Origin of the sequence: Microbacterium sp. GXS0129, from assembly GCF_044769785.1 — a bacterium.
GTDB classification, from domain to species: domain Bacteria; phylum Actinomycetota; class Actinomycetes; order Actinomycetales; family Microbacteriaceae; genus Microbacterium; species Microbacterium nymphoidis.
In genome coordinates this window covers 1,308,491-1,365,479 of the sequence record NZ_JBIZVZ010000001.1, presented here as the reverse complement: position 1 = coordinate 1,365,479, position 56,989 = coordinate 1,308,491, and the positions used below count along the sequence as shown (strand labels likewise).

The 56,989-nt window shown below is 68.5% G+C and carries 52 protein-coding genes, 1 tRNA gene and 1 pseudogene (2 of these 54 cut by a window edge); 17 read left to right on the top strand and 37 right to left on the bottom strand.

The annotated features are described in order from the left end of the window. The 3 genes and pseudogenes from ACIQJ5_RS06220 to ACIQJ5_RS06210 all read left to right on the top strand — a co-directional run. Window positions 1-221: the 3' end of an FHA domain-containing protein gene (locus tag ACIQJ5_RS06220; protein ID WP_402841927.1), read on the top strand. 427 nt of this gene lie to the left of the window's left edge; 221 of the gene's 648 nt are visible here — the last part of the coding sequence; the start codon falls outside the window, past its left edge; the stop codon is at window positions 219-221. Continuing rightward, window positions 188-1,606: pseudogene (locus tag ACIQJ5_RS06215) on the top strand (Nramp family divalent metal transporter). The gene ACIQJ5_RS06220 and the pseudogene ACIQJ5_RS06215 overlap by 34 nt, the downstream one beginning before the upstream one ends. 95 nt (window positions 1,607-1,701) lie before the next feature. After that, entirely contained in the window at window positions 1,702-2,337 is a 636-nt protein-coding gene (locus ACIQJ5_RS06210; RefSeq protein ID WP_402841925.1) for a hypothetical protein, read from the top strand. 99 nt (window positions 2,338-2,436) lie between these two features. Here ACIQJ5_RS06210 and ACIQJ5_RS06205 read toward each other — a convergent pair whose 3' ends face one another. The 4 genes from ACIQJ5_RS06205 to ACIQJ5_RS06190 form a co-directional block, all read right to left on the bottom strand. After that, window positions 2,437-3,054, bottom strand: coding sequence for a flavodoxin family protein (locus tag ACIQJ5_RS06205; RefSeq protein WP_231089823.1), 618 nt, complete (start codon window positions 3,052-3,054; stop codon window positions 2,437-2,439). A 95-nt stretch (window positions 3,055-3,149) separates the two neighbouring features. Continuing rightward, window positions 3,150-3,374 carry a hypothetical protein gene (locus ACIQJ5_RS06200; RefSeq protein ID WP_231089822.1) on the bottom strand — a complete coding sequence of 75 codons (225 nt, stop codon included), beginning with the start codon at window positions 3,372-3,374 and terminating at the stop codon, window positions 3,150-3,152. Then, the gene (locus ACIQJ5_RS06195) at window positions 3,371-4,774 is read right to left on the bottom strand and encodes a glycosyltransferase family 2 protein (protein ID WP_402841920.1); all 1,404 of its coding nucleotides are present in this window, start codon (window positions 4,772-4,774) and stop codon (window positions 3,371-3,373) included. The genes ACIQJ5_RS06200 and ACIQJ5_RS06195 overlap by 4 nt, the downstream gene beginning before the upstream one ends. Window positions 4,775-5,056: 282 nt before the next feature. Further along, entirely contained in the window at window positions 5,057-5,692 is a 636-nt protein-coding gene (locus ACIQJ5_RS06190) for an EAL domain-containing protein (RefSeq protein ID WP_402841917.1), read from the bottom strand. Window positions 5,693-5,884: 192 nt separating this feature from the next. Here ACIQJ5_RS06190 and ACIQJ5_RS06185 point away from each other — a divergent pair, with 192 nt between their 5' ends. Then, window positions 5,885-6,877 (top strand): diguanylate cyclase domain-containing protein, encoded by a 993-nt coding sequence (locus ACIQJ5_RS06185; RefSeq protein ID WP_402841915.1) that lies wholly within the window; start codon window positions 5,885-5,887, stop codon window positions 6,875-6,877. A 191-nt stretch (window positions 6,878-7,068) separates the two neighbouring features. On the opposite strand, the gene ACIQJ5_RS06180 is transcribed toward ACIQJ5_RS06185, so the two are convergent. Together ACIQJ5_RS06180 and ACIQJ5_RS06175 are read right to left on the bottom strand one after the other, a co-directional pair. After that, window positions 7,069-8,466, bottom strand: a complete 1,398-nt coding sequence (locus ACIQJ5_RS06180) for an amidohydrolase (protein ID WP_402841913.1) — start codon at window positions 8,464-8,466, stop codon at window positions 7,069-7,071. Beyond that, window positions 8,463-9,125 carry a VOC family protein gene (locus ACIQJ5_RS06175; protein WP_402841910.1) on the bottom strand — a complete coding sequence of 221 codons (663 nt, stop codon included), beginning with the start codon at window positions 9,123-9,125 and terminating at the stop codon, window positions 8,463-8,465. Before ACIQJ5_RS06175 ends, ACIQJ5_RS06180 begins: the two co-directional genes overlap by 4 nt. A gap of 230 nt (window positions 9,126-9,355) precedes the next feature. Between ACIQJ5_RS06175 and ACIQJ5_RS06170 the strand changes: the two genes are divergently transcribed. Beyond that, the gene (locus tag ACIQJ5_RS06170; RefSeq protein WP_402841908.1) at window positions 9,356-10,195 is read left to right on the top strand and encodes an endo alpha-1,4 polygalactosaminidase; all 840 of its coding nucleotides are present in this window, start codon (window positions 9,356-9,358) and stop codon (window positions 10,193-10,195) included. 24 nt (window positions 10,196-10,219) lie between these two features. Here ACIQJ5_RS06170 and ACIQJ5_RS06165 read toward each other — a convergent pair whose 3' ends face one another. Beyond that, entirely contained in the window at window positions 10,220-10,858 is a 639-nt protein-coding gene (locus ACIQJ5_RS06165) for a hypothetical protein (protein WP_402841905.1), read from the bottom strand. Between the two features lie 126 nt (window positions 10,859-10,984). Here ACIQJ5_RS06165 and ACIQJ5_RS06160 point away from each other — a divergent pair. After that, a tRNA-Gln gene (locus tag ACIQJ5_RS06160) sits at window positions 10,985-11,056 on the top strand. Between the two features lie 87 nt (window positions 11,057-11,143). Here the strand turns inward: ACIQJ5_RS06160 and ACIQJ5_RS06155 are convergent. The 3 genes from ACIQJ5_RS06155 to ACIQJ5_RS06145 are packed head-to-tail and all read right to left on the bottom strand — an operon-like array spanning window position 11,144 to window position 14,689. Continuing rightward, entirely contained in the window at window positions 11,144-11,992 is an 849-nt protein-coding gene (locus ACIQJ5_RS06155; protein ID WP_402841902.1) for a transposase, read from the bottom strand. Window positions 11,993-11,997: 5 nt separating this feature from the next. Beyond that, a complete protein-coding gene (gltX, locus tag ACIQJ5_RS06150; protein WP_231089813.1) occupies window positions 11,998-13,518 on the bottom strand; it encodes a glutamate--tRNA ligase in 1,521 nt (506 codons plus the stop codon). Between the two features lie 40 nt (window positions 13,519-13,558). Further along, a complete protein-coding gene (locus ACIQJ5_RS06145; RefSeq protein WP_402841897.1) occupies window positions 13,559-14,689 on the bottom strand; it encodes a LacI family DNA-binding transcriptional regulator in 1,131 nt (376 codons plus the stop codon). Between the two features lie 135 nt (window positions 14,690-14,824). Here ACIQJ5_RS06145 and ACIQJ5_RS06140 point away from each other — a divergent pair, with 135 nt between their 5' ends. Both ACIQJ5_RS06140 and ACIQJ5_RS06135 read left to right on the top strand, forming a co-directional pair. Beyond that, on the top strand, window positions 14,825-16,459 hold the full coding sequence (locus tag ACIQJ5_RS06140) for an MFS transporter (protein ID WP_402841894.1): 1,635 nt from the start codon (window positions 14,825-14,827) through the stop codon (window positions 16,457-16,459). Beyond that, on the top strand, window positions 16,456-18,099 hold the full coding sequence (locus ACIQJ5_RS06135) for a CocE/NonD family hydrolase (RefSeq protein WP_402841891.1): 1,644 nt from the start codon (window positions 16,456-16,458) through the stop codon (window positions 18,097-18,099). Before ACIQJ5_RS06140 ends, ACIQJ5_RS06135 begins: the two co-directional genes overlap by 4 nt. A 35-nt stretch (window positions 18,100-18,134) precedes the next feature. On the opposite strand, the gene ACIQJ5_RS06130 is transcribed toward ACIQJ5_RS06135, so the two are convergent. From ACIQJ5_RS06130 to ACIQJ5_RS06110, 5 genes are all read right to left on the bottom strand, one after another. Then, window positions 18,135-19,379, bottom strand: coding sequence for an MFS transporter (locus ACIQJ5_RS06130; RefSeq protein WP_231089809.1), 1,245 nt, complete (start codon window positions 19,377-19,379; stop codon window positions 18,135-18,137). 40 nt (window positions 19,380-19,419) lie between these two features. Continuing rightward, complete coding sequence (locus ACIQJ5_RS06125; RefSeq protein ID WP_231089808.1) at window positions 19,420-20,190, bottom strand: fumarylacetoacetate hydrolase family protein; 771 nt, start codon at window positions 20,188-20,190, stop codon at window positions 19,420-19,422. 203 nt (window positions 20,191-20,393) lie between these two features. After that, window positions 20,394-21,473 (bottom strand): branched-chain amino acid aminotransferase, encoded by a 1,080-nt coding sequence (locus tag ACIQJ5_RS06120; protein ID WP_231089807.1) that lies wholly within the window; start codon window positions 21,471-21,473, stop codon window positions 20,394-20,396. Window positions 21,474-21,514: 41 nt separating this feature from the next. Beyond that, window positions 21,515-22,567 (bottom strand): 3-isopropylmalate dehydrogenase, encoded by a 1,053-nt coding sequence (locus ACIQJ5_RS06115; RefSeq protein ID WP_231089806.1) that lies wholly within the window; start codon window positions 22,565-22,567, stop codon window positions 21,515-21,517. 19 nt (window positions 22,568-22,586) lie between these two features. After that, window positions 22,587-24,137, bottom strand: a complete 1,551-nt coding sequence (locus tag ACIQJ5_RS06110) for an MFS transporter (protein WP_231089805.1) — start codon at window positions 24,135-24,137, stop codon at window positions 22,587-22,589. Between the two features lie 127 nt (window positions 24,138-24,264). Here ACIQJ5_RS06110 and ACIQJ5_RS06105 point away from each other — a divergent pair, with 127 nt between their 5' ends. After that, the gene (locus ACIQJ5_RS06105) at window positions 24,265-24,795 is read left to right on the top strand and encodes a TetR/AcrR family transcriptional regulator (protein WP_231089804.1); all 531 of its coding nucleotides are present in this window, start codon (window positions 24,265-24,267) and stop codon (window positions 24,793-24,795) included. Between the two features lie 259 nt (window positions 24,796-25,054). On the opposite strand, the gene ACIQJ5_RS06100 is transcribed toward ACIQJ5_RS06105, so the two are convergent. The 11 genes from ACIQJ5_RS06100 to ACIQJ5_RS06050 all read right to left on the bottom strand — a co-directional run bounded on the left by ACIQJ5_RS06100 (window position 25,055) and on the right by ACIQJ5_RS06050 (window position 37,582). After that, window positions 25,055-26,107 carry a S66 peptidase family protein gene (locus tag ACIQJ5_RS06100; protein ID WP_402841885.1) on the bottom strand — a complete coding sequence of 351 codons (1,053 nt, stop codon included), beginning with the start codon at window positions 26,105-26,107 and terminating at the stop codon, window positions 25,055-25,057. Window positions 26,108-26,204: 97 nt separating this feature from the next. Further along, entirely contained in the window at window positions 26,205-27,797 is a 1,593-nt protein-coding gene (serA, locus tag ACIQJ5_RS06095; protein ID WP_231089802.1) for a phosphoglycerate dehydrogenase, read from the bottom strand. 355 nt (window positions 27,798-28,152) lie between these two features. Next, entirely contained in the window at window positions 28,153-28,506 is a 354-nt protein-coding gene (locus ACIQJ5_RS06090) for a hypothetical protein (RefSeq protein WP_231089801.1), read from the bottom strand. Further along, window positions 28,503-29,036 carry a DNA polymerase III subunit gamma/tau gene (locus ACIQJ5_RS06085; RefSeq protein WP_402841881.1) on the bottom strand — a complete coding sequence of 178 codons (534 nt, stop codon included), beginning with the start codon at window positions 29,034-29,036 and terminating at the stop codon, window positions 28,503-28,505. Before ACIQJ5_RS06085 ends, ACIQJ5_RS06090 begins: the two co-directional genes overlap by 4 nt. A 151-nt stretch (window positions 29,037-29,187) precedes the next feature. After that, a complete protein-coding gene (locus ACIQJ5_RS06080; RefSeq protein WP_402841878.1) occupies window positions 29,188-29,901 on the bottom strand; it encodes a copper homeostasis protein CutC in 714 nt (237 codons plus the stop codon). Window positions 29,902-30,339: 438 nt separating this feature from the next. Continuing rightward, window positions 30,340-31,695: an alpha-L-fucosidase gene (locus ACIQJ5_RS06075; protein WP_402841875.1), complete on the bottom strand. Its 1,356-nt coding sequence runs from the start codon at window positions 31,693-31,695 to the stop codon at window positions 30,340-30,342. Window position 31,696: 1 nt separating this feature from the next. Further along, entirely contained in the window at window positions 31,697-33,271 is a 1,575-nt protein-coding gene (locus tag ACIQJ5_RS06070) for a M81 family metallopeptidase (protein WP_402842084.1), read from the bottom strand. Between the two features lie 65 nt (window positions 33,272-33,336). Then, window positions 33,337-34,332, bottom strand: coding sequence for an ROK family protein (locus ACIQJ5_RS06065; RefSeq protein ID WP_402841873.1), 996 nt, complete (start codon window positions 34,330-34,332; stop codon window positions 33,337-33,339). Window positions 34,333-34,338: 6 nt separating this feature from the next. Beyond that, window positions 34,339-35,229, bottom strand: coding sequence for a carbohydrate ABC transporter permease (locus ACIQJ5_RS06060; protein WP_231089795.1), 891 nt, complete (start codon window positions 35,227-35,229; stop codon window positions 34,339-34,341). A 125-nt stretch (window positions 35,230-35,354) separates the two neighbouring features. Further along, a complete protein-coding gene (locus ACIQJ5_RS06055; RefSeq protein WP_231089794.1) occupies window positions 35,355-36,266 on the bottom strand; it encodes a carbohydrate ABC transporter permease in 912 nt (303 codons plus the stop codon). Between the two features lie 41 nt (window positions 36,267-36,307). Beyond that, window positions 36,308-37,582, bottom strand: coding sequence for an ABC transporter substrate-binding protein (locus ACIQJ5_RS06050; protein WP_231089793.1), 1,275 nt, complete (start codon window positions 37,580-37,582; stop codon window positions 36,308-36,310). Between the two features lie 201 nt (window positions 37,583-37,783). Here ACIQJ5_RS06050 and ACIQJ5_RS06045 point away from each other — a divergent pair, with 201 nt between their 5' ends. After that, window positions 37,784-38,929 carry an ROK family transcriptional regulator gene (locus ACIQJ5_RS06045; protein WP_231089792.1) on the top strand — a complete coding sequence of 382 codons (1,146 nt, stop codon included), beginning with the start codon at window positions 37,784-37,786 and terminating at the stop codon, window positions 38,927-38,929. A 186-nt stretch (window positions 38,930-39,115) separates the two neighbouring features. Here ACIQJ5_RS06045 and ACIQJ5_RS06040 read toward each other — a convergent pair whose 3' ends face one another. Next, window positions 39,116-40,429, bottom strand: a complete 1,314-nt coding sequence (locus ACIQJ5_RS06040) for an alpha-L-fucosidase (protein WP_402841866.1) — start codon at window positions 40,427-40,429, stop codon at window positions 39,116-39,118. Between the two features lie 113 nt (window positions 40,430-40,542). Between ACIQJ5_RS06040 and ACIQJ5_RS06035 the strand changes: the two genes are divergently transcribed. Then, window positions 40,543-40,896, top strand: a complete 354-nt coding sequence (locus ACIQJ5_RS06035; protein ID WP_231089791.1) for a hypothetical protein — start codon at window positions 40,543-40,545, stop codon at window positions 40,894-40,896. 123 nt (window positions 40,897-41,019) lie between these two features. Here the strand turns inward: ACIQJ5_RS06035 and ilvC are convergent, their stop codons facing one another. From ilvC to ACIQJ5_RS06020, 3 genes are all read right to left on the bottom strand, one after another. Next, window positions 41,020-42,045: a ketol-acid reductoisomerase gene (ilvC, locus tag ACIQJ5_RS06030; protein ID WP_231089790.1), complete on the bottom strand. Its 1,026-nt coding sequence runs from the start codon at window positions 42,043-42,045 to the stop codon at window positions 41,020-41,022. A 66-nt stretch (window positions 42,046-42,111) separates the two neighbouring features. Continuing rightward, on the bottom strand, window positions 42,112-42,621 hold the full coding sequence (gene ilvN, locus ACIQJ5_RS06025; RefSeq protein ID WP_231089789.1) for an acetolactate synthase small subunit: 510 nt from the start codon (window positions 42,619-42,621) through the stop codon (window positions 42,112-42,114). 106 nt (window positions 42,622-42,727) lie between these two features. Next, complete coding sequence (locus ACIQJ5_RS06020; RefSeq protein ID WP_231089788.1) at window positions 42,728-44,530, bottom strand: acetolactate synthase large subunit; 1,803 nt, start codon at window positions 44,528-44,530, stop codon at window positions 42,728-42,730. A 494-nt stretch (window positions 44,531-45,024) separates the two neighbouring features. Between ACIQJ5_RS06020 and ACIQJ5_RS06015 the strand changes: the two genes are divergently transcribed. Continuing rightward, on the top strand, window positions 45,025-45,162 hold the full coding sequence (locus ACIQJ5_RS06015) for a hypothetical protein (protein WP_402841861.1): 138 nt from the start codon (window positions 45,025-45,027) through the stop codon (window positions 45,160-45,162). A 257-nt stretch (window positions 45,163-45,419) separates the two neighbouring features. On the opposite strand, the gene otsB is transcribed toward ACIQJ5_RS06015, so the two are convergent. Continuing rightward, the gene (otsB, locus tag ACIQJ5_RS06010) at window positions 45,420-46,196 is read right to left on the bottom strand and encodes a trehalose-phosphatase (RefSeq protein WP_402841858.1); all 777 of its coding nucleotides are present in this window, start codon (window positions 46,194-46,196) and stop codon (window positions 45,420-45,422) included. Further along, a complete protein-coding gene (locus ACIQJ5_RS06005) occupies window positions 46,193-47,611 on the bottom strand; it encodes a trehalose-6-phosphate synthase (RefSeq protein WP_231089786.1) in 1,419 nt (472 codons plus the stop codon). Before ACIQJ5_RS06005 ends, otsB begins: the two co-directional genes overlap by 4 nt. Before the next feature lie 197 nt (window positions 47,612-47,808). Between ACIQJ5_RS06005 and ACIQJ5_RS06000 the strand changes: the two genes are divergently transcribed. Continuing rightward, window positions 47,809-48,051 carry a hypothetical protein gene (locus ACIQJ5_RS06000; RefSeq protein ID WP_231089785.1) on the top strand — a complete coding sequence of 81 codons (243 nt, stop codon included), beginning with the start codon at window positions 47,809-47,811 and terminating at the stop codon, window positions 48,049-48,051. A gap of 485 nt (window positions 48,052-48,536) precedes the next feature. On the opposite strand, the gene ACIQJ5_RS05995 is transcribed toward ACIQJ5_RS06000, so the two are convergent. The 5 genes from ACIQJ5_RS05995 to ACIQJ5_RS05975 form a co-directional block, all read right to left on the bottom strand. Then, window positions 48,537-50,183 carry a DUF222 domain-containing protein gene (locus tag ACIQJ5_RS05995; protein WP_402841854.1) on the bottom strand — a complete coding sequence of 549 codons (1,647 nt, stop codon included), beginning with the start codon at window positions 50,181-50,183 and terminating at the stop codon, window positions 48,537-48,539. Window positions 50,184-50,565: 382 nt separating this feature from the next. Further along, complete coding sequence (locus ACIQJ5_RS05990) at window positions 50,566-51,003, bottom strand: GNAT family N-acetyltransferase (protein WP_402841852.1); 438 nt, start codon at window positions 51,001-51,003, stop codon at window positions 50,566-50,568. 19 nt (window positions 51,004-51,022) lie between these two features. After that, window positions 51,023-52,207, bottom strand: coding sequence for an acetyl-CoA C-acetyltransferase (locus tag ACIQJ5_RS05985; protein ID WP_402841849.1), 1,185 nt, complete (start codon window positions 52,205-52,207; stop codon window positions 51,023-51,025). Between the two features lie 10 nt (window positions 52,208-52,217). Continuing rightward, window positions 52,218-52,874: a CoA transferase subunit B gene (locus tag ACIQJ5_RS05980; RefSeq protein WP_402841846.1), complete on the bottom strand. Its 657-nt coding sequence runs from the start codon at window positions 52,872-52,874 to the stop codon at window positions 52,218-52,220. A gap of 1 nt (window position 52,875) precedes the next feature. Next, window positions 52,876-53,646, bottom strand: a complete 771-nt coding sequence (locus ACIQJ5_RS05975; RefSeq protein WP_402841843.1) for a CoA transferase subunit A — start codon at window positions 53,644-53,646, stop codon at window positions 52,876-52,878. Window positions 53,647-53,759: 113 nt separating this feature from the next. Between ACIQJ5_RS05975 and ACIQJ5_RS05970 the strand changes: the two genes are divergently transcribed. The 4 genes from ACIQJ5_RS05970 to ACIQJ5_RS05955 form a co-directional block, all read left to right on the top strand. Continuing rightward, window positions 53,760-54,569 carry an IclR family transcriptional regulator gene (locus ACIQJ5_RS05970; protein ID WP_402841840.1) on the top strand — a complete coding sequence of 270 codons (810 nt, stop codon included), beginning with the start codon at window positions 53,760-53,762 and terminating at the stop codon, window positions 54,567-54,569. Between the two features lie 38 nt (window positions 54,570-54,607). After that, window positions 54,608-55,042 (top strand): MarR family winged helix-turn-helix transcriptional regulator, encoded by a 435-nt coding sequence (locus tag ACIQJ5_RS05965; protein ID WP_402841839.1) that lies wholly within the window; start codon window positions 54,608-54,610, stop codon window positions 55,040-55,042. Beyond that, complete coding sequence (locus ACIQJ5_RS05960; protein ID WP_231089777.1) at window positions 55,039-56,277, top strand: MFS transporter; 1,239 nt, start codon at window positions 55,039-55,041, stop codon at window positions 56,275-56,277. The genes ACIQJ5_RS05965 and ACIQJ5_RS05960 overlap by 4 nt, the downstream gene beginning before the upstream one ends. Window positions 56,278-56,384: 107 nt before the next feature. Further along, a protein-coding gene (locus ACIQJ5_RS05955) for an ATP-binding cassette domain-containing protein (protein ID WP_231089776.1) crosses the window boundary here: on the top strand, window positions 56,385-56,989 show its 5' portion. Its footprint extends 10 nt past the window's final position; the window shows 605 of its 615 coding nt (coding positions 1-605); the start codon lies at window positions 56,385-56,387; its stop codon lies beyond the right edge, outside the window.

Here is a 56,989-nt window from a genome sequence, read left to right as displayed (position 1 = left end):
CCCCGGGCGAACGCAGCGAGGTGCTCCGCACCGGGGCCCGGTTCACGGCCGGGCCCTGGCGGTTCGTGTTCATGCGGGCGGAGTTCGCCGATCACGGCCGGCCGTTCGGAGGTCGCGTGGGCGGTGAGCTGTCGGACCAGCCGCCCCAGCCCGCGCGCCCCGACTACAGCGACCGAGACAACCCGGAGTGGAGCGGACGGTGGGAGGTCCAGGACGATTGAGCTCTCCCCCTCCGCAACGGGATCCCTCGTCGGCAAAGGGTGATCAGCAGCCCGCAGGGCGTGGTGGCGACAGCGGCGGCGGCGTCCGCCGCGCTCTGCGGGCGGTGGGGCCCGGCATCGTCACGGGGGCCGCCGACGACGACCCTTCCGGAATCGCCACGTACGCGCAGTCCGGCGCCCTGTACGGCACCGGCCTGCTGTGGACCGTACCGCTCACCCTTCCCCTCATGATCGTCGTGCAGGAGGCCTGCGAGCGGATGACGCTGGCCACCGGGGATTCGTTCGGAGCACTGATCCGTCGCCGGTTCCAGCGCGGCGCCCGCACGTGGATCGCCGTACTGCTGGCTGCACTGCTGGTGGCCAACAGCGTCAATGCGGCGGCGGATCTCGTGGCCATCGGCGAAGGCATGAGCCTGCTCCACGCCGGTCCGGCGCCGCTGTGGTCGCTGATCGCGGGGGTGGTGATCGGCTTCGTGGTGGTGCGCGGCTCGTTCGCGTGGATCTCCCGCATCTTCAGATGGCTGTGCCTGGTGCTCTTCGCCTATGTCGGCGTCGTGATCGTGGCGTCGGTCGACTGGGGCGATGTCCTCGGCGGGCTGCTCGGTCGCGGCTTCGAGTGGGAGCCCCGGTATCTGGGTCTTGTGGTGGCGGTGCTCGGCACCACGATCAGCCCGTACATGTTCTTCTGGCAGACCGAGGAACGCGAAGAGATGCTGGGCTCGGACGCACGATCTCGCGGACGCGGACAGCGCAGGGGATCCGCGAAGCCGCTGACCCTCGACGACCAGTCACCGGCCGGAGCACGCCGGGCACTCTGGCTCGGCCGGATCGACGTCATCATCGGCATGCTCTTCTCGGTCGCCATCATGTTCGCCATCGTGGTCTCGGCAGCCGCGACGCTGGGCGTGCACCATCAGAAGGTCGACTCGGCCCAGGCCGCGGCCAGCGCGCTGCAGCCCATTGCGGGAGACTTCGCCTTCGCCCTGTTCGCGATCGGCTTCATCGGATCCGGGATGCTCGCCGTCCCCGTACTGGCCGATTCCGGCGCCGCGGGCTTCGCTGCGCTCCTCGGCAGGCCGTGGAGCCTGGACCGCTAGCCACACCAGGCGCGCACCTTCTACGCCCTTCTGCTGGTGGGTCTGACCGTCGCGGTCGCGCTCTCGGTGATCGGGGTGGATCCCATTGGATTGCTTGTGCTGTCCGCCATCATCAACGGCATCGCCGCGGGTCCGTTCATCATCGTGCTGATGCTCATCACCGGCGATCGGCGGCTGATGGGCGAGCATCGCAACGGGTGGGCGGCCCGGGTCCTCGGCTGGGGCACGGCGGTGATCATGTGCGCGGCGGGCGCCTTCGGGATCATATCCCTGGTGCTGGGACGGTGATGTCGCCGATCCGGAGGGCGATGTGGGCCCGTGTCAACCCTGTGGCGGCGCACATGTGGCGGCATGACGCTGAGATGAACGGAAGGAAGCACATCATGAGCGAGATCTACGACGAAGGCCTGCTGCCTCCGAACGTTCACCCCTCCCGCACGGACCGGAGACAAGCCGGCGAGGCCGACACCGACGCCGACACCGACACGGCGACCAACACCAACACCAACACCGGAACCGACACCAACACCAGCACCAGCACCAACACCAACACCAGCACCAACACCAACACCAACACCAACACCGACACGGCGACCGACACCAACACCGACACCAACACCGGGGCCGATACCAACACCGGGAGCGTGAGGGATGTCGCAGACCAGGGGTTGCTCCCCCCGAACGTCAAGCCCTCACGCACCGATCGGACGGCGGACGACGACAGCGGCGGCGGGCAATCACCCCCGCCCGAGGCGGACACCGATGATCAGCTGCCCGGAACGGACGACGGCCTGCACGGCGAGGCCGGCAGTGAGCGGGAGGCCGAGCCCAGCCGGAGTGATCCGCTGCGTAACCCCGCTCCCCACCCGGAGGAGGTCCCCGAGCGCGATCCCGGCATCGCGCCGCCGACCGCACCGGAGCGGGCGCCGGCTCCCGAAGAGGATCCGGACGTGCCGCCGCTCACGGACCCCGAGTTCGACTTCCGCGACCCCCAACGGCCCCAGGGCACCCCGATGTGACCCAGGAACCCACGCCCGAGGGCACCCCGAACCGACGCAGCAAGCCACGCCCGAGGGCAGCCCGACCCGACCCAGGATTCCAGGAACCGACGCCCTGGTTCACTCCGCGGGTGCGGGATACGGGTGCCCGCGCAGGAGGCGGGCCAGATGCATCGCGTTCGCCGCCGCGGTCTGCGCCGCCGAACGGACACTCTCCGGCACGGTGTCGAGAGCGATGAAGTCCGTCTTGCCCATGGCCTCGCCGTTCCAGTAGACACCGCTCTGGGCCGGAATCGTGAAGCCGACGTCTCCCAGCGTCTGGGCCAGGATCCCGACGATGTGATGCGCTCCGTCCTCGTTTCCGACCACCACCGGGATGGCGACACGGTCGTAGAGGCTCGGCCGGCCCCGTTCGTCGGTCTGCGAGAGTTCGGCATCGAGGCGCTCGATCACGCGCTGTGCCACGCTGGAGTGCTGACCCACCCAGGTCGGCGTCGCGAACACGAGGATGCTCGCGTCCAGCACCTGCCGCAGCAGCGCCGGCCACCCGTCGCCGGGGCCCATGTCACGCTCGACGCCGGCCTGCACACTGTGATCCACCACGCGCACCGTGTCGACATCACACCCGAGGTCGGACAGGGCGCCGGAGACGAGTCCGGCCAGTGCCCCCGTGCTCGACTCCGCTGGTGCGGGCTTCAGCGTGCAGTTGAGTACCAGTACGGTCATTCGCTCAGTCATACCGGCACGGTAGGCAGGCTGCCGCCGCCGGATCACGGGGGTGGCGCGACGGCCCGGAACGCGCTAGGCGACCTCGCGCACGGTCCGGACGCGTGTCAGAGGGGTCCGTCCGGATGGATGCTGCGCGTCTCCGATCGGCGGGAGCGACCCCGCCAGCGCCACCGCGGCGGCGGCAGCATCTTGAACACCGCCAGACAGACGTACACGACGGTGTTCACAGCGACGAATCCGGCGAGCACCGCGAACCACGGGCTGTTCAGCACGGCTTCGGGAAGCAGGACTCCCGCCGGCATGGTTCCTCCCGCCGCGAAAACGCTCATGCCGTCGCCTCCGCATCGGCGCGGCCGGCGGGCTGCTGGAGATGCGACCAGGTCGCTTCCCGTCCGAATGCCATGTCGATCACGCCTTTCACGAAAACCACGTCGCAGAAGAAGTCGTACACCAGCTCGGGGATCACCAGCGCAGCAAGCAGGCGAGCACGCCAGCCGCCGCTCCACACCGTGACCACACGTTCGATCATGAACACGAGTCCGATGGCGATCCAGAACGTGAACCACACCCACTGATCCAGCGCGAGCAGCATCGTGATGATCAGCGCGAAGTACGAGGTGAGCGCGATCACCGAGTACCCGATTCCGATCTGCTGCGACCAGTAGCGCACCGTCGTCGGCGTCAGCCCGTACTCCCCCAGGTTCTCCAGCGCACCACGCTGCCACCGCAGCCGCTGCTTCCACAGCATCCGCCACGTCGGCATCAGCTCCGTCACCACCACGCACTCCGGCGGCGAGACGATGAGCCCGCCGAGGCTCTTGATCGCGATAGTGATCTCGTTGTCCTCGGTGAGCGCCACGGTGTCGTAGACCTCCCCCGCGTTGCCCGGGATCAGCACCCCGCGCGCATCGGCGACGGCGCGCAAGGCCGGGGCCCGAAACACGCTGGCCGTGCCGGTGAGAACGAAAACCTTGCCGCGGCGGCGACGGATCTCCCGGGAGTAGCGGGTGAACTCGTTGCGCTGGAATTGTCCCAGCATGCCATGTCCCGGCTCTCCGAGGAACAGTCCACCCACAGCCATCAGCGCGCGGTCCGCGGTCATCCGCCGTCGCGCCACGCGCAGGAACCGGGTGGTGGCGAAGCGGGTGTCGGCGTCCATCACGAGAACGCCGTCGTTGTTGCCGAGCTGGGGCAGGAGCTCACCGAGCGCCTGGTTCAGCGCTCCGGCCTTCTTCCGGGTGTTGCCGACGGTCTCGAACACCTCGACTCCCGCACCACGGGCGAGAGCTACCGTGTCATCGGTGCAGTTGTCCGCGATGACGATGATCCGCTCGGGAGGCGTGGTCTGCGCGCGCAGCGAGGCGAGGGTGGCCGGGAGGTTGTCGGCCTCGTTGTGTGCCGGGATCAGTGCGGTGATGGTGACCGGACCGTCGAAGACGCCACGCGTCGCGGCCATGATGCGCCGAGGCGCCAGCGGGCGCGCGTCGATGTGCGGTGGCGTGCGCCGGGACCGGCGGGTGACGTGCAGCTCGTAGAGCACGACGGCTGCAGCCGCGGCAGATGCGAAGAGAACGGCACCGATCAGGAGTCCGATGGCCGGGCCATCGGCATCGTACCGGAACTCGAATCCGAGCAGGTTGCCCTCCCGGGGATCCCACACCGGGCGGGGCGCGGTGAGGGCTATCACCGCGATCAGGAGCGCCGCCGCCAGCAGGGTGATCGCAATCACGATGACGCCCGCAAGGCGCCCGGTGCGCGTCAGCCCGGGACGCCGGATAGATCTGTGGCCGGACACAGCAAATCTCCCCTCCTCTGATTCAGGACGCGTGCCGGCCACGAACGACACCACGTGGATCGGGACCACCGGCGACGCGCTCGTGAACGGTGCCGGTGGACGGGGGCCCACCGGCAGTCACGTCACTGCTGCATCTTCTATTACACGGTGCTGCGGGGCCGGATCGGGCACTCTGTCCTGTGAATCTCATTGGGACGCCGCCGGAGAGCCCTGTCCTCAGGCGATCGGCGCCGGTCGCCCGAAGAGATATCCCTGGGCGTACTCGGCCCCGAGATCGCGAGCCAGCGCTGCCTGCCGCGGGGTCTCGACACCCTCCACGAGGAGGCGGGCGCCGACGGCGCGTGCCGCATCGCAGAGCCGCGCCGCGAGCGCCTGCGTGGCGACGTCGTCCTCGTACGTGGCCACGATGAGCCGATCGAGCTTCACGATGTCGGGGCGCAGTTCCTGGATCCGCTCGACCGTCGAGTGTGCGGCACCGGCGTCGTCCAGCAGCAGGAGACAGCCGAGCGCGGTGCTGATGCGGCGCGCGGCGGCACAGGCGGCGGGGGCGGACAGCTCGCTGAGCTCGAGCCCCCAGCGCAGGCGGCGGTCGAAGGCCACCCGCTCGTTCTCCAGGGCATCGAAGGTGGGTCCGGACGCGTTGCAGGTGATCAGCCATCCGTCGGGGATCGCCGCCGCTGCGCGCCGGATGTCGGCCAGCAACGAGAGCTCCAGTTCCACGAGGGTTCCTCGTGCGCGCGCCTGCGCGAGATGTTCCTCGGGCGTGCGCCCATCCGCGAAGCGCGACAGGGCCTCGACGCCCGCCACGCTCTCGTCACGGAGGTCGACGATGGGCTGGAACACAACCGCCACGTGCGCCTCCCGCCTCTGTTGGCCGTGCTCACTCTATTGCGTCTACTGCATGCTGCATATCCGCAACGGCGCCGGCCTCGGCATCCGCGTCGCAACTCGCGTCATAAAACGCGCACTCCCCCGTCTCTCTGGTGAGCCCCTGCACCGAGCACCCGGTGCGGGCGGGAAGACGAGGCCGCGAAAGGAGGAGAGATGACGGGTGACCGATCGGCCGCCGCACAGCGCGCGAGCCGTTCGCTGCGCGCTCGGCTCAGCGGGGAAGAACGCGCCTACGCCTTCGCCACCGGCGCTCTCGCCGGCGCGCTGGTGCTGAGCGCCCTCGCGCACATCGTGCTGGAGGAGCCGCAGCCGACGCTGGACCTCCTCGTCTACACCGGAGCCCGCATCCTCCTCGGCGCAGTCGTGGTGATCGCCGCCGTCGTGCTCCGTGAACGCCTCCCCGCCTGGGTGGGGATGACCGCCGCTCTCCTTCCCGCCGTCATGCTCGCTGTGTTCGCCGTCTTCGGCACCGACACCGCTCACACTCTGCTCTGCCTGCAGGAGTTCCCGCTCGTCGCGCTCTACCTGGGCTGGTTCTCGCCGCCCTGGCTCGCGCGCCTGATCGTGTATCCCGCGGTGGCCGCGACCGTCGGTGCAGCCGCGGCTCGCGGGCTCCCGCCGGAAGGTGGCGTGCTCACCCCCATCGCCGTCGCGGAGTTCACGATCTTCTCGGTGCTGTGTCTCGTGGTCGGCATCCGCGGCTCGGCGTACTACCGCCACCGGGTCGACGGCGACCAGCTCACCGGTGTCCTCAACCGGCGGGGTCTGCGTCGCGTGGGCGGGGACCAGGTGCGCCGGGCACACCGTCGCGACGAATCGCTCACGGTGGTGCTCGTGGACGCCGACCGTCTGAAGGCCGTCAACGACGCCGCGGGCCACCACGCCGGTGACACGGCGCTGCAGGCGCTGGCCCACCATCTCGGTGCTGCCATCCGCGATACGGACGTGGTCGGCCGGCTCGGCGGAGACGAATTCGTCGTGATGCTGACCGGGACCGATGCACGCACGGCACGCAGCATCATGGCCCGCGTGCGCCGCACGTCACCGGTCCCGTTCAGCTATGGCATCGCCGAGCGCTCCCCGGAGGACGACCTGGATACCCTCATCCGCCGTGCCGACGAGCGGATGTACGACTACAAGTCCTGACTCGTACAAGTCCTGACTCGGACGCGTCCTCGCCATCGCGCCGACAAGCAGATCACGACGCCGCGCCCTCACTCGGGCGCGCCCCCTCCAGACGGGCTCACCGCGCTGGACGCCCCGGATCCCGTCACGCGTGCGCCGACGAACGGACGCGACGTCACTTCCTGACAGCTCTGAGCTTCTCTCCGGCACACTCAGCTCTGCGCGCCGTCCGTCCAGCGAAAGCGTCCGCCGTGCGCGGCGAACTCGGCGTTCACCTCGGCTCGCAGCTCAGGGTCGGCGAGGAAGTCCGCCGCCGTCACCGCGAGCGCCACGGCCGCATCGGACAGGGCGGCGAAGGACGCCGGCCGAATGGTGTGGGCGGCGAAGGCAGCGTTGTGCGGATGCACATCGTCAGGGCCGCCCAGTCCGATGGAGGGGTGAAGGGACGGCACATAGTGGCTGACGTTGCCCATGTCGGTGGACGCGCCACTCTGTGCCTGCACCACCGGGGAGACCGGCACCTCCCGGCCGCGTCCGCGTACGGCCTGCACCCACCGCCGGGTGAGCTCGCGGTTGTGCTGGAGCGGGAGGTACGGCGGCACGGGGTCAACGTCGATCTCGGCGATCGTGCCGGTCGCGAGCGCGGCGCCCTGCAGCGCGTCGACCACGCGATCGGTGAGGGCGCGCAGCGTCTCGATCTCTGCCGAGCGCACGTAGAACAATGCGCTGGCCTGCTCGGGCACGACGTTGGGCACTGCTCCGCCGTCGGTGATGATCCCGTGCACCCGGTCGATCGGAAGGATGTGCTGGCGGAGCTGCGCGACGCTCTGATACGCGGTCACGACGGCGTCGAGGGCGTTGCGGCCGAGCCATGGGGAAGCGGCCGCGTGCGCGGCGCGGCCACGGTAGGTGACGGCGACGCGACGGACACCGGTCGTGCGGGGCGCCAGGACGGGAGAGACCGCCGATCCTGCTCCCGGGTGCACCATTCCGGCAGCATCGACGTCGTCGAATCCGCCGGCGCGGAGGATGAGCTCTTTGCCACCGCCGTTCTCCTCGGCCGGCGTGCCGATCAGCGAGAGCCGGGCGCCGAGACGCTCGGCCACCGGCGCCGCAGCGAGGAACGCGCCCACGGCTGCAGCCGCGATGATGTTGTGCCCGCATGCGTGCCCGACGCCGGGAAGTGCATCGTATTCCGCGATCAGCGCGAAATGTGGCCCCTCCGATGAGCCGACGCTCGCCCGGAACGCAGTCGGCAGGCCGAATGCGCCGATCTCCGCGATGATGCCGTGCTGACGCAGCACGTCGGCGATACGGGCGACGGAGCGCCGTTCCGCGAAACCGATCTCGGGATCATCGTGCAGATCGATGGCGAGTTGCTGCAACACCGGTGCCGACTCGTCGAACCGCCGTGACAGCTCCGCCACGACGCCGTCCCCGGCGCCCGCGTGTGCCGACTGCTCGACGACGCTGACCGCCTCCACCGGTCGCGCGGTGCGCACGTGCCAGTCCAGGGCCGTCTGCAGCGCGTGCTCCGAGGTGCCGGCCCGTCGGGCGGACGCCGTCACCTCGTCCGCGGGTGCCAGCAGATCCGTATCGTGCAGGGTCACAGCACGACCTCGTCGCCCTGGGCGTTTCGCAGCGTGAGCCGGTAGGAGTCCGCATCGCCGGTCACGAGCGGAACAAGCGCATCGTCACCGAGGCCGAGGGCATCATGCACCGCGGACAGCGCCGCGTCGTCGGCCACCACTCGCTCGAAGCTCACCAGTTCGATCGTGGGGATATCGCTCAGACCGGGCTGCGGGGTGTTCCCCCACTCGATGAGGAACGGAACCGCGAAGTCCCCGCTTCCGCGCGTCAGGCGCCACTCCAGCAGTTCGCCGTCGGGCCGACGACGCGACAGGTCCCAGATCTCGCCCGGGTCGTAGCCGCGGGCGCGCGAGGACGCGACAGCCTGCTCGATGTCGTCGGGGTGCACGGCGTACGTGACGATGCGGGGTGCGTCCAGCCCGTCGATGCCGAACGTGGTCACCGGCCCCTCGTGCTCGACCTCCGGGTTCGGACCGATCAGCTCGATGTAGTGAGGAACGCGCTGGCCGTCGACGGTGAGCGCGACGAGGGCGTTCGCCGTGCCGGTCGGGTGGGCACCGCCCGGTGCGGCGGTCACCCCCGTGCGTTCTGCGAACCAGGCGATCACGCCGGCGAGGTCGGGACCCGCGATGACGATGTGGTCGAGCAGGGCTGGGGCGGCGTGGGCGGTACGTGTCATGACGGGCTCCTCTGAGGGGACGGCTTCGCAGAGCTCCAGTACAGCGCCGACGGCGCGGGCGTGGCGGCGTGTTTTTCATCTGCCGCAATCACCGGTCACGCAGCGTCACGTGACGCGCCCCGTTCGAGCCACCAGCAGATCACGGGGTCCTGCCACACACCACGCGCCGAGATCGAGCACGCGCCGCGGCTGCCAAAGCGCGCGTACGTCGCCGCGCCTAGGCTGGATCCGTGTCCGCCCTCCGCCCCGTGATCACCATCGCCGCGCTCGGAACGGTGCTGCTGCTCTCCGGCTGCGCTGCGACGGGATCCGACGTCGGCGACATTGCCGGCGCCGGAACTCCGTGGCCCGAGACAACGACGTTCGATTACCAGCTGGGCGGTCCGTACGAGCTCGGCCCCGGCGTCGGTATCGTGGCGCGGGACCGCACGGCACCGCCCGCGCCGGACGCCTACTCGATCTGCTACGTGAACGCGTTCCAGACCCAGCCGGGCGAGGCCGGCTCCTGGCCCTCGTCCGTGCTTCTCACCGATGACGAGGGCGACCTCGTCCACGATCCCGACTGGCCCGACGAGGTGCTGCTGGACACCTCCACCCCCGACCGCCGCGCCGCGATCGTCGCCGTGGTCGCGCCGTGGCTGCGCGGATGTGCCGATGACGGGTTCCAGGCGGTCGAGTTCGACAACCTCGACAGCTTCACCCGGTCAGCGGAGGCGCTGAGCCTGGAGGACAACATCGATCTGGCCCGGATGCTGTCAGATGTGGCCCATGACGCGGGTCTCGCGGTCGGCCAGAAGAACACCGCCGAGCATGCCGCCCGACTGCGCGCGGATGCCGGCTTCGACTTCGCGGTGACCGAGGAGTGCGCCGCCTACGAGGAATGCCCGGCCTATCGCGACGTGTACGGCGATGCCGTGCTGGACATCGAGTACACCGACGAGCTGCCCCGGTCCTTCGCGCAGATGTGCGCCGACGCAGATTCTCCGACGCTCATGATCCTGCGCGATCGGGACCTTCACACCCCCGATTCCGCGGAGTACGTGTTCGAGGCGTGCCCGCCCCGCGGATGACGCGTGGTGGTCCGGCGGCCGCGGCTAAGCGCGCAACGCCGCGACGGCCGCAGCGACGTCGATCACTGCGTCCACCGGGATGGCCGTGTCGGGAGCCGCCGTCAGCAGAGTGCCCGTGGCGACGATCGTGACCGAGCCGCGCGGGGAGAGAATCTGAACCGAACCGACCTCCCCCAAGGTCTCACCGGAGCCGAGGATCAGAACCCGGCCCCCCAGCGCACCCGCGCGCGGATCATCGGTGGCGCCCGGCAGGGTGCTGAGTTCCTGTGCTGTCCACGCCAGATCGTCGATGCCAACCGACAGTGCCGCATAGTCGGCGATATCCGTGGAGCCGGACGTGATCGCCTCATTGGTCCACACGCATGTCGTCCCCTCAGCCCCCTCCACCGAGTCCGCCGCGGAGAGCGTGAAGTTGCCTGTGATCGACGCGGCGAGCGGCTCAATGTCTGCGCACGTGATCGCCGCGGCGACCGATGCCTCGGTGCCGGGGGTCTCCCCCGTGCTCGGCTCGGACGATGCAGTCGCCGCCGAACCCGCGGGCGCGTTCGCCTCCGCGGTGGGTGCGGTCCCCGGTGATGCCGGCACAGGCGATGCCGAGCATCCGGTGAGCGCGACCACGCTCAATGCTGCGATGACCAGTGCGGGGGAACCAGAGAGCCTCACCCGGTCATCCTTTCACAGCGACCGCACGTGCCCCCTGCTGTGACGCGCGCGGGATGCACTCTCGGTTTGGCCCGTGCGCACGCGTGGTCTAAGCTAGAACACGTTGCGACGCCGGTCGATAACCGGTGGGGTATGGTGTAATTGGCAACACGGCTGATTCTGGTTCAGTTGTTCTTGGTTCGAGTCCAGGTACCCCAGCGTTATGAAGGCCCCCGGGAAACCGGGGGCCTTCTCATTTGTGGCGTGGCCCGGATATGCCGGCCCCCGGCGCATCCCCGGCATACCTCAGCTCTCTGGACGCTCCAGCGCAGCACGCGCTGCCGCCTCCTGTTCGTGCGCCCTTCGCGCCTCCTGAGCTCGATCTCCCTGCTGGCGTTCGGCCTCCTCGACGACGGACCGCGCGGCGTCGAGGGCGGCGCGGGTGCGCTCGAGGTCGGCCTCGAGCTGTGCCACGCGGTCGGCGAGAGCGTCCGCGCGCGCCTGTGCATCCTGCGTGTGCTTGATCAGGTCGGCAAGGACGCGGTCGGCCCGCTCCCGCGCTCTCTCAGCATCGCGCACCGCGGCCTCGGCGGCACGGCGGCGTCGCCGCTCGGCGAGCTCATCCGTCGGCGGCGGGTTCGCCACAGTGAGGTCGGGCGCGCTCCCGGCGACGGCATCACTCAGATCCGCAGGCCCTGTGCTCGGCTCCAGGGTGCGGATCAGCCGACCGGAGGCCACGGCCGCGGCAGCCTGCGGGTCGAAGAACGCCGCGGAGATCGTCTGATGCACAGACTCGGCGGTGGCTGCCGTGACCCGCTCCCCCTGCGACTCGGCGAGCTTCACCGCCTCCTGCGCCAGTTGCCGTGTCAGAGCGCGACGCTGACGGCTGAGCTCGGTGAGAGCCGCCGCATCGAGATGTTCTTGCGCCTCGCGCAGATCCGCGGCGAGGCTCAGCGCCTCGGCTAGGTGCGCGGCGCGCCGACGCGCGAACACGTTCACCACCCACGCGCCCACGCTCGGCTTGCGCAGCGCCCGGATTCGGCGCGCCAGTTCCGGGTCCTCGGTGCGAGCAGCACGCGCTGCGCGTGACGAGACGAACTCGGCGAGCGGACCGGAGCAGAGCCCGGCCGCGATCTCGTCGAGTCCGTCCGCCACGGCGGTCAGTCGGCCTGCGTCAGCTCGTTCGCCAGCGCGTCCAGCCGGCGAAGCGTCTCCGGCTTGCCGAGCAGCTCCATCGACTCGAACAACGGGGGCGAGACGCGCCGGCCCGTGATGGCCACGCGCGGCGGTCCGTATGCGACGCGGGGCTTGAGTCCGAGCTCGTCGACGAGGGCCGCGGCGAGCGCCTCCTGAATGTGGGCGGCATCGAAGTCCGCCTCCGGGACGACCTCGAGAGCCCCGATGCACGCGGTCAGCACCATCGGCGCATCGGCGGGGAGCCCCTTCATCGCGTCGGCCTCATACGTTACCGAGTCAGAGAAGAGGAACGAGAGCATGCCGGGCACCTCGCCGAGCAGCTGCACGCGCTCGTGCACCAGCGGCGTCGCCTTCGCGAACAGCGCGCGCTGCGCCGGTGTGGGCTCCGACCACACGCCGGCGGCCGTCATGTACGCGATCGAGCGCTCCGTGAAGTCCTCGACATCGAGACGGCGGATGTGATCGCCGTTGATCGACTCGGCCTTCTTCTGATCGAATCGGGCAGGGTTCGGGTTCACGTCGGCGATGTCGAACGCTGCGGTGAACTCCTCAAGGGAGAAGATGTCGCGGTCCGGCCCGATCGACCATCCCAGCAGCGCCAGGTAGTTGAGCAGACCCTCGTGGATGAAGCCCTTATCGCGCTGGAGGAAGAGATCCGCCTGCGGGTCGCGCTTGGACAGCTTCTTGTTGCCGGTCTCTCCGAGTACCAGCGGCATGTGCCCGAAGCGCGGTACGAAATCGGTGACGCCTGCATCGATCAGCGCGCCGTAGAGGGCGAGCTGGCGCGCGGTCGAAGGCATGAGGTCCTCACCGCGAATGACATGGGTGATGCCCATGAGGGCGTCGTCGACCGGATTGGTGAACGTGTACAGCGCGTGGCCTCCGGCCCGCACGATCACGAAGTCGGGGAACGACCCGGCGGGGAAGGTGACCTCGCCGCGGATCAGGTCGACATAGGTGAAGTCGCCGTCGGGAACCCGGAGGCGGTACGCGGGCTCGCGGCCCTCGGCACGGAAGGCTGCCTTCTGCTCGTCGGTCAGATCGCGATCGTAGTTGTCGTAGCCCAGCTGCTTGGCCCGCCCCGCCGCCTCATTGCGCGCGTCGATCTCCTCCGCGTTGGAGTAGCTCTCATACACCACACCCGCGTCGATCAGCTTCTGCAGGACCTCGGCGTAGATGTGCTTGCGCTCGGACTGGCGATAGGGAGCGTGCGGACCGCCGACCTCGACCCCCTCGTCCCAGTCGATCTTGAGCCAGGTGAGCGCGTCCACGAGCTGGCGGTAGCTCTCCTCGCTGTCGCGGGCGGCGTCGGTGTCCTCGATGCGGAACACGAGCTTGCCGCCGGTGTGACGGGCGTACGCCCAGTTGTACAGGGCGGTGCGCACCATGCCGACGTGCGGCAGACCGGTGGGTGACGGGCAGAAGCGCACGCGCACGTCCGCGCCGGAGGCGGTCGTGGTGCGGGGATCAGGTGAAGTCGACATCACCTCATATTCTATCCGCCGCGCCGCTCACGCCCCGTGGTCAGGACGAACCCCCATCCACCGAAGTACAGCCGCAGGACGCGCGAAGCACCAGCTCCACCGGCAGGCGCACCACACGCGCGGCGGTGTCGGGGGCCTCCAGGCGCGACGCCAGCAGGCTCACCGCGGTCCGCCCGAGCGCTTCCATGGGCTGCCGGATGGTGGTGAGCGTCGGCCTCGCGAACTCTCCGGCGTCGATCCCGTCGAAACCGGTGACCACGACATCCTCGGGAACCTGCAACCCGGCGTCGTGGAGCGCCTCCATGACACCGAGCGCGGTCTGATCACTCGCGCAGACGATCGCGCGCGGGGGCACCAGCGATCGGAGCAGATCCGCGATCACCGCGCGCGCTGCCGCGCGCGAGCCTCCGTCTGTGATGTCCGGCGTGTCGGCGCGGAGCCCCCGCGCATCCAGAGCCGCCTCCCACCCTCGACGGCGAGCCTCGTGCTCGTGCCCGACATCCGATCCGGCGTACCAGAAGGAGTCCACCGCATGTTCTTCGATGAGATGCTCGACGAGTGCCCGCATGGCACCTTCGTTGTCGATGACCACCGCGTCCGCGATGACGTCGCGCGGTGCCGGCTGAGCGACCAGCACAACCGCCTTCGTCCGGCTGAGCTGCGCGACCGCCTCGTCGTCGACGGTCGACGGCAGCACGACGACGCCGTCGACGCGCCGAGCGATCTCCTCCAGCTCGACTCCGACGCTCGTGCCGGGCTGCCAGCCCACCACGAGCGGTGTGCGTCGCACCGTGCACTCGATCTCCGCACCGCGGAGCACCTCATCGGCGAACAGCGGGAACAGGCGAGGACGCCGCCGCTGACCAGCCACGCGCACGACGATGTCCTCCTCGCCCGCGCGATCCGGTTGCAGGCCATTCGTCGCGGCCGACGGCTCCCACACCTCGTCGGGTTCGTGTCCGCTGAAGGAGTACACGCCGATGGCCCCGGTCTGGCGCTCCGCGAGGGCACGCGCGCTGCCGCTGGGAAGATAGCCGAGTTCCGCGACGGCTCGTCGCACCCGTTCCCGCGTCGAGGCGCTGAGTTTGTCCGGCGCGCGGAAGTACCGGGAGACCGTCGCCGTGGACACGCCCGCGGCCCCTGCCACGTCGTACACATTCGCGGATCGCATCGGGCTCCTCTCTCGGGTCGTCCCACTCTATGCCACTTGACGCCTGGAAATGTACGCGCATACACTCACCAGATCCCGACCGTGCGGCACCCTTCCGATCCGGCCTGGCCTCGACCCCGACGATGAGGAGAAGACATGCCATTCCCACCGGAGCAGCGCGACCGGCCGGATCCCGAGCGAGACGCGATCACGGACACCGCCCCTCCACCCGCGGCGACCCGGGTACGCCGGCGCACCCCATCGATTTCCCCGCATCGCGCAACGACGACAGACCCCACTGCAACGGCGACGGACCCCACCGCACCACCCACTGCGAGCTCGGCTCCCCCACATCCCGAAACGACGACGGAACCCACCGCACCGCCCACGGCGACATCGACTCTCCCACACCCCGCAACAATTACACCCACCGCGGCGATCACCCCCAGCACCAGCACCAGCACCACCACCAGCACCAGCACCAGCACCAGCACCAGCACCAACACCACCGCCAGCACCAGCACATCAACACCCCTTGCCACCCCGCCCGCCGACGAGATTCCGGGCTCGCGTCAGTCCCCCGCGTTCTGGATCGCCTTCTTCCTCACCTGGCTTGCGAGCGGACTCGCACAGGGCATGGCGGGGGTGGCCGTGCCGCAGCTGCTCAAGGAGTGGAGTCCGGACACCGCCACCGGCGACCTGAGCTTCGTGCTGACGCTCGGCGGGGTCGCGATCCTGATCACCACACCGCTGTTCGGCCGGCTGAGCGACCGTTCGCTCTCGCGCTGGGGCCTGCGCCGTCCCTGGATCCTGTACGGGTCCGTGATCGCGCTCCTGGGCTTCATGATCGAGGCACTCGCTCCCTCCCTCGTCACGCTGAGCATCGGAGCGGTCCTGGGGCTCACCGGGTGGGGCGCCGTCTCGATGACCATCCACACCCTGTTCGCCGACCAGATCCGCCGGCGGATCCGGGCCATCATGTCCGCGGTGACGGGCGCAGCCACCACCATCGGCATCCTGACCGGCGTCGCGGTCACCGGCATCGTGGCGTCGTGGGGGCAAGCGGCCATGTTCCTCGTTCCCGGCGGCGTGTCCGTCCTCCTGGCGATGACGCTGTTCTTCACGCTGGATGACCTGCACCGCACGGAGCCCGCGTCCGCTCTGAACTGGCGGGCCGTTCTGGACACCTTCTGGCTCAACCCGCGTCGTCACCCCGACTTCGCCTGGGCATGGATCTGCCGCTTCTTCATGACCGCCTCGATCGTCTCGGTCACCAACTACCTCTACCTGACGATCTCCAGCCGGTTCGGCATTGACGATCCGGCGCAGATCGCCTCGATCCAGGCTCAGGCCACCGGCGCATTCACCCTCTGCAACCTGCTGCTCGCCTTCGTCTTCGGTGTCATCTCCGACCGCACGGGGCGGCGCAAGCCCACCGTGATCATCGGGGCGCTGACCAGTGCCGCCGGTTTGATCGTGGCGATCGCGTTCGGTGACATCGCGATGTTCCTCGTGGGAATCGCCATCGTGGGTGCGGGCCAGGGCGCCTACATCGCCGCGGATGTGGCTCTGATGACGGAGACACTGCCCGCGATCGAGGACGCCGGAAAGGACCTCGGCATTGTGGCGCTGGCATATCTGCTTCCCGGTATCGTCGTGCCTGTGCTCGGATTCTTCCTCACCCGCATCGGCTCGGACACCGGCGAGAACTTCGCGGCTCTCTATGTGGCGGCGTTCCTGATGGCACTCATCGCCGCGTTCGCCGTCACGCGCGTACGGAGCGTGCGTTGAGCGGCCGGGGCCCGCGGCTGACGCGCGTCGCTGCACAGGAGTATCGTCGCCTCGCCCGCAGCGAGGGCATGCCGCCGGCGACCCACCCGGAGGTGCAGCGCGACCGCGACATCCCGGTGCGCGCTCACGACGGCGCTGCGCTCCTCACGGATCACTGGCATGCCCCCGATGCCGCAGACAGCACTCTCCTCATCCGCACCCCGTACGGGAGGGATGGCATCGCCGGGGTCGCGAAGTTCATCGCCGAACGCGGACACCACGTGATCGTCCAGAGCTGCCGTGGGACGTTCGGATCGGAGGGCGAATTCAGCCCGCTGCACGACGAGGTCGCCGATGGTCAGAGCACGCTCACCTGGCTGCGCGCCCAGCCCTGGGCCACCGGGCGGGTACACACCTGGGGCGGAAGCTACTTCGGTGTCACGCAATGGGCCCTCTGCGACGGACCCGACCGCCCCGACGCGATGGGCATCGCTGTGTCGGCTCGCCGGTTCGACGACGGGATCATCTATCCGGGAGGCGGCTTCGCGATCGACACCACCGTGGCGTGGAGTTTCGCGCTGCGCATGCAGGAGCGTCCGCTTCTCGCGCGCATCGGGATGATTCTGCGCGCGGCGTGCGCTCTCCGCCGCGGATCCCTCACGGTTCCGCCTGCGGAAGCCGCCCAGGCGGCGGTGGGGACAGATCCCCGGTTCTTCCGCGACTGGGTGGAGCATTCGCAGCGTGACGACCCCTGGTGGGAACCGCTCCACTTCGCCCAGGATCTCGCAAGCATTCCGCCCGTGGCGCTCGTGGCGGGGTGGCGTGACCTGTTCCTGCAGGAGCAGCTGAAGGATCATGCGGCCCTGGTCGCGGGAGGCGTCCCCGCGAAGCTGGCGATCGGCGACTGGCTCCACGGTGCACCCGAGACCTCCGTCATGGGCGTGCGCGATGCGCTGGTCTCCTTCGACTCACTGGATCGGCTCCCGGACGTGCGCATCGAGGTCACCGGCGGCATCGGCTGGCGGGAGCTGGATTCGTGGCCGCCGCCCGCCGAGTCCCGCGTGTGGGCGGCGACCGCAGCCGGCGGTCTGCGCCCAGGCGCTCCCGATGAGCGGGCCACACCGCTGTCGTACCGCTACGACCCGGCTGATCCCACACCGAGCGAAGGCGGTCGCACCCTCGGCCCGTTCGCCTCGGGCTATCGGATCCAGCGTCGCCGGGAGGCTCGATCGGACGTCGTGCTGTTCACGTCCGACCCGCTCGACGACGACCTTCTCATCATCGGCGAACCGCGGGTCGAGATCACACTGACCTCCACCAACCCTCGCGTCGATCTGTTCGTTCGGCTCTGCGACGTGGACGAGCGGGGGCGCTCTCGCACGGTCACCGATGGCTACATCCGGCGAAACCCCGAGGCGGGTACGCACACGGTCCTGCAGCTCGCCTCCCTGGCCCACCGTTTCGCCGCCGGACACCGGCTGCGTCTCCAGGTGTCATCCGGTGCTCATCCGGTGTACCTGCGAAACCCCGGAACCGCAGACCCGATTCGCGATCACAGCCGGCTGCTGCCGAGCGAGCAGACGTTCGACGTGGGCGGCGAGCACGCACTCGCGCTCCACCTGCCCGCCGTCGACGGCGCCGTGCTGCGCCCCATGAGCTGAGCGCGCTCCACGCTCCGCCGCCCTCCGACCCCCGGTCAGGCCCGCGGGTCGCGCACGCGCAGCGCGAAGGGCGACACCACGGTCACGGCGATCACGAGCACGAGCGCGACCACCGCGAGGCCCCGATACTCCACCGCCTGCAGCACGAGCCCGGCGAGCACCGCGCCAACGGCCGCGCAGAGGCTCATGAGCGAGTCGCTGAGACCCTGCCGACGCGGGCGCCGTTCGAGTGAGGACGCCTCGGTGAGCAGCGTGCTCCCCGCCACCGTCGCCGCACTCCAGCCGAGCCCGAGCAGCACGAGCGCGACCAGCACACCGGCGTGGGACTCGCTGCCCACGAACGCGGCCACCAGCGCACCGGCGAGCAGCAGTTGACCGAGAAGGATCACCGCGATACGCCCGAACCGGTCCGACAACCAGCCGAAGACCGGCGAGAGACCGTACATGCCCGCGACGTGCGCGGCGATCGTGATCCCCACGATCACGGTCGCGTCGCCCATCGTCATGTGCTGCAGGTGCACCGGCGTCATGGCCATCACCGAAGCCATCACGGTGTGCGAGGCTGCCACGGCGAATACGGCATATCGCGCAACTCGGGGCCGGTCGACGAAGGCCCCGCCGGTGGCCGCAGGGGCGGCCGCGTCGCGCTGCTGCGCAATCCGCAGCGGGTCGGGCCGCAGCGCGACGATGTAGAGCAGGAACGCTGCCACCTGCGCGACGAGGGAGAAGAGGTAGGAACCGGTGTGCACCGGCATCCCGAGCATCCGCCCGACGGCTTCCCCCGGCCCGAGGAGCAGGGGGCCTGCAACGGCGCCGATGGTGGTCGCCCAGACCACGACCGACAGCTCGCGGCCACGCCGGGCCGGTGTGGCGAGGTCGGTGGCGGCGAAGCGGGACTGCAGGTTTCCCGCGTTCCCGGTGCCGATGAGGACAACACCGACGAGGAAGAGCCAGAAGGTGGCCGACGCCGCCGCAGAGATGACGATCGCGATGCCGACAAGGGCGAGCAGGTTGCCGAGCGTCAGCGCGATACGTCGTCCGCGGCGGGCGGCGAGTCGCGCCAGCGGGATCGCCGCGAGTGCGGCACCCAGCGTGACCGATGCCGTGGCGAAACCGGACAGCGCGTCCTGACCGGTGATGTCCTTCGCCAGCAGCGCACCGAGGGAGACCGTGGCGCCGAACGCGATGCCGCCGAGGACCTGCCCGACGGCCAGCGTGCGCACGGTCCGCGACTGAATCCGTGCGATCGTCGCGTCATCGAGCGACGCAAGCGCGGTCATCGGGCGACCGGTGCCGCGTGGCGAAGTACCGGACGACGCGTCACGATGCGTCGCGGACGGTGTTGCGCAGGATCCCCAGACCGGTGATGTCGACCTCCACCACGTCGCCCGCAACGAGCGGACCGACGCCGGCGGGGGTGCCGGTGAGGATGACGTCCCCCGGCAGCAGCGTGAACGCCGCGGACGCGTGAGCGATGATCGCGGCCACGCCGTGCACCATATCGCTCAGCGGAGCCTGCTGCTTGATGTCACCGTTGACCTTGGCGGTGAGCACGCCCGCCGTCGGGTCGAACTCGGTCTCGATCGCGGGACCCAGCGGGCAGAAGGTGTCGAATCCCTTCGCGCGGGACCACTGGCCGTCGCTGCGCTGCAGATCGCGGGCCGTCACGTCGTTGCCGATCGTGTAGCCGAACACGTAATCCAGCGCGTTCTCCGCCGTCACGTTCTTCGCGATGCGGCCGATCACCACGGCGAGCTCTCCCTCGAACTCCACCCGCTCCGACAGCGCGTTCGGGCGCACGATCGCGTCACCCGGGCCGATGACGGCGGTATTCGGCTTCAGGAAGAGCAGCGGCTCGGCCGGCACGTCATTGCCGAACTCCGCAGCGTGGTCGGCGTAGTTGCGGCCCACGGCCACCACCTTCGAGCGCGGGATCACCGGCGCCAGCAGTGCCGCGTCCGACAGCGGCACCCGCTCCCCCGTCGTGTCGAATCCGGCGAACATCGGGTCGCCGGCGAGCACCACGAGATCGGTGTCGTCGACGATGCCGTACTTGATGGCGTCCTGGTGGCTAAAACGTGCGATCCTCACCTCGCCAGCCTATCGCCCCGCCGTACACGGGATGGGGCCCGCGCCTCCGTCTCAAACGAAGGCACGGGCCCCATTCCACCTGTCCTCAGCGTCTCGGCTGTCCTCAGCGCCACGCCTGTCCTCAGCGCCACGGCTGTCCTCAGCGCCACGCCTGTCCTCAGCGCCACGCCTGTCCTCAGCGCTCCGCCGCGGTGTTCCGGCTCTCAGGCGTCCAGGCGCACGAGCCAGCCGTGCTTGTCGGCTGCGCGACCGTACTGGATGTCGGTGAGCTCCTGACGCAGGCTCGTGGCGAGCTCGCCCAGCGGCTGCTCGTCCTCGAAGCCGGCACCCTTGAGCAGTCCGATCGGGCTCAGCACGGCGGCGGTGCCGCACGCGAACACCTCGACGATGTCGCCGGATCGAACACCCTCGCGCCACTCGTCCAGGGACACGTCCCGCCGCTCGACGGTGTGACCGCGGTCCTCCGCCAGCTGCAGGATGGAATCGCGCGTGATGCCCTGGAGGATCGAGTCGGACTCGGGGGTCACGACGGTACCGTCCTTCATCACGAACACGACGTTCATGCCGCCGAGCTCTTCGACGTTGCCGTCGCGGAGGAAGACCACCTGGTCGCAGCCGTTGGCGCTGGCCTCCGCCTGGGCGACCAGGCTCGATGCGTAGTTCCCGCCTGTCTTGGCGGCCCCCGTGCCTCCCTTTCCGGCGCGGGCGTAGTCCTCGCTCAGCCAGATCTTGACGGGCTTCACGCCACCAGAGAAGTAAGCGCCGGCGGGGCTCGCGATCAGGTAGTAAGCCACCTTCTTCGCCGGGCGGACACCGAGGAAGGCCTCCTTGGCGAACATGAACGGACGGAAGTAGAGCGACTGGTCCTCGCCGGAGGGCACCCACGAGCCGTCGACCGCGATCAGTTCGCGCAGCGACTGCACGAAGATCTCCTCAGGCAGTTCCGGCAGCGCCATGCGGCGAGCCGAGCGCTGCAGCCGACGGGCATTTTCCAGCGGACGGAAGGTGTGGATGGAGCCGTCGGCATGGCGGTACGCCTTGATGCCCTCGAAGATCTCCTGGCCGTAGTGCAGCACCGATGCCGCGGGGTCGAGCGAGATCGGACCGTAGGGCTGCACGCGGGGACGGTGCCAGCCCCCGGTCTCCGACCAGCAGACGTCGAGCATGTGATCGGTGAAGTGCTGCCCGAAGCCGGGGTTGGCGAGGATCTCGTCGCGCTGGGCGTCGGTCTTGGCCGCGAGGTTGCGGGTCACCTGGAATTCGAGGGTGGGAGAAGTGGTCATGTCACATCCTGGTTCGAAGAAGCGTTCTGCGCGGGTTCAGGCTACGCCCGAACGCGCTCGGCGATGGCATCGCCGATCTGAGTCGTGGTGCGAGGCTGGTCGCCGCGTGCGGCGACGTCCGCCTCGATCGCGTCGTTCACGCGACGTGCTTCGTCCTCGAGCCCCAGGTGGTCGAGCAGGAGGGCGATGGAACCGATCGCAGCGGTGGGATCCGCCTTCTGCTGGCCCGCGATGTCGGGCGCCGAACCGTGCACGGGCTCGAACATCGACGGGAAGGTGCCATCGGGATTGATGTTCCCCGAGGCGGCGAGGCCGATGCCTCCGGTGACGGCACCTGCCAGATCGGTCAGGATGTCACCGAACAGGTTGTCGGTGACGATCACGTCGAAGCGGGACGGGTTCGTGACCAGGAAGATCGTTGCCGCATCGACGTGCAAGTAGTCTACGGCCACGTCGGGGTGCTCCGACGCCACTTCGTTGACGATGCGCTGCCAGATGCCGCCGGCGAAGGTCAGCACGTTGGTCTTGTGCACCAGCGTGAGCTTGTGGCGGCGGCGCTCGGCCAGCTCGAACGCGTAACGGACCACGCGCTCGACACCGAAGGCGGTGTTGACGCTGACCTCGTTCGCGATCTCCTGCGGCGTGCCGCGGCGGATCGAGCCGCCGTTGCCGACGTACGGCCCCTCCGTGCCCTCGCGCACCACGACGAAGTCGATGTCGCCCGGGTTCGCCAGCGGGCTGGCCGAGTTCGGGTACAGGCGCGAGGGGCGGAGGTTGACGTAATGGTCCAGCGTGAAGCGCAGCTTGAGCAGCAGCCCGCGCTCGATGTTGGCGTCCTTCAGACGCGGGTCACCGGGGACCCCGCCGACCGCACCGAGGATGATCGCGTCGTTCTCGGCGATCGCCGCAAGGTCCTCGTCGGTGAGCGTGTCGCCCGTCTCGAGATAGCGCGCGGCACCGAGGGAGAACCGGGTCTTCTCGAAAGTGACGCCGGACTCGGCCGTGACCGCATCCAGCACCTTCTCGGCTTCGGCGACCACCTCGGGGCCGATCCCGTCACCGGGGATGACGGCCAGCTTCACGACACGCGACATTGCTCTCCTCAGGGCGGCATCACTCCGCGTCGGAGTGTGCGACGGACTTCCCTCCCAGCGTAGTGGCCGCGATGACCGCCGCGATCACCACGAGTCCTGCGCCGATGAGGCCCGTGGTGAGCACACCCGAGTCGAACGCGTGAGCGGCGGCGAGGCGCAGCTGATCGCCGACGGCCCCGCCGATCTCGTCGGCGGTCACCATGGCACCGGCGAGCGTCTCCCGGGCGGCATCGGCGGCATCCTGCCCCACGCCGTCCGGGATGATGAGGTTGGTCCGGTAGAGCGCGGTGAGCAGTCCTCCGAGCACGGCGGTTCCGAGTACGGCGCCCAGTTCGTATGCGGTCTCCGAGACGGCACTGGCGGCACCCGCCTTGGCCGGCGGTGCGCTGGCCAGGATGAGATCGTTCGACACCGTCTCGGCCATGCCGATGCCAATGCCGAGCAGGACGAACGCGATCACCAGGGTGAGCAGCGCACCCTCCTGCGATGCGAGTGCGGACAGGACGAAGCCCGCGATGGAGAACAGCAGGGCCACGGGCACGATGACGCGAGGCGCCACGCGCTGCGCGATCGGAACGACGACGAGACCCGCCACGATCATGACCACCAGGCCCGGGACCAGCGCGAAGCCTGCGGCCATCGGCGAGAGACCGAGGATGAGCTGCAGGTGCTGCGAAACGAAGTACAGGAAGCCCACCAGAGCGAACACGCTGAGCATATTCACGAGGATGGCACCCGTGAAGCGGGGCGTCTGGAACAGCTTCATGTCCAGCATGGGGACATCCGCGCGCAGCTGCCGACGAACGAACAGCCACCCGAAGCCCAGACCCACCACGAACAGGATCGGCGCCGGCGAGAGCAGTCCCTCGACCGCGAGCTCCTTGATGCCGTACACGACCGGCACCATTGTCGCGATCGACAGCGCGATGCTGATCGGGTCGATACGGCCAGGGTTGGGGTCGCGCGTCTCGGGCACGAGGAACGGCGCAAGGATCAGCAGCGGGATCATGACCGGCACGGCCATGAGGAACACGGAGCCCCAGGAGAAGTGCTCCAGGAGGAAACCACCGACGATCGGTCCGAGCGCGGCGCCTGCGGAGAAGCCCGCCGCCCAGATGGCGATCGCGAGCCGCCGCTGGACCGCGTCGGTGAAGATGGTGCGGATCAGCGACAGCGTCGACGGCATCAGCATGGCACCGAAGATGGCCATCAGCGCACGCGCCGCGATCAGCCACCCCGCGGAAGGCGCGAAAGCCGCCAGCGCGGAGACGACCGTGAACCCGATCGCTCCGATGAGCAGCAGCCGGCGGCGACCGAAGCGGTCGCCGAGCGTTCCCATCGTCACCAGAAGCGCCGCGAGCACGAGCGAGTACGCGTCGATGATCCACAGCTGCTCGATGGCCGATGGCTGCAGAGAGATGGCGATGTCAGGCAGTGCGAAGGTCAGCACGGTGTTGTCGACCGAGACCAGCAGCACCGGCAGCATGAGGATCGCGAGCGCGACCCATCCGCGCCAGGTGACCCGGCCCGTCTCGATATCGGCACGCAGGGCGTGGGTGTCGACAGACATTTCTTCCTCGGTTTCGTGAACAGGCTCCCCTGTTCTGTAGCGGCACCGGAGCGCGATGGCGATCCGGTGGGTACTGTTATACCGTCCAGACGGTACAGTAATCAATCCGCATGAGAGGATGCTGGGCATGGCACGACCCCCGCACGCGCGTGAGAAGGTGCTCGACGCCTTCGAGTCGCTGCTCATCGACGACGGTGAGCGCGCCGCCACGATGGATGCCACCGCGCGCGCTGCGGGTGTCTCGAAGGGCGGCCTGCTCTACCATTTCGGATCGAAGTCCGCGATGGAGGAGGCACTCGTCGAGCGGATGGACCGTCTCGTCATCGAGGATCTCGACGCGATGGCCGCGTCGGCGGGCGGCGTGGTCGACGCCTTCATCCGCAGTTCGGCCACCATCAACTCACCCTTGGATCGAGCCATCGTCTCCGTCGGACGCCTGGCGACGTCGGGCTCCCCCACCGCGACGGAGGCGCTGCGTCGCCTCCGCGAGAGCTGGCGCGCCTTCCTCGCCCCGCACGTGCCCGATGACACGGCGCTCACCCTCGTGATGCTGGTGGCCGACGGCGTGTACTTCAATCAGGCGCTGGAGATCGGGTCCGTCGCGGAGATCGCCGACATGGACGCGCTGATCACGCTCGTCCGCAAACTCGCCGACTGAACCCGCGGATGACCGCGGCTCGGTCGCACGACGCCGTCACCGCCCTCGCCACAGCGTCCAGCCACACGGTGCCTCCGTGCGGAACGGCGGAGCCAAGAGCGGGACATCCGATTGGTCATCTCGAGCCACTCGTCGCCCATTCAATCTGAGGACCCCGTGACCGTCCTCACCACACCGTCCAGCCGCATGCCACCGTACGGAATGCCAGAGCCAAGAGCGGGACATCCGGCTGGTCATCTCGTCACACTCGTCGCCCACCTCAGTCGTAGGACGCCGTGACCGTCCTCGCCACACCGTCCAGACGCACCATGCCACCGTGCGGGATGATCCACTGCGGCCGCGTGTGACCGAACGGAACTCCCACGCAGACGACCGCGTCGGGGTTGTACCGCTCGATCTGCTCGACGATCACCTCGCGTTGTGCGGCCCGGAGCCGCGCGCGTTCCGCCGCGGACGGGAGAGGAACTCCCCGATCGGTCACCACCGGTCGCGCGACCAGCACACCGCTCACAGCCTGCAACACACCTCGCTCCCCGAGGCCACGCACCCAGCGGCGCACCTCGTCGGCGCCGGGCAGGGTCTCACTGGTCTCCAGGAGGAGGATCGACCCGCGCAGTTCGTCGAGGGACGGCATCCGATCGGCCAGTGCCACCTGGTCGAGCACTTCGATGCACCCACCCCACGTCGGACCGCTCACCACCCGGGCCGGGCCCGCCCACGCCCACGGCTCGGTCCGCTCACGATCGCCGTACTCGGTCAGCGCCCGAGGGTCGGTCCACTCCCGGCCGAAGTCCTCCGACTCCCCCGGTTCCGTCAGCTCGATCTCGCCGCCGTCGAGCAGCGCCGCCCGGAGCGACCGCGCGTGGATCTGATCGACGGCGGGGCCCGGCCCCAGGTGCACCTGGGTGGAACCGCCGTAGAAGCTGCGCACGCCGAGCCGCCAGAGGAACGAGTGGAGGTTGGTGTTGTCGCTGTACCCCAGGAATGGCTTCGGGTCCGCGGCGATCACGGCCGCGTCGAGGTGCGGGATGACGGTCACCTGGTCGTCACCGCCGAGCGTCGCGATCACGGCGCGGATCGCGGGATCAGCGAAAGCGGCATTCACGTCGTGCGCCCGGGCGCGAGCGCTGACCCCCGCCGTCCGCGTCGTCGGGAACTCGACCGGGATCAGTCCGGTCAGTTCCTGCACACGGCGAAGCGCCTGCTCGTGCACCTCGACGGAGATCGCCGGCGCGGCAAACGCCGGCGACAGCACGGCGATCCGATCTCCCGGACGGGCATGGGGAACGGGCCGGAAGTGCGGGGTTGCCATGACTCCACCCTATGGGCGAGCTCGCCCCGAGATGCTTCCGCAGACGCGGCAGAGCCCGCCCCGTCCGGGGCGGGCTCTGCCGTGCACGCAGCGTGGCTCAGGCCTCGGTGATCTCGATCTGACGGAACACGTCGGCGTCGATGGCCGAGCTCACCTCTTCCAGCAGTTCGTCCGAGACCGGGGAGTCGACCGTCAGAACCGACAGCGCACGTCCACCGGCGGACTGGCGGGCGATCTGCATGCCGGCGATGTTGATGCCGGCCTCGCCGAACTTCTGGCCGTAGACGGCGACGATACCGGGACGGTCGGTGTAGACCATGACGATGTGGTGCTTCTCGATGGGCAGCTCGAGGGCGAGGCCGTTGATGCCGACCAGCTTCTCGATCTGCTTCGGCCCGGTGAGCGTTCCGGAGACCGACAGCTGGGTGCCGTCGGAGAGGGCGCCCGTGAGCGTGATGACGTTGCGGTACTCGTCGGACTGGTCATCCACCAGCAGGCGCACGTCGATGCCGCGCTGGTCTGCGAGCAGCGGCGCGTTCACGTACGACACCGACTCGCTCACGATGTTGGTGAAGACGCCCTTGAGCGCCGCGAGCTTGAGGACGTCCACGTTGTAGCCGCTGAGCTCGCCGTGCACCTCGACGTCCAGGCTCGTCAGCGGCGACTTCGCCAGCGCGGAGAAGAACTGGCCGAGCTTCTCCACCAGGGCGATGCCCGGACGCACATAGGGGTCGATGGCGCCACCGGCGACGTTCACCGCGTCCGGGACCAGCTCGCCGCCGAGTGCCAGACGCACCGAGCGGGCCACCGAGATGCCGGCCTTCTCCTGTGCTTCATCCGTCGACGCGCCCAGGTGCGGGGTGACGACGACGTTCGGCAGTCCGAGCAGACCCGTCTCCTTCGGGGGCTCCGAGCTGAACACGTCCAGGCCCGCACCGGCGATCTCTCCCGATGTGAGTGCCGCCTCCAGCGCGGCCTCGTCGATGAGCCCGCCGCGGGCCACGTTCACGATGTACGCCGACTTCTTCATCGCCGCCAGCTGAGCCGTGGAGATCATTCCGGTGGTCTCCGGCGTCTTCGGCATGTGGATGGTGATGAAGTCCGACTGCTCCAGCAGGTCGTCCAGGCTCAGCAGTTCCACACCCAGCTGCTGGGCGCGAGCACTGGTGACGTAGGGGTCGTAAGCCACGACGCGCATGCCGAACGCCTGCATGCGCGCGGTGATGAGCGCACCGATGCGACCCAGGCCGATGATGCCCAGCGTCTTCTCGAACAGCTCGGTGCCCGTGAAGGAGCTGCGCTTCCACTCACCGGCCGACAGCGATGCGTGGGCGGCCGGGATGCGACGAGCGAGCGAGAGGATGTGGCCGATGGTCAGCTCCGCCGCGGAGATGATGTTGGACGTGGGCGCGTTGACCACCATGACGCCCGCGGTCGTGGCGGCCTTGATGTCGACGTTGTCCAGGCCCACGCCCGCGCGGGCGACCACCTTGAGCTTCGGGGCGGCAGCGAGGGCCTCCGCGTCGATCTGGGTGGCCGATCGGATGAGCACGGCGTCCGCATCGGCCAGCGCCGACAGCAGTGCAGGCCGGTCGGTGCCGTCGACGTCGCGGACGTCGAAGTCGGGACCGAGCGCGTCGATCGTGGCGGGCGAGAGCTTTTCGGCGAGAAGAACGACGGGCTTCGTCACAGAGGTATCCTTCGATGCGGTTTTTCGCGTGATGGGGAGGGCCGATGCGCCGCACGCCGTCGGGGGCGCGATCGGTGTCAGCCTACAGTCTCGGCACCGGTGCTCTCGTTCACGTGACGTTCCCGGACCATTCAGTACGCACCCGCGCGGGCGCGCAATCGAGCACCCGGCATCCAGCACTTGCGCTCAGGCGAGCAGAATGCTGAAGGCCCACCAGCACGGCGCCTCAGAGTGCGCGGTGCGGCATTCCGGATCACTTTTCTCGCCCCCAGATCCCCGGGCCCCTCGGAGGTCCCGAAACACTCTCCCCTGACGGGGACGGGGACGGGGACGGGGACGCGGACCCGCCCTGCGCTCAGCCCGCGCCGACGAGGGAGGACTGCGCGGCCACCTGCAGCATCACCACGTCCAGCCAGAACACACCGACCAGCGCGAAGCCCGCCAGGAACAGGAGCGCCTGCTTCCAGACCCAGAGTCGCCGTCCCACCACGACAATGCCCGCGTAGACCAGCACCGGGAAGAGCACGGGCATGAGGCCCACTCCGACGCCTGCGGGGGTCAGTCCCGTGTTGCCCTGTGACGCCAGCACGAGCGCGAAGATCGCCACCCAGATCGCGAAGGAGTAGACGAGGCCGAACACCGCGGCCACCGTCCACCGCAACCACGACCCGGCACCGCGCGTGGCCGGCTTCACCGTCTGCTCGCTCACTGGACGCCTCCCATCAGTGCGCTCTCCCAGTTGATGACGAACGGCCACGGCACCAGGAGTACGACGCCGGCGATCAGCCAGGCAAAGCGCACCCAGGTGCGACTGCGCAGGGTCAGCACGAACACCACGGTGAACCAGACCGCCGGAGCCGCGATGGCGGTCCACTTCACGATCGTGTAGATCGGGCCGTTGGCCAGCAGGAGATCGCCCACCACGTCGAGGCGATTGCCGCCGATGAACCAGCCGATCACGTAGAGCAGATAGACGCCCGCGAGGATGCCGATGCCCAGCAGGGCGCCGTTTCCGGCTTCCACGGGCTGGTCGTCGTGCACGACCTCATCGCCCGCGAACGACTTCGCCTCGCTGTCGTCGTCATCGGCTGTCGCGGCGGGCGGGTCGGTGACGGGCTCACCTTCGGTGTGCACGCTGTCCGCCCCCTTGCCCACGGCACGCCAGCCGCGCGCGAGTGTCGGCTCAGCGGCACCGTGTTCGGGTGCGGAATCGGGAGCGCCCTGCGGCTCGGAACTCATGCCCTCAGTCTACGGACGCTTCCGCTCCCCGCACCCTCCCCACTCCCCCCGGCAACGAACGACGCCGGCAACGGAGATACGGGGGAACGGGCGTCAGGCGTCGGAATCCGCAGCGATGGGCCACAAACGGAGCATCCGAGCACCGGGAACGTCAGGCGTCGGCGGCGACGCGGGCGGCACGCACCAGTTCCTGGGAGACCACGTCGTACTCGTCCACTCCGCCGCCGGGGCCCGCCGGTGTGCCATCGGTGATGGCCACGCGCGCCGACAGATGGATAGCGTCGACGCCGGCGGCACGCAGCGCCGGGATAGCGTCGATCGTCACTCCGCCCCCGGCCTGGATCTGCAGCCGCCCGCCGGCTTCAGCCACCATCGCTCCGAGCACGGCGGTACCGTCGCCGGCTCGCACGGTTCCGCCCGACGTCAGGATGCGCGTCGCGCCCACGTTGACGAGTTCACCGACCGCGGCGACAGGATCCGGATGCACGTCGATCGCGCGGTGGAACACCAGGTCGGCGTCGCCCGCCGCCTCCCGCCACCGCAGGACTGCGTCGGTATCCACCGACAGATCCGGCCGGAGTGCGCCGACGACGACCGCGCCGATGCCCAGCGCGACGGCGGAGCGGATGTCCGCTGCCACCACCGCGATCTCGTCCGCGTCGTACACGTATCCGCCCGGCCGCGGCCGGATGAGCGCAGCCACGCGATCCCCGCCGACGGCATCGACGGCACCGGCCATCACCGCGTGTGACGCCGTGATCCCGCCGGTGATCAACGCCTGGCACAACTCCACGCGATCCGCGCCGTTCCCGATCGCCACGCGAGCGTCCCGCGGCGACTGTGCCACGATCTCCAAAACCGTCATCTCTCAGCCTCCACTGTCAGCATCCATCTCGACTCGCCAGCACACGTGCCGACTCACCAACAATGTCCGGACTCAGCAGCACCGAGTCCCGGCACACCACCAGACCCCGACCGACTCACCAGCACCGAATCCCGACTGACCAGCACCGAATCCTGCCTGACCAGCACCGAATCCCGACTCGTCAGGACCAGATCCCGGCTCACCAGCATCAGAACCGCCGCACCAGCACCGGATTCCGGCTCACCAGCACCGGATTCCGGCTCACCAGCAGCCGACCCGAGTCGCGCTCCGAAACGTGAGCAGATCACCCGCGGAGCCCGTCCCCGCCCGCTGTCGCATCATCGGACTCGAGCAGGTCTTGCCTGCTCCATCATGCGCCGTAGGTGCTCGAGACGGGGGTTCGATTCCCCGCACGCCGCGGCACCGTGCTCGCAAGCCTCAGGCGGGCACGGTCAGCGTCGCCACCGCGTCGCCGCGGAGGGCTTCCGGAACAGCCACCGTCGCGGTGCCGTCCGCTCGCGAGACGATCTCCGCCGCTTCAGTACCGGCCCACCGCGCACCGGAGGCCGCGGCGAGCTCCGCCGGGAGCTCCACCACGCCCGTAGCAGGATCGAGCACGTGCACGTGGGTGCCGGAGGCGGACGAGGTGTAGGCACGGGGTGTTCCCTGCCCCTCCCCGGCGCGGATCCAGGGACGCGTCGCGTAGATCGCACCACCGTTCACCCGGAGGAAGTCGCCGAGCTGACGCATCGCAGCCAGCTGCAGGTCGGGAATCGTGCCGTCCGCTCGCGGACCGGTGTTGATCAGCAGGTTGCCGTTCTTGCTCACCACGTCCACGAACAGGCGGATGAGATCGGTGCCCGAGAGCGACTGCTCGGGGCCCTCGGCCTGGTTGTACCCGAACGAGTAGCCGAGACCGCGCGTGGATTCCCACACGGCATCCTGCACGTCCTCAATGTGCGTGTACTCCCGGGTGAGGAAGCCGTGGTACGGCACGCCCCACCGGTCGTTCACGACGCCCTCGGGCACGGCCGCGAAGTAGCGCCGCAGCAGAGCCGCCACCGCGAACTCGTCGTGCCCCTTGCCCCCATCGGGCCAGTCGATGTCATTCCACAGGACGTCCGGAGCGAAGCGCTCGACCAGTTCCTCCAGCTGCGCTGCCGCATAGCGGGAGTACTGCTCGTCATTGCGGCGGAAGCGGAACAGGTCCGTGTCGCTCTCGATCGCCGGGAAGTCCCCCGTGTGCCAGTCCAGCGCACCGGAGTAGTACACGCCGAACCGTGCGCCGCGGCGCCGCGTGGCGTCATGCAGTTCGCCGATCAGGTCGCGCCGCGGGCCCCGACGAGCCGCGTTGAACCCGCTCGTCACGGTGTCCCACAGGGCGAAGCCGTCGTGGTGCTTGGTGGTGGGGATGATGTACTTCGCTCCCGCGCCCACCAGCTCGGAAACGAGGGCGTCCGCGTCGAACGCCTCTGCGCGCCAGAGGTCTGCGAGATCCTCGTAGCTGGTGCCCGTGCCGTAGACCTCCTGGTGGCGGATCCACGTGGGACTGCCCGCGATGCGGACGGTGTTCCCGTACCACTCCGCGTACTGGTGATAGGCGTAGGCGTCCTCTGTCGGGATGTGGACCCCGGGGCCGTGCTGGATCGCCCAGGCGGGAACCGAGTACAGCCCCCAGTGGATGAAGAAGCCGAGCTTCGCGTCCCGGTACCACTCGGGCACGGCTCCGCTCACGGGGTACTCGGGGCCGTCCCCACCGAAGTCGGGACCGATGCGCTTTTCGAAGTTCATCATGTCAGTTGACCCCTCCACCGACGGAGACGACAGGATCCGCACCGCGCCGCGTGACCACGGGGGTCAGCACCGGCACGACGCCGGAGTCGTCGAACGGATACACGCCGGGCTGGAGACGGTGGTGCCCGAGCCGCAGGAGATCCTGGTCGACGCCGCCAGGCGTGAGCGCGAGGATCCAGTCCGCGGCGAGGTCGTACAGCTCCGGCTCCAGGTAGCCGATCTTCACGATCACCACGTCGGCGCTCTCCGGCTCGAGACCGAGCATGCGGAAGTCCTCCAGGTGGTGGAAGGGCTTTCGGCGCTCGGTGATGATCGAGAACACACTTCCCGCACGGATCACGATCTGGGTTCCAGCATCCGGGTCTCCCTCCGTGATCGAGAACACCTCGCCGGTGATCTCGACGGGTCCGCGGGGGCCGGGATCCACGCGGCCGCCGACCTCGAGGGTGACGCTGCTGCCCACACCCGCGGCAACCGCCTTCGAGACCGCGTCCGCGTCGAACACGGAAGCGTGGATGACCGTGCGCCCCGCCTCGCGCAGCTCCGCCCGCTGAAGCAGTTCCCCGAGCGTCCACGAGACGTCGCCGGCGCCGCCGGCGGTGGGGTTGTCGCCCGAGTCGGAGATCAGGAAGGGGCGCGCGGCGCCGGGTGCGAGCGCCTGATCGAGCGCCTCGCCGAGCGTGGCCGTGGGGCCGACGAAGACGAAGTCGGCGCGCGCGTCCCAGTACCGTCGAGCCAGGCGCTCGGCCTCGCGCGCGATGAGCTCCGCGTCGTCACCCATCACCACGACGATCGCCATGTTGCGAGGCTCGTCTGCCCATGCATAGCCGACCCAGACGGCGGCGTCGACCACGCCGGGGAGGGACTCGATCCCCGGGATCTCGTCATAGATCCCCTTCGCCGGCTCCAGCCGCGTGCTGGTCTTCTCACCGGGCAGCAGCACGGGAACAGGTACCCACGCCTTGAGCGGGCGTCGCTCGAGCGGGTCACCACCGTGCTCACCCCGCAGGCGCGCCAGGAGATTCCAGACGGCACGCTCCTTGGTGTTCATCCAGTCCTCGTGCGGTGCCATGCGGTAGCAGGTCAGGAGGTCGACCTCATCCAGCAGCACGCGTGACACGTTGCCGTGCAGGTCCATCGACGTGCTGATCAGGGTGTCGGGACCGAGCTCACGCCGGACGGCCTGTGCGAGATCGCCCTCGGCGTCCTGCATCCCCACCACGCTCATGGCTCCGTGGATGTCGAAGAAGAACCCGTCGAACGCACCGTCATCGGCGATCGCGGCACGGATGCCGTCCACGATTCCCGCCTTCATGCGCTGGTAGGTCTCCGGCGCGACGGCACCACCCGGAAGGGAACGGCCGTGATAGATGGGTGTCCACTCGGCCGCCTCGCGAAGCTCGCGTCCCGCATCGAGGAAGGGGTAGTACGCCAGCAGGTCGTCGCCTTGACGGATGGTGAAAGCCTCGTCACCGGAGATGTGCGGCGAAAACGTGCTCGATTCGATCGAGATCCCGGCGATGCCGATGCGGGGACGGGCAAGCCCGCCTTCCGCGACAGGGCTCAGCGGTCCCATCCAGATCTCGTGGGCTTCCGGTCGTTCGGTCACGGGGGCTCCTTCTCTGAAGCGGGGGAAGAGTATCAGGGCGTCGGCCGGCTGCCGACGGGTGGGGCGGTTTCGAGGAATGACGGTGTGCGCGAGCGCGCCGCAGCCGCAGCCCCGAGCGCGACGGCGTCGGATCCGAGCGCTGCCGGGATGATCCGCAGCGGCGCGCCGGACACGGGCGCGTCGGTCTGCAGCGTGGCGATGATCGTCGGCTCCAGAAGATCCCACGCGTGGGAGACTCCCCCGCCGATCACCGCGACGTCCAGGTCGACCAGGGTCGCAGCGCTGGCGCAGGCCAGGGCCACCGCACGTCCTGCGTCCTGGAACACGGCGATCGCGTCCGCGTCCCCGGCCCGGGCACGCTGGGCCACCTCGGCGGCGGCGAGCCCGTGCGCACCGCCGCGTTCGCCGTAGCGCAGGGCGATCGAGGTGCCGGAGGCCAGCGTCTCGAGGTGTCCGGTCTGACCGCACGTGCACACCAGATCGCTGTAACCCGGGGTGTGACCGATCTCGCCCGCGGCGCCGTTCGGCCCATGTCGCAGTGCGCCGTCGATCACGAGTGCACCTCCGACCCCGGTGCCCAGCATCACCCCGAGCACGTCGGCGCCGTGCCCGGCACCTGCGGCGACCTCGCCGAGGAGAAACGCGTTCACGTCGTTCTCCACCGCCACCGGCACGCCGAGACGTTCTGCGAGCGCGTCCGCGAGGGCGAACCCGACCCAGTCGGTGAACATCGCCGAGGCAGCCAGGATGGTTCCGCTGACAGGATCCACCACCCCGGCAGCCCCAACGCCGGCGGCGCGGAGGGTGCCACCGAGGTGGGCGACGAGATCGCGAGTGAGGGTCGCAGCGGCATCGGCCATGGCGGCCCCGCCGTCCTGGGCCGGGGCCGGAACGACGCCGCGCGCGAGTACGGCGCCGTCCTCTCCCGTCACCAGCACGGCGATCTTGGTTCCGCCGATGTCGATTCCGGCCACGAGGAGGTCCTCGCCGGATGACGCCGCGGCGGCGGCGTACAGGTCACTGCTCATCAAGGATCAACGACCACCCATGCCGGCCATGGCGATCCCCTTGACGAGGTGCTTCTGCAGGACGATCACGAGCACGGTCGTCGGGATCATCGAGATGATCGCCGCAGCCATCTGGAGGTCCCATCGGGTGCCGTTCTGGCCGGCGAAGCTCGCCAGACCGATCGGCAGGGTTCCGAGCGCGGACGTGTCGCTGACGACGATGAGCGGCCACAGGTAGCTGTTCCAGAAGGACAGGAACGTGAAGACCGCGAGCACAGCGACGGCCGACTTCGACAGCGGAAGGATGATGCTGAAGAAGGAGCGCAGCGGGTTGGCGCCGTCGACGCGCGCCGCCTCCTCGAGCTCGAAGGGAATGCCGCGGAAGAACTGTCGCATCAGGAACGTGCCGAACGCTCCGAACGCGAACGGCAGCACCAGCGCCTGCATCGTGTTGACCCAGCCGAAGTTCTGCATGAGCTGGAACATCGGGATGACCAGGACCTCAGCCGGCACCATCAGGGTGGCGAGGAACAGGATGAAGACGGCGTCGCGCCCCTTCCACCGCAGGCGTCCGAATGCGTATCCGGCCGCGGTGGACACGATGATCACCACGAGGGTGCCGAGGATCGCCACGATGAACGAGTTCACGATGTAGCGGACGAACGGGCCGTACTGGAACACGTCAACGAAGTTGGACCACTTCACCTGCGAGCCGATCAGCGTCGGCGGCATCGAGAAGATCTCGACGTTCGGCTTGAGGGCGGAGAAGAACGCGTAGATGAGCGGGGCGACGAAGATCAATGCCGCGACGTAGATCAGCACGTGGGCAAGGACGAGCCGCACCTTGGCCGCGGGTGTCGTCTCGACGCCGCGCTTGCGCTGACGCGGGGCAGGAGCAATCAGAGTTTCCGTGCTCACAGTGCACCCACTTCTTCCACGCGGACGGACCGCGAACCAGGAACGAGTGACCGAGTTTCCGTGCTCACAGTGCACCCGCTTCTTCCACACGGACGGACCGCGAACCAGGAACCAGTGACCGAGTTTCAGTGCTCATAGTGCACCCACTTCTTCTGCGCGGTGAACTGCAGACCCGTGATGACGATGATGATCGCGAACAAGATCCATGCGCCGGCCGCCGCGAGGCCGAGATCGCCGAAGGTGAACCCCTGCTCCCAGATGTACATGACGAGGGGCTTGGTGGCGTTGCCGGGTCCGCCGCCGGTGAGCAGCTGGGGCTGGGCGAACACCTGGAGGGAGGTGATCATGGTCATGATCGCCGCAAAGAACACCGAGGGCGAGATCATCGGAAGGATCACACTCCACACCCGGCGGAAGCCCTGCGCGCCGTCGATCGCCGCGGCTTCGAGAACGCTGTCGGGCAGCTGTTCGAGTGCGGCGGAGAAGATCAGCATGTTGTAGCCCAGCCCCTGCCAGACGCTCATGGCGACGACCATGATCATCGCCCAGAACGGGTCGGCGAGGAAGTTGGGGAGGGTGATACCGAAGAACGACTGCGAGACGCCGTTGAACAGGCCCTGCGGCTGCAGCATCATCTTCCACACCAGCACGTTGGCCACCATCGGGGTGACCACCGGGATGAAGAACAGGACACGCAGTGCGCCACGGCCGCGGATGCGCGGGCCGAGCCCGAGCGCCAGTGCCAGCGAGAGCGCGATGCTCAGCGGGACGTAGAGGATCGTGTACACCGCGGAGTTACGAAGTGCCGGCCAGAAATCCGGGCTCTTGCTCGGGTCGAACAGCTTCGCGTAGTTGGCGAAGCCGTTGAAGGTGCGATCGCCGAACACGGGCCAGTCGAAGACGCTCATCACGATCGAGAGTCCCACCGGGACAATCGTGAACAGGGCGAGCCCCACCAGGGCTGGGCTTGCGAAGCCCAGCGCCCAGCGGGACTCGACCCGCGCGAGCGACCCTCGACGATTCTTCGTCTTGGTCATCTTGCTTTCTCTCGGTTCACTGCGGAGACGTATCGGATACGTCAGTTGCCGAACTGCGACTGCGCGTTCTTCAGCAGGTCAGCCATGGTCATCTGGCCGCTGTAGACGGACACCAGGTTGGGCTGGATGTAGTTGTCGAGCTTGTCCCAGTTCTTCGTCATGTACAGCGGCGTGGTGCTGGCGAAGGCTGCCTCGAAGACCGACTTGACCTGGTCGCGGTACTTCTCATCGATCGACTCGAAGTACAGCGGCTGCGAAGCCGTGCGCGCCGGGTAGGAGCGGCCGGAGGATGCGATGTAGTCCTGCGCGTCCTTGCCCAGCAGCGAGCCCATGACCTTCAGCGCGGCCTCGGGGTTGTCGCAGGTCTTGGCGATGCCGTAGCCGGAGCCGAGGATCGGACCGACGCTGCCCTTGGCGCCGGCGGGGAGGGGTGCCATGCCCGCAGCGAAGCCCGACTCGTTCGTGAGGTAGCTCACGGCGTTCCAGGTGCCGTCGACAGCCATCGCGGCGTTTCCGCTGGAGTACTGGTCCTCGCCCCACCCGGTGTCGGATGCGGAGGCCACGGGGGCGGCGACCTTCTTGTCCGTCACGAGGCCGGCGTACCACTCGGCGGCCTTGACGAAGTCCGCGTTGTCGATCTCGAGCTTGCCCTCGGCGTTCGCCGGCTGGGTGCCGGACATCGAGATGGGAAGGGACACCCACTGGTATCCGCCCATGCCCATGCCGAAGCCGAACTTGCCGTCCTTGGTGGCCGCCGCCGCGGTCTTATCGAAGTCGTCGAAGGTCCAGCCGATCTCCGGCGTGGGAGCACCCGTCGCCGTCAGCATGTCCTGGTTGTAGTAGACGAGCATCGTGGCGACGTCGAACGGGAGGCCGTAGAGCTTGCCCTCGAACCCGAGGATGCCATCGGCGCCGACGTTGAAGTCTGCAAGGTCCAGTCCGGCGGTCTTGAGGTCCTCGTCGCTCAGCTCGCGGAAGCCGGCGGTGTACCCACCGAGCTGGGCACCGCTCATGCCCGAGACGCACGCCATGTTCCCGGAGGCCATGTTCGTGGTGAGCTTGGTGAAGTAGTCGCCCCACGGAGCGGTCTGCAGCTTGATGTTGATGTCGGGGTTCGCCTCCTGGGCGAACTTCACCTGCTCCTGAAGAGCCTTGGTGTCAGACTCGCTGCCGGACCACATGTCGACGACGATGGTGGGCTTGTCGCCCGAACCGCCCGAGCCTGCGTTCGAACCGTCGGAGCCGCCGGAGCACCCGGTCAGCACAACAGCGATGCCGGCGGCTGCCGCCACCGCGCCCACGCGCAACTTCTTCATTGAATGCCTCCTCGGCGATCGGGACACTTAGTTCGGTCATCGAACCAAGCTGGTGCAGTTGTGTGTAAAGTCACCATGTCAGAGTTCGATGGTCGACACAAGTCGAACATCGGACCTTTACCGAAGCTTGATAAAACGTCATGCTGCACCTGCTGGACTTCTGGGCCGGTAGCGTGGCAGAACGCCCGACAGAAAGATCCCATGTCTTCCGTGATTCCCGCATCGGCCGATGATGCATCGCTGCGTGACGCCCTCCGCCTCATCGCACACGGCGAGGCGACCTCGCGCTCGCAAATCGCCGAGCGACTCGGACTCGCTCCCTCCACCGCCGGGCTGCGCGTGCAGATGCTCATCGACGCCGGACTGGTACGCGAGGGAGCCGACGGTGCATCCCGCGGTGGCCGCCGGCCTCGCACCCTGCACCTCGACGACGAAGCGGGCGTGATCCTCACGGTGGACCTCGGCGGTGGCCACGCGCGCATCGGGCGTCACGCGCTGAGCGGTGCACTCCAGGAGGTCACGACGATCCCCGTGAACCTCGCCGACGGTCCCCGTGCGACGATGGCCGTGGTCGAGTCGGGGTTCGACCGCATCGCCGGGGACTCCGGCATCCGGGCCATCGGCGTGAGTCTTCCGGGCCCCGTCGACATCGAGACCGGCACGGTGGTCCAGCCCTCGCGTATGCCCGGGTGGCCCGGCTTTCGCGTGGACGAGCATCTCCGCGCGCGCTATGGCGCCCCGGTGGCGGTCGACAACGACGCGAACCTCGCCGCCCTCGGTGAACACCGGGTGCACTTCGGTGCCACGCGGCACAGCATCACCGTCAAGGCGGGCACCGCCATCGGCTCCGGCATCATCGTGGACGGCGCCGTCCACCGCGGCGCGACCGGCGCGGCCGGCGACATCACGCACACGCGCATCGATGGCAGCGGCGACTTGCCCTGCTCATGTGGCAACACCGGATGCCTGGAGACGGTGGCCAGCGGCGCCAGCCTGCTCCGCCAGGCACGCGATGCGGGACTCGACGTCAGCACGCCGGCCGATGTGATCGCACTCGCCCTGGACGCCGAGCCGGTTGCCACCACGCTGGTACGCACTGCGGGCACGCACCTCGGCCAGGCGCTCGCCGGCGTGGTGAACTTCTTCAACCCACACGCGGTGTTCCTCACGGGCAGCCTGACCGTGGCGGAGCCGTTCCTGGCCGCGGTCCGCAGTCGTGTCTACGAGGTCTGCCACCCCCTGGCGACCAAGTCCCTGCGGATCGAGGCAGCCCAGACCGGCGCCGACGCGATCCTGTTCGGCGCCGCAGACCTGGCGCTGGATCTCATCGAGATCCCGCTGGGATAAGGACGGACTTCCAATCCCGCACCCACGGCAGCGCCGGACACCTGCTGAAGAACCCCGCCGACGCACCCCAGCACACTCACCAGGACGAACCCACCGAACGGCCAGTCCCGCACTCACGGCAGCGCCGGGCTCCCACCGGCTAAACCCCGCCGGCGAGACCCGGCACGATCACCGGATGCCCGCTGGTCAGATCCCGTCGGCGAGACGCAACTCGATCACCGGGACGAGCACATCGGGCCGCCGCACGGGAAGATGGACCGTGAGCGTGCCCTCGGCCTCACCGGCCGGCGTCATCAGCCCCGCGACCTGGTCGGGATCGGTCTGCGAGGTCTTCAGCCACGAGCCGTCGTTCAGCAGCCGGGCGTAGGTGACCTTCCCCGCCAGCTCCGGCAGGTGCACGAAGCCCAGCGGCCAGGAGAACAGGTGCAGGTAGAGCCGATCGCCGCGGCGCGTGTACACGCCCTCGCGCGGCGGCGTGAAGTCCGCGTGGCCCGCCCCGACGATCGCGTCGCGGTGCAGCGACATCCACTCCCCGATCGCCGACAGCGTGGCCACGTCGCGCGGCGGGATGGCCCCGCGCCCGTCGGGCCCCGTGTTGAGCAGCATGTTGCCATCCATCGACACCGAGTCGGCGAGCATCTGGACGAGGAGCGTGGCCGACTTCTGGTCGGTGTTGTCGCGGTGGTACCCCCATGAGCCGTTCAGCGTCTGGCACGCCTCCCACACCTGCGCGCTCCCGTCAGCGGCGACGATGGGCGCCGTCGGCTGATACTGCTCCGGAGTGACGAAGTCCGCCGGGATGCCCAGTCGGTCGTTGACCAGCATCGCCGGCTGGAGCTCGCGGCACATCGCCAGCAGCTTCTCCGCGTCCCAGTCCTCCGGCCCCTTGCCCGCCCAGCCCTGCTGGCTCTCGGGATAAGTGAAGTCGAAGAAGAGGTAGTCGATGTCGCCGTATCCGGTGAGGAGTTCCCGCACCTGGCCGTACAGAAACTCCCGGTACCGTGCCATGTCCCGGCCCTCGTTCAGCGCGTGTGCGTTCTCATCATCGCGGCGCGGGTGATTCCAGTCCACGGTGAAGTCGGGGTGATGCCAGTCGATGACCGAGTGGTACAGGCCCACCCGCAGACCCTCCGCCCGCAAGGCGTCCACGTACTCCCGCACGAGATCGCGCCCGCAGGCCACCATGCTCGTGAAGTCGGTCAGCCGTGAGTCCCACAGCGCAAAACCGTCATGGTGCTTGGTGGTGAGCACGACATAGCCCATCCCCGTCGCCTTGGCACGGCGGGCGATCTCGCGCGCGTCGAATCGATCGGGATCGAAGTTCTCGAAGTACTGGCGGTAGTCCTCGTCGGTGAGACGTTCGTAGTTTTGCACCCACTCGTGCCGGGCCGCCCCGCTATAGAGCCCGAAGTGCACGAACATTCCGAATCGCGCCTCATCAAACCACTGCTGCCGCATCGTCGCCTCCAGATCAGATTCATCCCATCCTGCCACAGACATCGGATGTATGACCACCCTGCGGGGCGCTCTCGACCACAAATGGGCGAATTGATCCGAGGTGTGCTGCTTGGAACCCCCTCGCGCCGGGGACACACGCCTGCAACACTGGAGACATGTCTCTGGAACTCATCATCCGCTGGGAGGACGGCGAGACCTCCGCCCTGGAACACGGCGAGCTCCTCATCGATCGCCTGGACGAGATCGACGCGGTCGCCGACGAGCACGATGTGCGCTGGCTGAGCTCATTCGCCGACGATCGCGACATCCCCGAGGACTTCGGCGGCGATCCCGAACAGCTGGCCGAGCTGCTCGGCCCCAATCCGATCTGGCATACCCCCGCGGAGGCGGCCGCCAGCATTCATCGGCTCGCGGAGCTCACGGATGGCTCGGTGGCGGACGGCCTGCGCGAGCTTTCGACCCTGTTGCGCCGCGACAGCCGCGCCTTCCAGCTCGACGTCCTGCTCTGATCGGTTTCATCGCGCGCAGAACGCTCCAATTCTGGCCACTTTCGAGCACTGTGCGCGCGATGAAACCGAGTGGCGGATACGCCGAAGGCGGAGCCGGAAACCGGCCCCGCCTTCGAGAGAGGATCAGCGCGCGGCGTCACCCTCGGTGTAGTCGTCGTCCGTCTTGGTCCAGGCGAACAGAGCGCGAAGCTCCTTGCCGGTGGCCTCGATGGGGTGCTCCTGCTCCTTGGCGCGAAGCGCGAGGAACTCCGGTGCGCCGGCGTCCTGGTCGTCGATGAAGCGCTTGGCGAAGGCACCGGTCTGGATGTCCGTGAGGATGTCCTTCATGTGTGCCTTGACGTTGGCGTCGACGACGCGCGGGCCCGAGACGTAGTCGCCGAACTCGGCGGTGTCGGAGATCGACCAGCGCTGCTTGGCGATGCCGCCCTCCCACATCAGGTCGACGATGAGCTTCAGCTCGTGCAGCACCTCGAAGTACGCGATCTGCGGCTGGTAGCCCGCCTCGGTCAGCGTCTCGAAGCCGGCCTGCACCAGGTGGCTCATACCACCGCAGAGCACCGCCTGCTCGCCGAAGAGGTCCGTCTCGGTCTCCTCGGTAAAGGTGGTCTTGATGACACCGGCACGGGTGCCGCCGATGGCCTTGGCGTAGGAGAGCGCGGTTGCCCAGGCGTTGCCGGAGGCGTCGTTCTCGACGGCGATGATGTCCGGGATACCGCGGCCGGCGACGAACTCACGGCGCACGGTGTGGCCCGGAGCCTTCGGAGCGATGAGGATGACGTCGACATCCTGCGGAGCGTCGATGTAGCCGAAGCGCACGTTGAAGCCGTGAGCGAAGGCCAGCGTCTTGCCTGCCGAGAGGTTCGGCTGGATCGAGTCGGCGTAGATGCCGCGCTGGTGCTGGTCCGGCGCGAGGATCATGATGAGGTCGGCCCACGCGGTCGCGTCGGCGACGTTCTTGACCTCGAAGCCCTCGTCCTGTGCCTTCTGGGTCGACTTCGAGCCGTCCTTGAGGGCGATGACGACCTCGACACCCGAGTCACGCAGGTTCTGCGCGTGGGCGTGGCCCTGCGAGCCGTAGCCGACGATCGCGACCTTCTTGCCCTGGATGATCGACAGGTCTGCGTCTGCGTCGTAGAAGATCTCAGTCACTTCTTGCATTCTCCTTGTTCGTGATTCACGTTCTGATGGAAGTTCTGTGGCACGCCCGGCGGCAGGTCAGCCGCGCAGCACGCGCTCGGTGATGCTCTTGCCGCCGCGGCCGATGGCGAGCAGGCCCGACTGGGCGAGCTCCTTGATGCCGAACGGCTCGATCGCGCGGAGGAAGGCGTCCACCTTGCCCGAGTCGCCGGTCACCTCGACGACCACGGCGTCGGGGGCATAGTCCACCACCTGGGCCCGGAAGAGGTTGACCACCTCGAGCACGTTCGAGCGGGTGCTGTTGTCGGCGCGCACCTTCACGAGCATGTGCTCGCGCTGCACGGATGCCGACTGTTCCAGCTCGACGATCTTGATGACGTTGACCAGCTTGTTCAGCTGCTTGGTCACCTGCTCGAGAGGCTGGCTCTCGACATCGACCACCACGGTGATGCGGGACAGCCCCGGCACCTCGGTCACGCCCACGGCGAGGGACTGGATGTTGAACCCGCGACGGGCGAATAGTCCCGCGACACGGGTCAGCAGACCGGGCTTGTCCTCGACCAGGAGGCTCAGCACATGGCTCGACATGATCAGATCTCCTCGTCGAAAGCGGGCGCGTTCTCGCGCGTGTATTCGAAAGCAGGCGCGTTCCCGCCTGCGTACTGGGTGACGTTCAGCGCGTGATTCGACATGATCAGATCTCCTCGTCGAAGGCAGGCGCGTTTTCGCGTGCGTACTGGATGAAGCTGTTGGATACACCCTGCGGGACCATCGGCCACACCATGGCGTCCTTGGAGACGACGAAGTCGATCACCACGGGACGGTCGTTGGTCTCCAGCGCGAGCTTGATCGCGGCGTCGACCTCCTCCTCCTTCTCCACGCGGATCGCGAGAGCACCGTACGCCTCGCCCAGCTTGACGAAGTCGGGCACACGGATGCTCGCATGTCCCGTGTTCAGCTCGGTGTTGGAGTAGCGGCCCTCGTAGAACAGCGTCTGCCACTGCTTGACCATGCCCAGTGAGGAGTTGTTGATCACCGCGACCTTGATCGGGATCTCGTTGATCATGCAGGTGGCGAGCTCCTGATTGGTCATCTGGAAGCATCCGTCACCGTCGATGGCCCACACCACGCGGTCGGGCTCGGCGACCTTCGCGCCCATGGCGGCCGGAACGGAGTAGCCCATGGTGCCGGCACCGCCCGAGTTCAGCCATGAGTTCGGTCGCTCGTACTTGATGAACTGCGCGGCCCACATCTGGTGCTGACCGACACCTGCCGTGTACACCGCTTCAGGCCCGGAGAGCTCACCGATGCGCTGGATCACGTACTGCGGCGACAGCAGACCGTCGCTCGTGGGAGCGAAGCCCAGCGGGAACTCGGCGCGGAGGCCATCGAGGTAGCTCCACCATTCCTCGGTGTCGGGCTTCGTCCCGCCTGCCTGACCGCGGAAGGCAGCATCCAGGTCGATCAGCACGTCGCGCACGTCTCCCACGATCGGCACGTCCGCCGCTCGGATCTTGCCGATCTCGGCCGGGTCGATGTCGACGTGCACGATCTGCGCGTGCGGGGCGAACAGCTCGGCCTTACCGGTGACGCGATCATCGAATCTGGCGCCCAGGGCGACGATGAGGTCGGATTCCTGGAGCGCGAGCACCGCGGGAACCGTTCCATGCATACCCGGCATGCCGAGGTGCTGCGGGTGCGAGTCAGGGAATGCCCCACGAGCCATCAGCGTGGTGACGACCGGGGCGCCGGTCGACTCCGCGAGGGTGCGAAGCTCTTCGGACGCGTGCGCACGGATCACACCGCCGCCCACGTACAGCACGGGCTTGCGTGCCTCGGTCAGCAGCTGCGCCGCCGCCTGGATCTGCTTGCCGTGCGCTTTGGTCACCGGGCGGTAGCCGGGAAGGTCCACCTTGGGCGGCCAGATGAACGGCGCCTCGGTCTGCTGTGCGTCCTTGGTGATGTCCACGAGCACGGGGCCGGGACGACCGGTGGACGCGATCTCATAAGCCGCCGAGATGGCGCCCGGGATGTCCTCGGCACGCGTCACCAGGAAGGAGTGCTTGGTGATCGGCATCGTGATTCCCACGATGTCCGCCTCCTGGAACGCGTCGGTTCCCATCAGCGTGGAGAACACCTGACCGGTGATGGCAAGCATCGGCACGGAGTCCATGTAGGCATCCGCGATGGCGGTGACGAGGTTAGTGGCGCCGGGGCCGGAGGTCGCGATCGTCACACCGGTCTTGCCGGATGCGGACGCGTAGCCCTCAGCCGCGTGTCCGCCTCCCTGCTCGTGACGCACGAGGATGTGGCGGATCTTCGTGGTGTCCATCAGCGGGTCGTAGACGGGGAGGATGGCGCCACCCGGAAGGCCGAAGACGTCCGTGACGCCGAGAAGCTCGAGAGTGCGGACGACAGCTTCAGCTCCCGTGAGCACGGGCGCGGTGGCGGTGCGAGCTGGCGGCCGGGGAACGGCCGAGGCGGAGGCGTCGGACATGGTGCATTCCTTGTGTGTCGTGTGCGGATGAGAAGAGTGTGAGGCCGTCAGCAGCGGCGGCTGAGCGGAGTCAGCGGCGGGCCGGAGGACGTGGCCTGTACGCGTCGGGTGGAGCGCGGATATTTCGGCGTCCGGTGAGACTCACCGGAGCCCAGCTCGTCTCCCCCGACGAGTGAATCCGGGGAGGGAGCCGCGATATCGACCCGATTCAGATCACCATCGCGCACGAACAGGGGAAAGAGAGTCGCCTGATCGAGTGCTCTGCGCTCATCCCCGGGTCCGGTTGTGCCGACATCGGGGTGAGCGTGCATCAAGCGTAATACATGATTCGCCTGCTGCCCGACACCGCGCCCCCACGGCACGCATCGAGCGGACGCACGGGGTGCGTCCGAGGGCGATGCGGCGGGCATACGGAGAGTCTACGGCCCGGCACCCGCCGTGCAGCGCCACCTGTGACACGAGCGCGCGTGAAGGAAGGCTGAAGCTCCTCAGGCATGACGCCCCGTGCAGTCGTGCTGAGCCGCACCGAGGTCCCCGTCACCGACACGGACCCCGACATCGCCTCGACCCAGCAAAACCCGGAAGCCGGAGTCACACCTCCCGATGCGCGCGGATCGACGCGATCACAGTAAGGACCACAGCCAGCTCCGTCGGATCCGACACACTCAGCCGCACCGAGGTCCCCGCCACCGACACGGACCCCGACATCGCCTCGACCCAGCAAAACCCGGAAGCCGGAGTCACACCTCCCGATGCGCGCGGATCGACGCGATCACAGTAAGGACCACAGCCAGCTCCGTCGGATCCGACACACTCAGCCGCACCGAGGTCCCCGCCACCGACACGGACCCCGACATCGCCTCGACCCAGCAAAACCCGGAAGCCGGAGTCACACCTCCCGATGCGCGCGGATCGACGCGATCACAGTGAGGACCACAGCCAGCTCCGTCGGATCCGAAACACTCAGCCGCGCCGAGGTCTCCCCGTCGCCCACACGGATTCCGAGATCGTCTGGTCCCAGCGAACGCAGGGCGTCCTCGTCGGTGACGTCGTCGCCCGCGAACAGCACTGCGGTTGCTCCGGTGAGCTCCCGCAGGTGGGCGACGGCATCATCCTTACCCTCGTCGCGCCAGGCGTATTCGATCACGTCGTGTCCGTCGCGACGACGCCAGCCCGCATCCGCCATCAGCGCGTCGATGCGCCGGCCGGCCTCGTGCGCGACGGCGGGCGCGGCGAGTCTGGTGTGCAGCGCAAAGCCCGCACTCTTGTCCTCGATGCGCACACCCGCCAGGTCGGCGATCGCATCAATGGCTCGTTCACGCAGCTGTGCCGCATCCGCGGGCTCTTCGAGAGGCTCCTGCTCCCCCTCCGCGAGCGCCGCCGGAAGGAGGTACTCCGCGCCGTGGGAGCCGGCGAGGAGGATCGGCGAGACCGGCGGACGCTCGGTGATGATCTGAAGGTCCCGCAGCGAGCGTCCCGACACGAACGCCACGTATGTATCGTCCATCCGACTCAAGGCGTCCAGAACGGCCGTCGCCTCCGGGATAGCCCGCACCGACATCGGGTCGTCGGCGAGCTCGGACACCGTCCCGTCGAAATCGAGGGCCACCAGGAGGGTCTCCGTGGTGGCGATCGAGCGGACTTCCTCGATGATCCGGGGCGTCATGCCGGCGCCCCCGCTCGGACCTTCTCCATGGCGGAGAGGAATGCCGCGGACCACGCCTGCACATCGTGCTTGATGACCTTGCGTCGCATCGAGCGCATGCGACGCCGTTGCTCGTCCGCAGGCATGTTCACCGCCGCCATGATGGCGTCCTTCAACCCGTCAATGTCGTGCGGGTTGACCAGCAGAGCGCTGGAGAGCTCGTCGGCTGCTCCCGCGAACTCGCTCAATACGAGAACCCCCCGGTCGTCGTCGCGCACCGCCACGTACTCCTTTGCGACGAGATTCATGCCGTCGCGCAGGGCGGTCACCAGCAGAACGTCAGCGGCGAGGTAGAGCGCGGCCATCTCCTCCTTCGGATACGAGTGGTGGAGGTAGCGGATGGCGGTGTGATCGAGCGTGTCGTAGGTGCCGTTGATGCGTCCGACCGTCAGCTCGATCTCGTCACGCAGTTCGGCATACGCGTCCACGCCCTCGCGCGACGGACTCGCGACCGTGATGAGGGTCGCGTCTGCGACGCTCAGCCGCTCATCGCCCAGGAGCTCGCCGAAGGCCTTCAGCCGGTGCCGGATGCCCTTCGTGTAGTCCAGGCGGTCAACGCCCAGCAGGATGCAGCGGGGATTTCCCACGCTCTCGCGAATCTCCTGTGCTCGCGCGACCACGGACGGGCGGTGGGCGAGCTCGGCGTAGCTCGCCGTGTCGATCGAGATCGGGAACGCCTTGGCGAGCACCGTCCGCGTGCCGCCGTTCTCCGTCGGCACCGTGATGTGGGACGCCCGGGACTCGACGTGCAGCAGACGGTGCGCGGTGGTCTGGAAGTTGCGGGCATCGCTGTGCCGCTGGAATCCGATGACATCGGCGCCGAGCAACCCGCGCAGCACCGGGACCCGCCAGGGCAACTGCATGTAGATGCCGCTCGCCGGGAACGGGATGTGGTGGAAGTAGCCGATGGTCACATCGGGACGCAGCTCCCGTACCATCTGCGGAACCAGCTGCAGCTGGTAGTCGTGCACCCACACGGTGCCGCCGGGTGCCACGGCGTCCGCCGCGCGGGTTGCGAAGCGGCGATTCACACGCACGTAGGCGTCCCACCACACGCGACGGTAGCGCGGCGAGGCGATGACGTCGTGGTAGAGCGGCCAGAAGGTGTCGTTCGACATGCCCTCGTAGTAGTCGGCCACCTCGTCCTCGCTCAGCGAGACGGGAAGCAGGCGGATGCCATCGGCGTCGAAGGGCTCAAGGTCGAGATCGGCGCGACCCGGCCAGCCGACCCATGCGCCGTTGACGGTCTTCATCACCGGTTCCAGAGCCGCGACGAGCCCTCCGGGCGAGGTTCGCCAATGCGTGGATCCGTCAGGTTCGACGATGCGATCGACGGGCAGACGGTTGGCGACGACGACGAGCTCCGGCTTGGGCACGCGGTCCTCCTGACTGTTGGTCTCGGATGCGTGGGCTCACCCAGGCTAGTGCGCGAGACGGAAGGTTTGGTGGATGTGCGGGCGGGTAGCGCAGCGGTGTGGCGTGTGCTATGCATACACATCGTCACATACGAATTCGGGGCCGCACGCAGCACGAACCCAGCCCGTTCTCCCCGTCAAGCCGATAGGTTTGTGCCATGCGCAAGTATCTGTTCGGCACGGGGATCATCGGAGCGATCACCAGCGGCTACTCGCTGCTGCGCGGCACACGCGAGGAGCAGTTCACGTGGCGCACCGTTGTCGCCTGGCTGTCCTGGGGCCTGACTCTGGCCCTGGCCATTGGAACCATCGTCGAGGTCCGGCGCGAGTCGCGTGGCGACATCGTCGCCCACCCGGAGCCCTCCAAGGAGGAGCGCCGCCAGCTCAAGCGCTTCCGCTGAGCTTGGTCCCGGGACCAGCTATCTCCCGCACGCCCTCTCCTGCGCGCTCTCTCGTGCACGCCCTCTCCTGCACGCTCTCTCCTGCAGGCCCTCTCGTGCACGTCCTCCTCCGCAGGCCCTCTCCCACACACTCTCTCCCGCACGCTCTCTCCCGCAGGCCCTCTCCCGCAGGCCCTCTCCCGCACGCTCTCTCCCGCACGCCCTCCACCGCAGGCCCTCTCCCGCTCGCCCTCTCCTCCACGCCCTGACGCACGCCCTCTCGCCGCACGCCGGCGTCTGCGATGCGCCGGGCCGGCGTCTCCGTGCCAGGGACCGCGCAACCCGTCTGTGATTACCGGGCTTGCGTCGCCGCGCCGGGGAGCCCCCGCATCCGCCTGGAGAGTTGGGAGCGCTGATCCCGTGCAGGTCAGCAGACCACGCCGACGAGCACAAGCTCGCGACACTCAAGGCCGGAGCCGGGCGGAACGAGACCGGCTCTGGGCCGACTACCACGGCGGCTCGGGATCCCCGTGATCGTGCAGAAGTCGATAGCGATCGCCCGTGTTGGAGTCCGCGGATCGCTCGTCGGTTGCAGGGCCGGTGGGCACAAAGCCGACGTTCCTTGGCGTGAGCATCTCCAGATGAGATCGGCCCAGTGCACTCACGAACTCGAGGTCTCCACCCGCGAGCGGCGTGATGCTCCAGCCAGCGCTGGTCTTCAACGTGTGGTGGCGACGACAGAGCGGAGCGAGGTTCGCGACGTCCGTCTTTCCGCCGCTCGCCCACTCGTGGTTGTGGTCGAGATCCGTACGCCTCACGGGGACCCGGCATCCGGGGTGTCTGCAGTGCTGATGACGGTGGGTGAGGAATCGCTTCATCTCCGCCGTCGGGCGATAGCGATCAGTGGCGAGGACAGCGCCGTGGATTGGATCGGTGAGCAGTCGGTCCCAGCCGACGACTCCGCCGGCGAGCTGGCGAGCCGTGTCCGCATCGATCGGCACCACGCCGTCAAGCTCTGCGCCGGTGTGCGTGATTCCCATGAGAGTGAGTGCGGGGACCATCACCGCCACGGTCGCACGTATCGCTCCGACAGCCGTGTCCACACTGGTCGGTGCACTGGTCAGGAGCAGATCCGCGAGGAGGTCCGCGCGCATCTGGTCGACGGTGCGCGTGTCCTTGTACGGCGATTGCTCAGGATCTGCTGCTGCGCCCTCGCCAGCCACGACATTCGCCGTCGTCCAGGAGGCTTGTGCACGTTCGACATCGCCCGCTGCGCCCTTCGCACCGTGAACAGTGCGGGTGCCGTTCGCCCTGGTTGCGCCGTCCCTGACGCTGACGGCCCTCGCACCATCCGAACAGTTCGCGCCATTCGCCCAGCGTCGAGGGTCCTGGGCGGCCGGCCGAAACCCTCGAGGGCGATCGCCGCGCTGGCCGCGAAGAGCGTGCGCCATCTGGTCCAGCCGGTCCTTCACCCCGTGCGCAAGGACCGACGGAAGGTACGCGTGAAGCGTGGACATGCCGTCCACGTCATCCGTGATCCACACGGCTCGCGACGTGTTCGCGATGCGGTGGCGTTCCGTGATGCCGATTTGCTGCACCTCCTCCGCAACGCTGGCCAGCATCGCCCGCAATCGGTTGGGCGACTCGACACGGGCGAGCGTCAACGCCCGCTCGATGAACGCCTCCCGCGCCGGGCCCGCGGTGATCGGCGCACCCGCGTTGACGACCACGTGCGCGTGAGCCATCAGGATCTCTCCCGTGGACACCGCTGCGTGCACCGCGGGGAACTCCCACACCAGTCGATACGCGTCGGACATGCGGCGTTGAACGGTGCGATCGCTGATGTGAATCACCGCTCCGACCTCTGCCGCAAGTGAGCGCAGACCGAGGTCACTGTGTGAAGACTCCCCCGACGCCCCCGACAGCGCTACGAGATCCGCGAGCAGGGCCGCTTCCATGGCCTCGGTGGCGGCACGGGAACGCGTCACCGCGGCCACCGCATCGATGTATGAGTTCAACACCTCCGGCGTCGCCATTGCCGGGCCGAGCACCCGCCCCGCAGAACCGCGCGAAGGCGGAAGCTCCGTCCGGTTCGAGGGGTGCGGAGCAAAGCCGTTTGCCCGGGCCTCGCCGCTCATTGGTGCTAATGTCATGGCCCAATGCTGGCACTTTCCGTCGTTCCTATGTTCGACAACTGCGGATCTGTGGATAGATCTTCTGCGCCCAGCATGCGGCGCTGTGTCGTTTCACCGCACCCGCACGTGGCGGTGTCGTTTCACCGCACCCCGCACGGGGCGGTGTCGTTTCACCGCCCCGCAGAGGCCGGGATCATCCCCGCCCCGCGCACCGCTGCACAGCGCACACCGCACGCGCCACGCAGTGCACGGCACGTTCCAGACGAATCACCCCGCACCGCACACGGCACGCCGCGCACGCCACGCACACCCCGGTACAGCGCACATCTGCTCCCCAGAAGAGCAGCGTCTCACCGCCGATCAGACCCCACCACCGCTGTCTCGTGATGTGGAACGAGGCTCAGAGTGATATCGCGTACTGCACGAATCCGGTGTCTCGTGCCACCCGGTCGTACAGCGACCGCGCGGTGGAGTTCCCCGCGGCGGTGAGCCAGTAGACCTTGTGGCAGGCGTTCGAGCGCGCCCACGTCGTCACATGCTCGATCAGCGCTGTCCCCACTCCGTCCCCGCGCGCCGCGGGAGAGACGAACAGGTCTTCCAGGTAGCAGTACGGACGCATCGACCAGGTAGCGGGATGCGTGAGCCAGTGGACGAGGCCGACGGCCGCGTCCCCCTCCCACGCGAGGGCACCGTTGATCTGGCGCCCGTCCACCACGCGCGCGAAGGTCGAGGCGGTCGTGGCCTCGTCGATCTCCGTCTCGTAGAACGAGAGGTACCCCGCCCACAGCTCACGCCACACGGGCTCATCGATGAGGGACACCGCGCGGATCTGCACCATGCCCTCAGCTTAGGCAGCCTCAGCGCGTGAGGATGAGCGCCTCACCCTGTCCCCCGCCTCCGCACAGGCCCACGGCGCCGGTCCCCGACCCGCGCCGTGCGAGTTCATGAGCGAGATGCACGACGAGGCGAGCCCCGCTCGCACCGATCGGGTGACCGATCGCGATCCCGCCGCCGTGGATGTTGACACGGTCCTCGTCGACGCCGAGGGCGCGCTGTGACGCGGCGACCACAGCTCCGAACGCCTCGTTGATCTCGAACAGGTCGACATCCTCCGCGGTGATCCCCTGCTTGGACATCGCCTTCGCAATGGCATCGGCCGGCTGGAGCTGCAGCGAGTTGTCGGGTCCCGCCGTCTGGCCGCTCGCACCGACCACCGCCAGGATCGGCCATCCCTGCGCCGCCGCGTGCTCACGTGAGGTGAGGACGAGAGCCGCTGCGCCGTCCGAGATCGGCGAGGAGTTGCCCGCCGTGATCTGACCATCGGCGCTGAAGGCCGGGCGAAGTCCCCGCAGTGTCTCCATCGTGGTCGCCGGGCGGACGCCCTCATCGGTGGTCACCAGGACCGGGTCGCCCTTGCGCTGCGGTACTTCGACCGTGACGAGTTCGTCGGCGAGAACACCGGATTCCGCTGCGGCGGCCGCGCGCTGGTGCGACAGCATCGCGACGCGATCCTGTGCGTCCCGATCGACGCCGAAGCGCGGGTTGTGGCGCTCGGTGGACAGCCCCATGCTCTCCCGGTCATAGGCGTCGGTGAGACCGTCGAACGCCATGTGATCGAGCACCTCGACGCTGCCGTACTGCCACCCGTCGCGCGAGCCCATCAGCAGGTGCGGCGCGCGAGTCATCGACTCCATGCCACCGGCCACCACCACTGTCGCGTCACCCGAGCGGATCATCCGCGCGGCATCGATCACGGCGGTGAGGCCGGACAGGCACACCTTGTTCACGGAGGACGAGTGGACGTTCCACCCGAGACCCGCACCGACGGCCGCCTGACGCGCGGCGTTCTGGCCGGAACCGGCGGGAAGCACCTGCCCCATGACCACCGCGTCGACGGCCTCGGCCGCGATCCCGCCCTTCTCCAGTGCGCCACGGATCGCGAGCGCTCCCAGCTGCGGGGCGGTGAAGGACGCGAGCTGACCCTTGAGGCGGCCCTGCGGCGTGCGTGCGGCGGCGACGATGACGACATCGGTGGGGTTCATGATTCCATCCTCACGGATTCTCAACGGACAGGGATTCAGGGACGATGAGCGCAGGCTGGGTGGTCGAGACGACCTGGTCGACGGACACCCCGGGCGCGAGCTCCACGAGCACGAGACCGTCCTCGGTAACATCGATCACGGCGAGATCGGTGATGATGCGATCCACGACCCCGCGCCCCGTCAACGGCAGTGTGCAGGAATCCACGATCTTGGGCGTGCCGTCCTTGGCGACGTGCTCCATCAGCACGATCACCCGCGCGGCGCCGTGCACGAGATCCATGGCACCTCCCGGACCCTTGACCATCTTGCCCGGGATCATCCAGTTCGCCAGATCCCCGGCGGCCGACACCTGCATCGCTCCGAGGATGGCTGCATCGATCTTGCCGCCGCGGATCATCCCGAAGCTCAGGGCGGAATCGAAGAAGCTGGCTCCAGCGAGGACCGTGACCGTCTCCTTGCCGGCGTTGATCAGGTCAGGGTCCACCGCCTCTGCACTCGGGTACGGGCCGACGCCGAGGATGCCGTTCTCCGACTGCAGGACGACGGTGACATCGCTGGGCACGTAGTTCGGAACCAGGGTGGGCAGCCCGATGCCCAGGTTCACGTAGGAGCCGTCCGTCAGCTCCTGTGCGGCGCGCGCCGCCATCTCCTCACGGGTGAGAGCCATGTCAGTTCCCCTCACGAACGGTACGTCGCTCGATGCGCTTCTCGATGTCCGATCCCACCTCGAGCACGCGATGGACGTAGATGCCCGGGAGGTGCACCGCGTCGGGATCGATCTCCCCCGGCTCGACCAGCCTCTCAACCTGCGCGATGCAGACACGACCGGCCATGGCCGCGAGCGGATTGAAATTGCGTGCCGACTCATGGAACACGAGGTTGCCGTGGCGGTCGCCGATCAGCGCGTGGACCAGGGCGAAGTCCGTGGTGATCGCCTCCTCCAGCACGTACTCCCGCTCTATGCCGTCGGGCGCGAAGACCCGCACCTCTTTCTGAGGCGATGCGACCGCGATGCTCCCGTCTGGGTTGTATCGCCGCGGCAACCCGCCCTCCGACACCTGCGTTCCCACTCCGGTCTGCGTGAAAAACGCCGCGATCCCCGCACCGCCCGCGCGGAGCTTCTCCGCGAGCGTGCCCTGCGGGGTCAGCTCCAGCTCCAGCTCGCCGGTGAGGAACTGACGCTCGAACTCCTTGTTCTCACCGACGTAGGAGGAGGTCATCTTACGAATTCGGCGTGCATTCAGCAGCACCCCCAGACCCCAGTCGTCAACGCCGCAGTTGTTGGAGACGACGCTCAGCTGGGATGTCCCCTGCTCCAGCAGCGCCTGAATGAGGGCGATCGGGTTGCCGGAGAGTCCGAACCCGCCGACCGCGATGCTCGCGCCGTTTCTGATGTCCGCCACCGCCTCCGCGGCCGATGCCACCTGCTTGTCGATCACCGAGCCTCCTCGCTCCCGCCGCGTTCGCGCACCTCTCCAGGGTGCTCCGCAGATGATCCCGACGAAAGGGACCAGACTGTCATGTGGTCGATGTGGACGCTAATGTCCACATTATGAGCACACAGCGAGAGACGCGACGGGTGAGCACGGCCGTCCCGGGAACGCAGGCCGTCGCCCGCGCGGCTCACCTCCTTCGCCTGGTCACGGCTGCCGGCGAGAGCGGTGCGGGAGTCCAAGAGCTGGCGCACGCCGCCGACCTGACTCGCTCCACTGCCCATCGCCTGCTGTCCGCGCTTCAGGCCGAGGGCCTCGTGGATCGGCACGAACAGAGCGGGGCATGGCTGGCCGGCCCCGAGCTCTACCTCATGGGCACGGTCGCTGCGACGCGATACTCGGTGCCGGCCCTGGCGCGCGACGTCGTGCGATCGCTCGCAACGCGCACCGAGGAGAGCGCGTTCCTCTCCGTGCGACGCGGAGACGAGAGCGTCTGCCTCGTGCGCGAGGACGGCGCCTTCCCGATCCGCAGCTTCGTGCTGAGTGAAGGGGTACGCTTCCCTCTCGGTGTGGCATCGGCCGGACTCGCCATCCTCGCCTTCCTCCCCGCTGACGAGTGCGAGGCCTATCTCGCTTCCGCGGGCGATCTGCGCGTGCGGTACGGACCCGCGCACGGCACGCCGCAGCTGCGCTCACGCATCGCGGAGACTCGCGACCGCGGATACGCCCTGAACCCGGGCCTGATCGTGGAGGGCAGTTACGGGATCGGTGCCGCCGTGTTCGATTCTGACGGCAGGCCGGCCTGGGCGCTGAGCCTCACGGGTGTTCAGTTCCGGTTCGGCCCCGACCGCCTGCCGATGCTCGGGCGTGCGCTGCTGTCACACGCCCACCAGCTCACCGGCATTCTCGCGACTCGTTCTCATCCGTAACACATACCTAAGGTATATACCTCTGGTATGCTTTCCGGATGAGGAACACGCAGGACATCGTCCGCATCGTCACAGCGGCCACTGCTCTCGGGCGCATCGCCGCCGTGACGACGAAGAACGAGACCCCTGCAGCGCAGTGGCGCACGCTCGCCATCCTGATCAGCGAAGGCCCGCAGCGCATCGGCGAACTGGCCCGCCTCAGCCGCGTGACGCAGCCGGGTATGACCCGGCTGGTCGCCGCGATGACCGAGGCGGGTCTACTGGCCCGCGAAGAGGATCCGTCCGATTCCCGCGCGCACCTCATCTCCGTCACCACCGACGGGCGCCATGCGCTCGACGCCTGGCAGACGCAACTCGGTGAGGCGCTCAGCCCGTTCTTCGCCGATCTCCCCGACGAGGACTGGGAGACGCTTCGCCGCGCCTCCGAGATCCTCGCCTCCCGCATCGCATCATCACAGGAGTCCCATCGATGAGTACTGCCCATCAGCAGTCCCTCCTCAAACAGCCCATGACCGTCTGGGCCGTCGCATTCGCCTCGGTCGTCGCGTTCATGGGAATCGGCCTGGTCGACCCGATCCTGAACTCGATCGCCACCGACCTGCACGCCACCCCGGTGCAGACCGAGTTGCTCTTCACCAGTTACCTCGCCGTCACCGGCGTGGTCATGTTCTTCAGCTCCTGGGTGTCCAGCCGCATCGGGGCCAAGAAGACCCTGCTGATCGGCCTGGCCGTGATCGTGGTGTTCGCCCTGGCGTGCTCGCTGAGCGGGACCGTCGATCTCGTCATCGGCTTCCGCGCAGGATGGGGTCTCGGCAACGCACTGTTCATCTCGACGGCACTCGCCACGATCGTGGGTGCTGCCGCGGGCGGCAGCGAAGCGGCCATCATCCTGTACGAGGCCGCGCTGGGCGTCGGCATCGCGATCGGCCCGCTGCTCGGCGGGCTGCTCGGGCACCTCTACGGATGGCGCGGTCCGTTCGCCGGAGTGGCGATCCTGATGGCGGTGGCCTTCATCGCGATCATCACCATGTTGCGAGGTGAGGTCGAGAAGCCCCAGCCGGTGAGCATCAGCGCACCGTTCCGCGCTCTCGCCCAGCCCGCGCTGGGCCTGCTCGCCGTCGCCGCACTGTTCTACAACATGGGCTTCTTCATCCTGCTGGCGTTCTCACCCCTGGTGCTGAGCGCACTGGGGATTGAGACGATGCAGATGGGATATGTGTTCTTCGGTTGGGGCCTGGCGCTCGCCATCACCAGCGTGTGGCTCGCCCCGCGCCTGCTTGAGCGATTCCGGCGCACCACGGTACTGATCGCGACCTTCCTGCTGCTGGCGATCGATCTGGCGGCGGGAGCCTTCACGATCCACAACTCCGTGGGTCTCATCGTGGTGATCGTTGTGGGCGGCCTGCTGCTGGGCGTCGTCAACACGACGCTCACAGAGGCCGTCATGGAGGCGACCGACCTGCCCCGCGCCGTCGCATCGTCGTCGTACTCCGGTGTGCGCTTCCTGGGCGGCGCCGTCGCTCCCCCGCTGGCCGCCGCTCTCGCCGGGCTCGCCGGAGACTGGCTCCCCTACGTGTTCGCGGGGGTCGTGGTGATCATCGCCGCGCTGGTGCTGGTGTTCGGGCGCTCTCGGCTCGCTCGCGTCGACATGCGCGGTGCCGACGCGGTCGAAGAGGTGGAGGCGGTCGCGATCGGCGACGCCAGCTGAGATCCCGATGCCCCTGGCCTGCGCAGGCCAGGGGCATCGGCGTTCCAGAACCACGCCGCACCGCGCCGACGGCTGCCCTCGCCCCCGTCCGATGACAGCATGGGAACATGATCACCGCGGAGCAGGCCACCGTGATCCTGGACGGGATCACTCTCCTTCCCCCCACAGACCTCGACGTTGCGAGGGGCACGGTCTGCGTGCTCCGGGGACGCAACGGCTCCGGCAAGACCACGCTGCTCTCTCTGGTGGCCGGCCGCCGTCGACCCACCGACGGAACGGTACACGTCGCTCAGGATCACCCGGACGATCGATCACGACGGTTCCGTACGCGCGTCGCGGCGCTTCTGGACCCGCCGCCCACCGCACGTGATCTCACGATCCGGGAACAGCTGGCACTCATCGCGCTCACCTGGGGCGTCGCCGAGGCCGACGCCGCCGCTGACCGGGAGATCGCTCGCTGGGGAATCGAGGAACTCGCCGCACGGTTCCCGCACGAGCTCTCCAGCGGCCAGCGCCGGCTGTTCCACCTCGCGGCGACCTGGATCCGGCCAGCCGAGCTCGTCATCCTCGACGAGCCCGAACAGCGCTTGGACGACGAGAGACGGCACCGCCTCATCGCCAACATCGACGAGCGCCGACGGGCGGGCACGACGTTCCTGATCGCCAGCCATGATGACGACGTCGAGCGGGCTGCTGACCGGGTCGTGCGGAT

Coding starts and splice junctions, on each gene's coding strand:
- ACIQJ5_RS06130 (WP_231089809.1), bottom strand. CDS start 19,379: ATGACCGCGCTTGCGTCGCTCGATGACGCGACGATCGCACGGATTCAG.
- ACIQJ5_RS06070 (WP_402842084.1), bottom strand. CDS start 33,271: ATGGGACCGCTGAGCCCTGTCGCGGAAGGCGGGCTTGCCCGTCCCCGC.
- ACIQJ5_RS06200 (WP_231089822.1), bottom strand. CDS start 3,374: ATGAGCGTTTTCGCGGCGGGAGGAACCATGCCGGCGGGAGTCCTGCTT.
- ACIQJ5_RS06050 (WP_231089793.1), bottom strand. CDS start 37,582: ATGAAGAAGTTGCGCGTGGGCGCGGTGGCGGCAGCCGCCGGCATCGCT.
- gltX (WP_231089813.1), bottom strand. CDS start 13,518: ATGTCGACTTCACCTGATCCCCGCACCACGACCGCCTCCGGCGCGGAC.
- ACIQJ5_RS06140 (WP_402841894.1), top strand. CDS start 14,825: ATGCCATTCCCACCGGAGCAGCGCGACCGGCCGGATCCCGAGCGAGAC.
- ACIQJ5_RS06075 (WP_402841875.1), bottom strand. CDS start 31,695: ATGATGAACTTCGAAAAGCGCATCGGTCCCGACTTCGGTGGGGACGGC.
- ACIQJ5_RS06045 (WP_231089792.1), top strand. CDS start 37,784: ATGTCTTCCGTGATTCCCGCATCGGCCGATGATGCATCGCTGCGTGAC.
- ACIQJ5_RS06000 (WP_231089785.1), top strand. CDS start 47,809: ATGCGCAAGTATCTGTTCGGCACGGGGATCATCGGAGCGATCACCAGC.
- ilvN (WP_231089789.1), bottom strand. CDS start 42,621: ATGTCGAGCCATGTGCTGAGCCTCCTGGTCGAGGACAAGCCCGGTCTG.
- ACIQJ5_RS06120 (WP_231089807.1), bottom strand. CDS start 21,473: ATGACCACTTCTCCCACCCTCGAATTCCAGGTGACCCGCAACCTCGCG.
- ACIQJ5_RS05990 (WP_402841852.1), bottom strand. CDS start 51,003: ATGGTGCAGATCCGCGCGGTGTCCCTCATCGATGAGCCCGTGTGGCGT.
- ACIQJ5_RS06205 (WP_231089823.1), bottom strand. CDS start 3,054: ATGACTGAGCGAATGACCGTACTGGTACTCAACTGCACGCTGAAGCCC.
- ACIQJ5_RS06115 (WP_231089806.1), bottom strand. CDS start 22,567: ATGTCGCGTGTCGTGAAGCTGGCCGTCATCCCCGGTGACGGGATCGGC.
- ACIQJ5_RS05960 (WP_231089777.1), top strand. CDS start 55,039: ATGAGTACTGCCCATCAGCAGTCCCTCCTCAAACAGCCCATGACCGTC.
- ACIQJ5_RS06145 (WP_402841897.1), bottom strand. CDS start 14,689: ATGCGATCCGCGAATGTGTACGACGTGGCAGGGGCCGCGGGCGTGTCC.
- ACIQJ5_RS06210 (WP_402841925.1), top strand. CDS start 1,702: ATGAGCGAGATCTACGACGAAGGCCTGCTGCCTCCGAACGTTCACCCC.
- ACIQJ5_RS06055 (WP_231089794.1), bottom strand. CDS start 36,266: ATGACCAAGACGAAGAATCGTCGAGGGTCGCTCGCGCGGGTCGAGTCC.
- ACIQJ5_RS06100 (WP_402841885.1), bottom strand. CDS start 26,107: ATGGCAACCCCGCACTTCCGGCCCGTTCCCCATGCCCGTCCGGGAGAT.
- ACIQJ5_RS05970 (WP_402841840.1), top strand. CDS start 53,760: ATGAGCACACAGCGAGAGACGCGACGGGTGAGCACGGCCGTCCCGGGA.
- ACIQJ5_RS05965 (WP_402841839.1), top strand. CDS start 54,608: ATGAGGAACACGCAGGACATCGTCCGCATCGTCACAGCGGCCACTGCT.
- ACIQJ5_RS06175 (WP_402841910.1), bottom strand. CDS start 9,125: ATGACACGTACCGCCCACGCCGCCCCAGCCCTGCTCGACCACATCGTC.
- ACIQJ5_RS06035 (WP_231089791.1), top strand. CDS start 40,543: ATGTCTCTGGAACTCATCATCCGCTGGGAGGACGGCGAGACCTCCGCC.
- ACIQJ5_RS05985 (WP_402841849.1), bottom strand. CDS start 52,207: ATGAACCCCACCGATGTCGTCATCGTCGCCGCCGCACGCACGCCGCAG.
- ACIQJ5_RS06015 (WP_402841861.1), top strand. CDS start 45,025: ATGACGCCCCGTGCAGTCGTGCTGAGCCGCACCGAGGTCCCCGTCACC.
- otsB (WP_402841858.1), bottom strand. CDS start 46,196: ATGACGCCCCGGATCATCGAGGAAGTCCGCTCGATCGCCACCACGGAG.
- ACIQJ5_RS06020 (WP_231089788.1), bottom strand. CDS start 44,530: ATGTCCGACGCCTCCGCCTCGGCCGTTCCCCGGCCGCCAGCTCGCACC.
- ACIQJ5_RS06110 (WP_231089805.1), bottom strand. CDS start 24,137: ATGTCTGTCGACACCCACGCCCTGCGTGCCGATATCGAGACGGGCCGG.
- ACIQJ5_RS06040 (WP_402841866.1), bottom strand. CDS start 40,429: ATGTCTGTGGCAGGATGGGATGAATCTGATCTGGAGGCGACGATGCGG.
- ACIQJ5_RS06085 (WP_402841881.1), bottom strand. CDS start 29,036: ATGAGTTCCGAGCCGCAGGGCGCTCCCGATTCCGCACCCGAACACGGT.
- ACIQJ5_RS06065 (WP_402841873.1), bottom strand. CDS start 34,332: ATGAGCAGTGACCTGTACGCCGCCGCCGCGGCGTCATCCGGCGAGGAC.
- ACIQJ5_RS05995 (WP_402841854.1), bottom strand. CDS start 50,183: ATGACATTAGCACCAATGAGCGGCGAGGCCCGGGCAAACGGCTTTGCT.
- ACIQJ5_RS05980 (WP_402841846.1), bottom strand. CDS start 52,874: ATGGCTCTCACCCGTGAGGAGATGGCGGCGCGCGCCGCACAGGAGCTG.
- ACIQJ5_RS06080 (WP_402841878.1), bottom strand. CDS start 29,901: ATGACGGTTTTGGAGATCGTGGCACAGTCGCCGCGGGACGCTCGCGTG.
- ACIQJ5_RS06185 (WP_402841915.1), top strand. CDS start 5,885: ATGACGGGTGACCGATCGGCCGCCGCACAGCGCGCGAGCCGTTCGCTG.
- ACIQJ5_RS06105 (WP_231089804.1), top strand. CDS start 24,265: ATGGCACGACCCCCGCACGCGCGTGAGAAGGTGCTCGACGCCTTCGAG.